Origin of the sequence: Bradyrhizobium sp. HKCCYLRH1030 (assembly GCF_051168395.1) — a bacterium.
GTDB lineage: Bacteria > Pseudomonadota > Alphaproteobacteria > Rhizobiales > Xanthobacteraceae > Bradyrhizobium.
Map to the genome: position 1 here is coordinate 172008 of NZ_JBNPUY010000006.1, position 55751 is coordinate 227758.

Here is a 55751-nt window from a genome sequence, read left to right on the forward strand (position 1 = left end):
TCAGACCCGCCGCGCACGTGTGAAACATGGCTCCGACGCCGGGGGGTAGGCGCGTACCCGCAGAGGTTGGCTTGTGAAGTCGCGACATCGTCCCGGCGATCCCCTACGCTCAGACGACGTCATGGTGCGTCGCGGTGGAACCGCGATCGCCCAAAGCGAGCTGAATGCAAGCTGAATGGCTGTCGTTCAACTTTCAAATTTTTAAAGCAAAACAGAGGCGAGTTGGGCGATTTTTAGGTTGTTTAAAGCTCCAGTTCCGCACTATTAGCGCGACGATGAGACCGCCAAAGCCGGAATCGTCGACCGACCACGCGAGCCGATCTGACCAGCCATGGCGTCTGACATGAACCCATCCCCCCAGATGCTCAGCACCAAGCGGCTGCTGATCGGCCTTGCTGCCCTGGCGATGGCCGGCGCTGGCGGCTATGGCTACATGCAAGTCCGGTCGGGGACGGCTGCGAAAGACAATATCGAGCTCTCCAGCCAGTCCAAACGCAACGGCACCACCTTTACGCCGTCGGCAGCGGAATGGTCGACGCTGACGATCGAGCCGGTGTGTGAGAAGATATTTCGTGCCGAGCATATTACCGAGGGCAAGGTCGCCGTCGACGAGGATCGCTCGACACCGGTTTTCTCGCCCTATGCCGGCCGCGTCACCAAGCTGCTGGCGCGCCCGGGTGAGACGGTGCGCCAGGGCCAGCCGCTGTTCGTGATCGAGGCCGCCGACACCGTGCAGGCCCAGAACGATTTCATCGCCGCCATCACCGCGATGAACAAGGCGAAGTCCGCGCTCGACCTCGCCGACATCCAGTACAAGCGCGCCAAGGACCTGTTCGAAGGCCGGGCGATCCCGCTGAAGGATTTTCAGCAGGCGGAGGCGACCTCCGTTCAGGCCCAGAACGACATGCGGTCGTCACAAACGGCCCTGGAGGCGGCGCGCAACAAGCTGCGCATCCTCGGCTTCACGGATGCTGCGATCACCGATTTTCAGAGCAAGGGCGTGATCGACCGCGAGATCACGATCTACTCGCCGATCACCGGCACGGTCGTGCAGCGTAAGGTCGGCCCCGGACAATATGTCAACTCCGGCGCGAGCGACCCGGTGTTCGTGATCGGCGATCTCTCCACCGTCTGGCTCACGGCGTTCGTCCGCGAGAGTGACGCGGCGCTTGTGAACATCGGCGAGGAGATTCTCGTCAACGTGCTGGCGCTGCCCGGCCGACCGCTCAAGGCCAGCATCAACTACGTCGCCGCTTCGATCGACCCGGCGAGCCGCAGGCTGCTCGTCCGCGCCACCATCGACAACAAGGATGGCCTGCTGAAGCCCGAGATGTTCGCCAATGTGACGATCTATTCGCCGGGCGAACAGCCCGCGGTCGCGGTGCCCCGCCAGGCACTGATCTACGAAGGCAATCAGGTCCGCGTCTGGGTCGCCCGTCCCGACAAGTCGATCGAGCTGCGCAAGATCAAGACCGGTCTGATCAACGGCGACCAGGTCGCGGTCGAAAGCAATCTGAGCGCGGGCGAGCAGATCGTCACCAAGGGCAGCCTGTTCATCGATCGCGCAGCCTCGGGCAGCTGAGATGCGCTTCTCCTGCATGCCTTCCTGAAAGTGCCGATCTGAATGGACCGTCTCGTCGCCATCGCCGTTCAGCGGCGCTTCCTGATGGTCGGAATGTTCGTCGCCGTCCTGATCGGGGGTCTGATCGCATTCCGCCAGCTCAACATCGAGGCCTATCCCGATCCGACCCCGCCGATGGTCGACATCGTGACGCAGAGCCCCGGCCTCTCGGCCGAGGAGATCGAGCGTTACATCACGATCCCGATCGAGACCCAGGTCGCCGGCATCAAGAACCTGCGCACCATTCGGACGATCTCGCTGTACGGCCTGTCCGACGTCAAGCTGCAGTTCTCGTTCGACTACACCTACGACGAGGCCCTGCAGCAGGTGCTGAACCGCCTGTCGCAATTGTCGCCGCTGCCCGGCAACGTCACGCCGCAAATCTCGCCCTTGAGCGCGGTCGGCGAGATCTATCGCTACCGGCTGCGTGGTCCGCCCGGCTACAGCGTGCTCGACCTCAAGACCTTGCAGGACTGGGTGCTGCAGCGGCGCTTCCGCGCCGTGCCGGGTGTCATCGACGTTACCGGCTGGGGCGGCAAGACCAAGACCTATGAGATCCAGGTTGACTTCAACAAGCTGGTCGCCAACGGCCTGACCCTGCCGCAGCTGTTGCAGGCGGTCGGCAACTCCAACATCAATGTCGGCGGCAACACGGTCGAGATCGGCACGCAGTCGGCGGTCGTGCGCGGCGTCGGCCTGATCCGCTCCATGGAGGACCTTGCCAGCACCATGGTGTCGCAGAGCGGCGGCAATCCGGTGCTGGTGAAGGACGTCGCCAATGTCACGGTGGCGGAGAAGCCACGGCTCGGTATCGCCGGCCTCAACAACAACGACGACATCGTCCAGGGCATCGTGCTGATGCGGCGCGGCGAGCAGAGCTCGCCGACCATCGCGCGGGTCGAGCAACTGGTCGACCAGATCAACAGCTCCAGCATCCTGCCGCCCGGCGTGCGGATCGAGCGCATCTACGACCGCAAGGACCTGATCGACACCACGACGCACACCGTGCTGCACAACATGGTGGTCGGCATCGGCCTGATCGTACTGCTGCAGTGGGTGTTCCTCGGCAATCTCAGAAGCGCGCTGATCGTCGGCGCCACGATTCCCTTCGCGCTGTTCTTCGCCGTCATCATCCTGGTGCTGCGCGGCGAGTCCGCCAACCTGCTGTCGGTCGGCGCGATCGATTTCGGCCTGATCGTCGATGCCACGGTGATCATGGTGGAGGCGATCTTCCGACGATTGACGCAGACCACACCGCTGTCCGAGGCCGAGGAAAGTCACATCTCGCCGGAGACGATGATGGGCATGAAGAGCCACGCGATCCTGTCGGCGGCCGCCGACGTGTCGCGCTCGATCTTCTTCGCCGCCGCGATCATCATCGCCGCCTTCCTTCCGCTGTTCACCTTGAGCGGCGTCGAGGGCAACATCTTCGGGCCGATGGCGCGCACCTATGCTTACGCGCTCGCCGGTGGCCTGCTCGCGACTTTCACGGTCACGCCGGCGCTGAGCGCCATCATCCTGCCTGCGCATGTCGAGGAGACCGAGACGCGCCTGATGCGGTTCTTGCACGCGATCTACGCCCCGGTGCTGCGCTGGGCGGTGGGCAACCGCAACCTGGTGATGACCGGCGCGATCGCCCTTGTGCTGCTGACCGCGGTGGTCGGCCGGCTGCTCGGCCTGGAATTCCTGCCGAAGCTGGAAGAGGGCAACCTCTGGATCCGCGCGACTCTGCCGCCGACGATCTCGCTGCAGGAGGGCAATGCCTACGTCAACGAGATGCGCAAGATGATCCGCGCGCGTCCCGAGGTCGAGGCCGTCGTCTCGCAGCATGGCCGTCCCGATGACGGCACCGATGCCGCCGGCTTCTTCAATGCCGAGTTCTTCGCGCCGCTGAAGCCGGTCAAGGACTGGCCCGGCACCAAGGACAAGGACCAGCTCACCGCGGAGCTCTTGAAGCAGCTCGACGACCGCTTTCCCGGCGTCGAGTTCAACTTCTCGCAATATCTGCAGGACAACGTCTCGGAAGCCGTGTCCGGCGTGAAGGGCGAGAACTCGATCAAGCTCTATGGCAATGATCTGCAGGCGCTGACCGACACCGCGAACAAGATCAAGCAGGTGCTGTCGACGGTGCAGGGCGTCACCGATCTTGCGGTGTTCACCTCGCTTGGCCAGCCGACGGTGCAGATCGACATCGATCGGGCCAAGGCTGCGCGCTACGGGCTGGCGCCCGGTGACATCAACGCCACCATCAAGGTGGCGATCGGCGGCGACACTGCGGGCGATCTCTACGAGCCCGGCTCCGACCGGCATTTCCCGATCATCGTTCGTCTGGCGCCGGAATATCGCAAGAGCGCGGAGGCGATCGAGAATTTGCGCATCGGCGCGCAGGGGCCGAACGGCATCACCCAGATTCCGCTGAGCGAGGTCGCGACCATCAAGCTGGTCTCGGGCGCAGCCTATATCTATCGCGAGCAGCAGGAGCGCTATCTGCCGATCAAGTTCTCGGTGCGCGAGCGCGACCTCGGCAGCGCGATCCAGGAGGCGCAGCAGAAGGTCGCCGAGCAGGTGCAGCTGCCGCCGGGCTCGCGCGTCGAGTGGGTCGGCGAGTTCGGCAATCTCCAGGACGCGATCAAACGGCTGTCGATCGTGGTGCCGATCAGCCTCGCGCTGATCGGCGTGCTCCTGTGGTTCAATTTCGGCTCGATGGCCGACACCTTGCTCGCCATGAGCGTGATCCCGATGGCGATCTTCGGTGGCGTGGTCGGCCTCGTTTTGACCGGCATTCCGTTCAGCGTGTCCGCGGCGATCGGCTTCATCGCGCTGTTCGGCATCGCCGTGATGGACGGCATCATCATCCTTTCGCAGTTCAACCAGCTGATCGACGAGGGCGTCGACCGCATCGAGGCGGTCATCCGCACCGGCGAATTGCAGCTTCGTCCGGTGCTGATGACCTGCGTCGTCGCCGGCATCGGGCTGATGCCGGCCGCGGTGTCGACCGGCATCGGCTCGCAGGTGCAGAAGCCGCTCGCGATCGTCGTGGTCACCGGCATGATGCTGGCGCCGGTGGTCATCCTCATCACGCTGCCGGTCCTGATCTCGCTGTTCTCGCGGCGACGGGTCCGCTAGATGCGCATGTGCTCGTCGATGCGCGCGGCGGAGTCACGATCGACCGCGGCGGCATCGACGATCTCGCCGCGCTTGAACACGAGGTATCTGTCGCTGATCGAGAGCGCGAATGGCAGATGCTGCTCGACCACGATCATGGAGGTGCCGATCTCGCGCCGGACGCGCACCAGCACCTCGGACAGCCGGTCGACGACGGACGGCTGCAGACCTTCCGTGACCTCGTTGAGCAGCAGCACGTCGGGCTTCGCCATCAGCGCGCGCGCCACGATCAGCATCTTCTGCTCGCCGCCGGACAGCGTGCCGGCCCGCTGGCTCGGCCGCTTGGTCAGCACCGGAAACCAGCCGCCGGCCTGCTCGAAACGCGCGGTCATGTCATCGTCCGTGAGCACGCCAAGCCTGAGATTGTCGCGGACCGACAGGTCCTGGAACAGCGCATGTTCCTGGGGAACATAGACCAGCCCCATCTTCCGCTTCAGATGCGGCGGTATTCGCGTTACGTCCTTGCCTGCAAGTTTCACTCGGCCGCGCCAGGCCGGCAGGAAGCCGACGATGGCCTTGAGCAGCGAGGTCTTGCCCATGCCGTTCTTGCCGACGATGGCGAGGGTTTCGGCTTTGCCGAGCGTAAAACCGACGTTGCTGATCACCTCCGACGAGCCGTCGCCGCTTGCCAGCTCGTCGACGTCCAGAACGCTGCTCATTTGCTGATTTTCAGAAGCAGTTTATTTTTCGCGCAGGCTCTTGAAATCGGCGTTGTTGCTGGAACGGCAGACAAATTCGGCATTCTGGAGCATGTTTTCGCCAGCAACATCGCGTCGTGGCAGGGGCCAAAGCCGAATTCGAACGTTGACCATCTCGCGACCAGGCGGCAAACCGTCCGCCGTGGAGGAAGGAACGGTCCAACTCACGGTCCCGGTCCGATAGGAAAGCCAGATGCGTAGCCTCGAAGACCGAGCCCTGCTTCTCTTGCTCGTCGCGATATCGCTGATGTTCGGGTGGATCCTGCTGCCGTTCTACGGCGCGGTTCTGTGGGGCGTCATCGGCGTCATCGTCTTCGTTCCGCTGCACCGCTGGCTGTCGCGATCGATGCACGGCCGACACGGCCTGGCGGCGGCCGTCGTGGTGTTGATCTTCGTCGTGATCGTCATCCTTCCGCTGTCACTGATCGGGGCGTCGCTGGCGCAGGAGGCCTCCGGAGTCTACAAACAGATGCAGTCCGGTCAGCTCGACATCGGACAGTACTTTCGGAAGATGCTGGCCGCGCTTCCGACATGGGTGGTCGATCTGCTCAACCGCTTCGGGCTCGGCAGCCTCGCCGGAATGAAGGACAAGCTGTCAGCTGGCCTGCTGAAGGGCAGCGAGGTCATTGCGAGCCAGGCGCTCACGATCGGTCAGGGGACATTCGAGGTCTTCGTCAATCTGTTCATCATGGTCTATCTGCTGTTCTTCCTGCTGCGTGACGAAGAGACGCTATCGGAGCGCATCAAGAGCGCCATTCCCCTGCGCCCGGAGCAACGCGATGCGCTGCTGCGCAAATTCACGGTGGTCATCCGCGCGACGGTGAAGGGCAGTCTGCTCGTCGCTCTGGCGCAAGGCGCGCTGGGCGGCCTGATGTTCTGGTTCCTCGGCATCAACGCGCCCCTGCTGTGGGCGGTCGTGATGGCCTTCCTGTCCCTGCTTCCGGCAGTGGGAGCGGGCCTCGTCTGGTTTCCGGTCGCGCTCTATCTCCTGGCCACCGGATCGATTTGGCAGGGCGTGGTCCTGATCGCCTATGGCGCCCTCGTCATCGGCCTCGTCGACAATGTCCTGCGTCCGATCCTGGTCGGACAGGACACCAAGATGCCCGACTATGTGGTGCTGATTTCGACATTGGGCGGGATCGAGGCATTCGGCCTCAACGGGTTCGTCATCGGGCCCGTGATCGCGGCAATGTTCATCGCAATCTGGGACATTTTCTCCACCTCGCGTCACGAGGGCGCCGTGGCGCAGGATGCCTCGCGCGGGACGGGGTGAAGGGAACGCGGTGCACAATCGAAGCGGCATTTCATCGGGCGGATTAACGGATCGTAACCCGTCCTCTCCTAGCAATGAGGCGTTCGACGGGTTAAGTTTCATTGATCCGCCGCACGCGCTCTTTACCCGTCTCCTGACGGGCGTCCGCATCCCAGACTTTCTCGTCCAGAGCGGTTCATCGCCGGGCGCACGATGAACCATTTGGCTTCGACGGCGGTTAAACCGACGAAAGCTCGTGATTTCGAACTCCTGCAGCCCGTTCGGCGCTGCGCAGGGGTCCATTTGGCCGCGGTCGCGCCATGCGCGATCGCCAAGAACACAAGGTGGAGACGACATTGCAGTTCGATCAGCCAGTCGCGATGGCGACTGTGCCGCCCAAGGACCGCGCCACGCTGCGCGCCGGCGACGACGAGGGCCGCGCGGCGGCCGACGCCCGCTACTGGATGCAGATTCTCAGCAGCTATCGCACGCCAAACCGCGTCCGCAGCGTCACCGAGCTGGTGATCACGGCGGTGCCGCTGGTGGCGCTGTGGGCGGCAGCCTGGTTCGCATTCTCGCTCGGCCATGCCTGGGCGTCGTTGCTCATCGCGATTCCTGCTGGCGCCTTCCTGGTGCGCCTGTTCATGATCCAGCACGATTGCGGCCACGGCACCTTCTTCGCCGGGCGTCAGGCGAACGACTGGGTCGGCCGCGTCCTCGGCGTGCTGACCCTGACACCTTACGACTGGTGGCGGCGCACCCACGCGATCCACCACGCCAGCAGCGGCAACCTCGACCGGCGCGGCATCGGCGACATCGATACGTTGACGGTGCGGGAATATCAGGCGCGATCGACCTGGGGCCGTCTGCGCTACCGGCTGTACCGCCACCCGCTGGTCATGTTCGTCGCCGGACCCGCCTACCTGTTCTTCCTGCAGCACCGCCTGCCGTTCGGCCTCATGCGCGCCGGCTGGTCGCCCTGGGTCAGCACGATGGCGACCAATTTCGGCATCGCCCTGATCGTCGCCGGGCTGGTGTGGCTGATCGGCATCCAGGCGTTCCTGGTCGTGCATCTCCCGATCATGCTGCTCGCCGCCATGGCCGGGGTGTGGCTGTTCTATGTCCAGCATCAGTTCGAGCACACCGTCTGGGAGCGGAGCGAGCGCTGGACGCAGCAGCAGGCCGCGCTCTACGGCAGCTCACATTACGACCTGCCGGCATGGCTGCACTGGCTCACCGCCAATATCGGCATCCACCACGTCCACCATCTCTCGAGCCGGATTCCCTATTACCGGCTGCCGGTGGTGCTGCGCGATCATCCCGAGCTGCGCGAGATCGGCCGCATCACGCTGCCCGAGAGCCTGCGCTGCGTCCGGCTGGTGCTGTGGGACGAGTCGCAGCGCCGGCTGGTGTCGTTCCGCGAAGCCGGAGCGGCAGCATTGGAGCTTCGGACAACGACACCGAAGCTCGCTGGGCCACAACGATAGTACGTAGATTAGGCAGAGGCGCGCGAACAACCTGCCACATACAAGTTCTGAGCCGGCGGATTGAGCCGTCAGATGGAAACCCAGGCGCGACAACCGCGCGCGTCTCAGGCCGCGCCGCTTTGTTTGGCCGGTGCCTGTCGTTGGGCCGCCGACCAGGATGCGTGGAACCAGCCGCCGAGGCCCCAGGGGTGAGTCCGTTCCAACCAGATGAACGGTCCCATCGGCGTTTCAAACTTGCCGGGCTGGGGCCCGACCACACCCCGACCATGCAGCAGCTCGCCCTGCCAGCCTTCGTTCTTGGAGCCTTCCGCGCCGACATGAAGCCGGTAGGCCCAGGGTTCGGTGTCCATGATGACGTTGCCCTGCGCCGTCTTCATCCAGGCAATGGTGTCGGCGTGGATCGCACCAAAGGGATGGAAAGGACGGTCCTCGGGGACGCCGACGAACACGCCGACGCCGGTCTTGACCGTCGCGCCGGCGGCGATCGTCACGGGCTCGCCTTTCTGATCGTACAGCACGCCGTGCCAGTTCTGCGATTTCGTGCCCGGCGCAGTGACGATGATCTGGTAGGCGAGGCGCGGCTCGTCGAGGAGCGGCTTTTGTGACATGATCGTCTCCCATCCATGCGGGCCGGGCGTGACCGCCGGGACACGTGCGGCCCTATGCTGACGCAGTATCGGCACGGCGCTAGATCGGGCGTTGATCTGAATCAGCCATCACGAGTGGAATGCAATTTCAGATTGAGTAAGGGCTGGTGCGGAGTGTCGCGGACGCGCCGTGCCCACCGCCCGTCGGTCGTAGTAATCGACCTCATAGTAGGACGGCGGGCACGCATCTCCCTTCACTCTGTCGAGCGAAGGCAGATGCCTTGTCCGTCCTGCGGGCTAAAGGCTCAATCCCTCACCACGCGCACGGCGCCCTTCGCGGCGCCTGAGGCGAACGCGGCGTAGGCCTTCAGGGCGGCGTAGCGTCGTGCGGCGGGTTACGCTGCGCTAACCCGCCCTACGGACTAACAACGCCATCAAAACCCGTACAGCTTCGCCGGATTATCGACCAGGATCTTCTTGCGGACCGCGGCGTCCGGCGCCCAGACCGGGAGCTGGTTCATCAGGCGGCCGTCGTCGATCGGATAGAAGGGCCTGATATCCGTGACCTTCAGTTCGGGATGCGGCGACGAATCCGGGTGGGGCCAGTCGGTGCCCCAGACGATGCGGTCCGGGTTGGCTTCGATCAGGGCCTTCGCGAACGGGATCACATCGGTGTAGTCGGGACCGCGGGTCGAGGCGCGGTAGGCGCCGGAGATCTTCACATAGGCCTTGCCGCTGCGGACGAGCTCGACCAGATCGGCAAAGCCCGGCTGCCCGAGGCCGAGATCGGCCTGCGCGCCGCCGAAATGGTCGAACACGGCCGGCACGGGCGATTGCATCACGAGGTCCTTGATGGCCGCGATCATCGCCGTGTTGGTGTAGAGCTGGACGTGCCAGCCCCGCGCCTTCATCCGCTCGAGCGCGGCCTGGAAGCGGGCGCGGCCGACATTGGGGTCATTGATGCCACCGGTCGCGAGATTGAGGCGGATGCCGCGGAAGCCCTCGGCATGCATGGCATCCAATTGCGCCTCGGTGGTCTTGTCGTCGATGACGGCGACGCCGCGCGCGTCATTGCCGCGCGCCTTCATCCCGTACAGCGTCGCGGAGTTGTCGGTGCCGTAGACGCTTGGCGTCACGATCACCACGCGCTGGATGTGCAGGGCCTTGTGCAGCGCCGCCATCTCCTCGGGCAGGGCCGGCTCCGGCGTGTAGACGCGGTTCGCTGCAAACGGGAATTGTTTCGGATCACCGTGGATATGGGTGTGGCAGTCGCAGGCTTGCGCCGGCACGTCGAAATCGACCGGGGTCGAAGGTTGCGCCGGCTTGGCGCGGGCGGCTGTCGTGGTCATCGTCACTCCGGCGGCAAGCGAGGCGAGCAGCAGGCTGCGGCGGTTCAGCATGGCGATCCTTCCCAGGGCCTGGCGCGTGCATTGTGGCTGACGCGCTCATTGTCGATGAAGGGAGCCTGAACCCGCTGTCGTCAGTGGGCAACAACGAAGTGCGGCATGGCTGTTCGCAGGACGAGAGCGAGACGAGGAAGTCTATGGTGAGGCCGCGGCCGCCGGCCGCAGCAACCGGTCGGAAAGGACCGGTGCTGCCGACCGAACAGATCGGTCTTACTCCTTGACGATCCGCACCGCGCCCTTGGCGGCGCTCGACGCGAACGCGGCGTAGGCCTTCAGCGCGGTCGAGACCTTGCGGGCGCGCGTCTTCGGCTTCCAGGCTTGATCGCCCTTCGCCTCCATCGCGGCGCGGCGGTTGGCGAGCTCCTCGTCGGACACTGCGAGATGAATGGTGCGGCTGGGAATGTCGATCTCGATGCGGTCGCCGTCCTGCACCAGGCCGATCAGGCCGCCCTCGGCGGCTTCCGGCGAGACGTGGCCGATCGACAGCCCCGAGGTGCCGCCGGAGAAGCGGCCGTCGGTGATCAGTGCACAGGCCTTGCCGAGGCCCTTCGACTTCAGATAGCTGGTCGGATACAGCATCTCCTGCATGCCCGGGCCGCCGCGCGGGCCCTCATAGATGATGACGACGACGTCGCCGGCCTTGATCTTGTTGGTCAGGATCGCTTCGACCGCGGCGTCCTGGCTCTCCATCACGCGCGCAGGACCCGAGAACTTCAGGATCGAGGCATCGACGCCCGCGGTCTTCACGATGCAGCCGTCGCGCGCGATGTTGCCGGTCAGCACCGCGAGGCCGCCATCCTTGGAATAGGCATGCGCGAGGTCGCGGATGCAGCCCTTCTCGCGATCGAGATCGAGCTCCTGATAGCGGCGGTCCTGGCTGAACGCCACCTGCGTCGGCACACCGCCGGGGGCGGCCATGTAGAAGTCCTTCACGCTCTCGCTCGACGTTTGGCGGACGTCCCAGCGCTCCAGCGCTGCTGCCAGCGAGGCCGAATGCACGCTCGGCAATTCGGTGTGCAGCAGGCCGGCGCGGGCGAGCTCGCCGAGGATGCCCATCACGCCGCCGGCGCGATGCACGTCCTCCATGTGCACGTCGGCCACGGCCGGCGCGACCTTGCACAGGCAGGGGACCTTGCGCGAGAGGCGATCGATGTCGGTCATGGTGAACGGGATCTCGCCCTCATGGGCGGCGGCGAGCAGATGCAGCACGGTGTTGGTCGAGCCGCCCATCGCGATGTCCATGCTCATCGCGTTCTCGAACGCCTTGAAGTTGGCGATGTTGCGGGGGAGCACGGACGCATCGTCCTGCTCGTAATAGCGGCGGGCGAGGTCGACGACGAGATGACCGGCCTCGACGAACAGGCCGCGGCGGTCGGCATGGGTCGCCAGCACCGAGCCGTTGCCGGGCAGCGACAGGCCGAGCGCCTCGGTCAGGCAGTTCATCGAATTCGCCGTGAACATGCCCGAGCAGGAGCCGCAGGTCGGGCAGGCCGAGCGCTCCATCACCTCGACATCGGCATCCGACACCTTGTCGTCGGCGGCCACGATCATCGCGTCGATCAGGTCGACCTTGCGCAGCTTGCCTTCGATGTTGACCTTGCCGGCCTCCATCGGGCCGCCGGAGACGAATACCGCGGGGATGTTGAGGCGCATCGCGGCCATCAGCATGCCGGGCGTGATCTTGTCGCAGTTGGAGATGCAGACCATGGCGTCGGCGCAGTGCGCGTTGACCATGTATTCGACGCTGTCGGCGATCAGCTCGCGCGACGGCAGGCTGTAGAGCATGCCGTCATGGCCCATCGCGATGCCGTCGTCGACGGCGATCGTGTCGAACTCCTTGGCGACGCCGCCGGCCTTCTCGATCTCGCGGGCGACCAGCTGGCCGAGGTCCTTGAGGTGGACATGGCCGGGCACGAACTGGGTGAAGGAGTTGACGACGGCGATGATCGGCTTGCCGAAATCCTCGTTGGTCATGCCGGTGGCGCGCCACAGGCCGCGGGCGCCGGCCATGTTGCGGCCATGGGTGGAGGTGCGGGAGCGATAGGCGGGCATGACGGTTTCCTTAGGCGTTCCTCGGGATCAGGCAATGTTGGTCCGGGGGCGGAAGGGTCCCGACAACCGACGGACGGCAATGATGCGGCGAGGCATACAGCGAAGTGCTTGATGATTCGACCCTAAATTTCGCTGTTCCGGGATGCCCTGTGGGCAGGGCCGGGGCCTCGTGCCGCTGCCGGAGGTGCCGGCCGGCCCCGGTCACGCGTTTGTGGCTACGTGGGGAACAGGAAGGTCGCTTAGATTAGAACGGTCGAGTTTTGTTCGCCCCGATCCAGCCCGAACGTTCCTGCCGCAGCCTCCGCCGCCCGCGCGTCCCATGCCGTCCGTCATCCGCTTCCGCCACCTGCCGACCCTTGCCGCGCTGCTTCTGGGCGTTCCCGGCGCCGCCTCGGCCCATGCCATCATCGTCTCGTCGCAGCCCGCGGCGGGTGGCACCATCGAGACGCAGGCGACAATGATCCGGCTGCGCTTCAACAGCCGCATCGATCACGCCCGCTCGCGGCTGAAGCTGCGCGCGCCCGACGGTGCCGAGCAGGCGCTTACTCCGGCAGTCGATGCGCCGGCCGACGAGATCGACGCCGAGGCCAAGGCGCTCAGCCCTGGCGCCTGGCACCTGCAATGGCAGGTGCTCAGCGTCGATGGCCACATCACCCGCGGCGACATTCCTTTCAACGTGCGCTAGCCGTGTCGCTGTTGCTCGACATCTTCGGCTATCTCTCGGTGGTGCTGCGCGGCCTGACCCTGCTGGCACAGTCGTTCACCATCGGCGGCTTGGCATTTCTGCTGTTGCTGCTGCGCCCGCTACAGCAAAGGCTGTCCGCTGACGCGATCGTGGTCGGGAAGCGCGGCCAGCGCTTCCTGCGCCGAAGCGCATTCGGCTGGTTCGCGGTCGAGCTGGCTTCGCTCGCAGTCAACATGGGCGCGCTGATCGGGACGCTCGATCTGTCGCTCGGCGCGGCGGCGAGCGCGGATTTCGCGCGCTCCGGCCTGGCTGTTGCCGCGTGCGCGCTCGGCATCGCCGTGCTCGCCCGGACCGGCAGCTGGGCCGCCTGGCGCGTCCTGACGCTGACCGTGCTGGCCGTCTCAGCGCTGCTGCTGCAGCTCAACCTGACGCACGCGGCGAGCCGGCTCGAGGTGCGCTGGCCGCTGCTCGCCGCCGACTTCCTTCACATGCTCGGCGCCGGCGTCTGGATCGGCGGCCTGCCGTATTTCCTGATGGCGCTGAACGGCTGCAAGGCGGATGACGATCTGCGCAGAATCGGACGGCGCTACTCGTTGATGTCGATGGTCTCGGTGGCAGCCATCGTGATCGGCGGCACCGTGATGGCGATCGCCTATCTCGGCTCGTTCGCGGCGATCTACGGTACGGCCTATGGTGTGATGACCTCGGCCAAGGTCGCGATGCTGCTGATGCTGCTCGCGCTCGGGGCGGGCAATTTCCTGGCCGTGGAGCGCCTGCGTCGCCGTGATCCCGCAGCGCCGCTGCTGCGGATGAAGCGCTTCGTCGAGGTCGAACTCGGCATCGGGTTGACGGTGCTCCTGACGGCGGGCTCGCTGACCTCGCTGCCGCCGGGCATCGACCTCAGTCAGGACCGCCTGAACTGGGCCGAGATCGTCGAGCGCGCCGCGCCGCAACGGCCGCGGCTGACCAGCCCCTCGGTCGACCAGCTCACGATCTCGCAGTTGCAGGCGAGGATCGACGCCGCCGACGCGCTGCGGGTGACGGCGCCGCAAGCCTACGTGCCGGGCGAGGGCGTGATCCTGCCGCGCAGCGCCGCCGATATCGCCTGGTCGGAATACAACCACCATTGGGCCGGCATCTTCGTCGTGCTGATCGGCCTGCTGGCGCTGATCGAACGCTTCGCGTGGGGCGGCTTCGCGCGGCACTGGCCGTTGCTGTTCCTGGTGATGGCGGCGTTCCTGTTTCTCCGCGCCGACGAGATGGCCTGGCCGCTCGGCCCGATCGGCTTCTTCGCGTCGCTGCGCGATCCCGAAGTGGCGCAGCACCGGCTGTTCGTGGTGCTGATCGTCCTGTTCGGCCTGTTCGAATGGCGGGTGCGGCTGCGCGGGCAACAGGCGGGGCGGGCGGCGCTGGTGTTTCCGCTGACGGTCGCCGCCGGCGGCGCGCTGCTGCTGACCCATTCGCACGCCATCGCCAACATCAAGGATCAGCTCCTGATCGAGATGAGCCACACGCCGCTGGCGCTGTGCGGCATCATCGCCGGCTGGGCGCGCTGGCTCGAGCTGCGCCTGGACGGCCGCATCAGCCGCGCCGCCGCCTGGGTCTGGCCGGTGGCCTTCGTGCTGGTCGGGCTGATCCTGCTGGATTATCGCGAGGCGTGAGCAGCCTTACTGCTTCTGCAGGAACACGTAGTCCGCGGAATAGGCCACGCTGCGGAGTTGCCCGGCGGTCTCGCAGGCGCCCTCCAGCTTGCCGCCCGACGTGTTGATCCGCTGCACGGTGGTGACGTCCGACAGCACGCCCTTGCTGCCGCGGTGGGAGACGACGGCGAGCTTCAGCCAGGGGATGTCGTTGTCGGTGGCCCCGATGGCGGTGCCCTGGACGCGGCCGCCGACGATCGAGCCGTCCTGGTGCTCCCAGCTCGGGCCGGCGTAGTGCCGACCGACAGTCTTGCCGTCCTCGAACAGACTGGCGATCGGTTCGCGAAAGGTCCAGGCGAGCTTGCCGTCCTTGTCGGTCTTGCAGTCGTAGACCTGCGCGCCTTCGGCATGCAGCGTCAGCACGGCCTTTTCGCCGGCGGCGATCAGCGCGTCGGGAATCGTGGTCTCTGCAGCGTAGGAGGAGCCGATCTGGGCCCCGAGCAACAGCAGGGCGAGCGATGAGGTCAAGCGCATGATCAGGTTCCTCGACAGCAGGAGTGAAACAGAAACGGGCCACGCTTGTAGCGCGGCCCGTTGATAGGTGACGAAACCAGAAGGCGAAAGTGGGGAAACTTACGCCGCCATCGCCTTGGTCAGGTTCTCGGCGATCTTGTCGAGGAAGCCGGTGGTCGAGAGCCAGCGCTGATCGGCGCCGACCAGGAGCGCGAGGTCCTTGGTCATGTAGCCGGACTCGACGGTGTCGACGCAGACCTTCTCCAGGGTGGCGGCGAACTTCGCCAGTTCGGCATTGTTGTCGAGCTTGGCGCGGTGCGACAGGCCGCGGGTCCAGGCGAAGATCGAGGCGATCGAGTTGGTCGAGGTCTCCTTGCCCTTCTGGTGCTCGCGGAAATGGCGGGTCACCGTGCCGTGGGCCGCCTCGGCCTCGACGGTCTGGCCGTCCGGGGTCATCAGCACCGAGGTCATCAGGCCGAGCGAGCCGTAGCCCTGCGCCACGGTGTCGGACTGCACGTCGCCGTCATAGTTCTTGCAGGCCCAGACATAGCCGCCCGACCACTTCAGCGCCGCGGCGACCATGTCGTCGATCAGGCGGTGCTCATAGGTGATCTTCTTGGCCTCGAACTTGTCCTTGAACTCCTTCTCGTACACCTCCTGGAAGATGTCCTTGAAGCGGCCGTCATAGACCTTCAGGATGGTGTTCTTGGTCGACAGGTAGACCGAGTAGTTCTTGGCGAGGCCCATGTTGAGCGAGGCGCGGGCGAAGTCGTAGATCGACTCGTCGAGGTTGTACATCTCCATCGCGACGCCGGCGCCGGGTGCCTTGAAGACCTCCTTCTCGATCACGGTGCCGTCGTCGCCGACGAACTTCATCGTCAGGACGCCCTTGCCGGGGAACTTGAAGTCGGTGGCACGGTACTGGTCGCCATAGGCGTGGCGGCCGATGATGATCGGCTTGGTCCAGCCGGGAACGAGGCGCGGCACGTTCTTGCAGATGATCGGCTCGCGGAACACGACGCCGCCGAGGATGTTGCGGATGGTGCCGTTCGGCGACTTCCACATCTCCTTGAGGCCGAACTCCTTCACCCGGGCCTCGTCCGGGGTGATGGTGGCGCACTTCACGCCGACGCCGACCTTCTTGATGGCGTTGGCCGCATCGATCGTGATCTGGTCGTTGGTCTTGTCGCGGCTTTCCATCCCCAGGTCGAAATACATCAGGTCGATATCAAGGAAGGGGTTGATCAGCTTGTCCTTGATGTACTGCCAGATGATCCGGGTCATCTCGTCGCCGTCGAGCTCGACGACCGGGTTGGTCACCTTGATTTTTGCCATGATCGATGGGGCCTTCTTGGGAACAGCGCGCCAGGAATGGAAAGCGCTTGTGAAATCAAGCGCGTCATAGCACTGCTGCACCGCGGGCGGAAGCGCACCCGGTATGCGTCCGGTGCTGATTTTCGCAGCCCGCTCATGCGGTGGGCAACGGCAGGCCGCGGGCCGGCCTGCCGTTTCGCGCAAACTGCAAAATTCAGGCGTAAGCCGATTATTTTGCTTGAGAATTCTCATCGGCCGGGCCAACGAGCGGGCAGGGCGCGATCGGCGCTTCAACCGGATCTGGAAGTCGAGGATTGAGCGTGTCGGGCACCGACAAGACGAAGGCGGGCGTGGAGATCGCAGGGCCGGTGGTGATCCTGGTCGAGCCGCAGCTCGGCGAGAACATCGGCATGGCCGCGCGCGCCATGGGCAATTTTGCGTTGTCGGAGCTGCGACTGGTCAACCCGCGCGACGGCTGGCCGAACATCGCCGCCCAGCGGGCGGCGGCCGGGGCCGACCACATCATCGATCATGTCCGGCTGTTCGACACCCTGCCGGAGGCGATCGCCGACCTCGACCTGGTGTTCGCGACCACCGCCCGAGCCCACGACCAGGCCAAGCCGGTGATGGGACCAGAGGCGGCCGCCCGCGAGATGCAGGGCCAGATCGCCGGCGGCGGCCGGGCCGGCATCCTGTTCGGCCGCGAGCGGGCGGGGCTCACCAACGAGGAGGTCGCCCGCGCCAACCGCATCATCACCTACCCGGTCAACCCCGGCTTTGCCTCGCTGAACCTCGCCCAGGCGGTGCTGCTGATGGGCTATGAATGGTTCAAGCTGGTGACATCGGGCGCGCTGCCCTTCGCCATGCCCGAACGCTCGGAGCGCGCCAGCCAGGGACAGATGGAGGCGTTCTTCGAGAACCTGGTGCGCGAGCTCGACCGGGTCGAATTCCTGCGGCCCGCCGAGAAGCGCGAGACCATGCTGGTCAACCTGCGCAACATCTTCTTCCGCATGGAGCCGTCGCGGCAGGACATCCACACCCTGCACGGCGTGGTCATGGCGATCGCCGAGGGGCGCAAGGGGCCGGCCAAGGGCGGCGTGCTCGACAGCGAGCAGGCGACGCGCCTGCGGGCGCTGATCGCCGAGCAGGGCACGGTGGCCAACCTGCCGGATTCGCGCGGCTCGCTGCGCGGGCTGGCGCGGCTGCTCCGCCGCAACCCGACCGACGCCGAGCGCGCGCTGTGGCACGCGCTGTCGCGCGACCGCCGCTTCGCCGGCCAGTTCAAGCGCCAGACCCCGGTCGGCCGCCACATCCCCGACTTCGTCTCCTTCATCCACCGCCTCGCGATCGAGCTGGTCGGCCCCGACGAGAGCGAAGGCGTCGTCGCTGATCGCAGCGCAAGGCGGGCGTGGCTGGAAAGCCGCGACTATCGCGTCACCGAGGTGAAGGCGGCGGATGTCGAGGCGAATCTGGAGGCCGAGCTGGTGCGGCTGCAGGCGGTGATCGCCGCAGCCAAGTAGTCGCCGACGGTCGCATCGCGAGCCGCGTGGCGGCTATCAATGGCTTCGCGCGTCCGTTCATCACGCGCAAGCGTCGATTGAGTTGCCGCGTGGCATGCGCGGCCCTCGCAACTCATCCGCGCCCGGCAGGCCCCGAGTCTGCGATCTCGTTTACACCGGCTGAACGATGATTTGTGAACGCAATTCCAGATTGTGGTTCTCCCAATCGGTTCTGGTTAGATCGCAGCACCAAGAGCAAGACCTAAGGGGGCATTCATGGCTACGCGACGATGGCGCTCGATTCTGTGTTGTGCGTTGATCATCGGCTCGATCTTCGGCTTGTCGGCAAGCGCCGAACCGGCGGCACCGAAGCGGTGCACGACGGCGGCCGATCTCGGTGCCGACGAGCGCATCGCCGGCTGCACTGTCGTGATCGAGCGCGGCAAGCCGGCGACGCCGCAGGTGATCGAAGCCCGTTTCGCACGCGCCGGCGCCTACTTCCACAAGGGAGACGTCGAGCATGCGATCGACGACTACAAGATCGTCATCGAGCAGTCCTCGGCTGGTCTTCTTGCCGCATTCGATCGCGCCGCTCCTGATCTGCGCGAGAGCGAGCCGCAGCCGGGGTCGGGTTTCGGGCGGGCGTTCGGTCGCAACGGCTACCGCGCGCAGGCCTATCGCGCGCTGGGGATCGCAAGCTTCCAGGCCGGTCTCCTGGAGGAGGCGCAGGACGATTTCAGATGGCTCAGCGAGATCGATCCCCACAATGCGGAGGCGGCCTTGTGGCTGGATCTGGCGCGCCGCCGTGCCGGGCTGGGGAGCGAGCTCGCCGACCACGCGAAGCGGCTCGACATGGGCAAATGGCCGGCCCCGATCGTCCGTCTCTTCCTCGGGCAGGAGACGACGGAGGCTGTGCTTGCGGCGGCCGACCGCGGTGCTCCCGTCACGCGCCGGGCACGGCGCTGCGAGGCGAGCTTCTTCGCCGGCGAGCTGATGCTCGACCAGAGTCGTGAGCGCGACGCCATGCAACTGATCGACCGGGCTCTCGCCGAGTGTCCGTTGACATCGCGCGAACGCTCGGTCGCCGAGGCGGAGGCGCGCGCGCTCCGCATCATGCCGTAAAAGTCATGCGGAGAGGCACGGCAATCCCGCAGCGAGCTGTTCTCCGGCCGCATGCTTAACGCGCGCGTGCGCATTTGAGTGAAAATGCCCGGTCAAATCCGCACGCGGCGGGTTACGGAACGCTCGGGTTCGAACGGTATGGTCTGCGCATTGCCCTTTCATCGTTGCAACTGTGCGGCCTTTCATCATGAACGAAACCAGATCCGTGTTGCGGGACCTCGAGGATGCGATTGCGCGGGGGACCGCGGACAGCCGCGAGCGCGCGCTGTGGCATGCGACCGACCTGCTGATCGCGGGGCGCTACTGCGAGGAGGAGATCGCCACCTTCGGCGAGGTGATCGGCCGGCTCGCCGACGAGATCGAGATCGAAGCGCGCGCCAAGCTCGCGGATCGCCTCGCCAGGATCGAATATTCGCCGGCCAGCGTCATCCGCAAGCTCGCCTTCGACGACGAGATCTGGGTCGCCGGCCCGGTGTTGCGCGAATCCGAGCGGCTCGATGACGCCACGCTGGTCGAGAACGCCAGCACCAAGAGCCAGGACCATCTGCTCGCGATCGCCGAACGAAAGACGTTGAGCCCCGCCGTGACCGACGTGCTGGCGACGCGCGGCGACCGTGCCGTCGCCACGGCGGTGGCGCGCAATCAGGGCGCCCAGTTCTCCGGCGCCGGATTCCTGCACATGGTCAAGCGGGCCGAGAACGACTCGATTCTCGCCGAGCATCTCGGCCGCCGGCTCGACATCCCCCGCCATCTGTTCCAGCAACTGATCGCCAAGGCCTCGGACGATGTCGGCAAGCGGCTGGCAGGGGAGCGGCCGGAGCTGCTTGGCGAGATCAACAGCTCGGTCGCCAACATCGCCGGCGACCTGCAGTCGAAGTTCGGACCCGGCTCGCGCAACTACTTCGTCGCCAAGCGGACCGTGACGATCCAGCACCGCCTCGGCAATCTGCACGAGAGCACCATCGCCGGCTATGCGACCGCGCACAAGGTCGAGGAGGTGACGATCGGCCTCGCGCTGCTGTCGGGATTGCCGGTCGACGTCGTCGAGCGCGCCTTGTTCGACCGCAACCGCGAGATGCTGCTGATGCTCGCCAAGGCGCTTGGCTTTACCTGGGATACGATGATGGCGCTCGCGTTCCTCGGCGCCCGCGACCACCGCATCACGGCCGGCGAGTTGCAGGAGCTGGAGCGTGACTATGCCAAGCTCCAGTCGCTGACATCGCGCAGCGTGCTCGAATTCTATCAGTCCCGCAAGAATCCAGGCAAAGGCGGCAAAGCATCCGCGCCGCGCGCCGTAGCCTATTGAACCTGCAGCGACGGATGGAGGTGATCGCGGATGAAGGGTATGGGACTTCCTCTTCGCAGAGAGCAACGGCTCGGCCATCGCGAGGCGCCTGCGGACCGCGCGGCGGTCGATGCGGCTTGGCACGTGCTCGAAGCGGCCAACGAGCTCGGCGATGAGGCTGCAGTGGCCGCCTGCCGCCGCGTCATCGATGCGAGCCTCAACGGCGCGGGCGCAGATCAGGCGGACCTGAAGCTGGTGACGGAGTATTTCCGCTAGTTCTGTCGCTCGGTTCGCGGGGCAGGGCGGCTCAGACCGCAGCGAGCTGCGGGCCCGCCGCCTTGCTGTTGCGCTGGCCCGCCTTCAGCTTCGCCGGCTCGATCAGCGCCTTCGCCGCCAGCCCGGCGGTGTCCGCGACCTCGGGATTGCGCGACACCATCGCCGCCACGATCGCGCCGTCGATCAGCAGTGCAAGCTGATGCGAGAAGCTCTCCGGCTCGGCAGCGCCCATCTCACGGGCGAGCTTCTCGATATGCGCCAGCACCACTTTCTTGTGGCGCATTGCGATGGTGCGAAACTGCTTCTGGTCCTTGTCGTGCTCGCCGACCGCATTGATGAAGGGGCAGCCGTAGAAGCGCTCCTCGCCGAACCAGCTCTTCAGCGCCGGAAAGATGCGTGCCAGCTTGGTCTCGGCGTCACCGCCGCCGCTTTCCATCTCCGCGATGAACCATTCGCGCCACTGCTTGCCTTCGCTTTCCAGCACGGCGGTGACCAGCGCGGTCTTCGATCCGAACAGCTTGTAGAGTGTGGTCTTCGCGGTGCCGGCCTCGCTGATGATCGCATCGATCCCGGTGGCATTGATGCCGTTCTTGCAGAATAGCCGCGTGGCGGCGCCGAGCAGGCGGCCGCGCGCGGATTCGTCATCGCCGGCCGAGATCGTCCTCGCGACCGCCTGCTTCTTGCCGGTTTGTTTGCCCGCAACTGACTTTGCCATGCGTGCAAGCTTAATCGCTGTGCGCGTGAGTCAGCAAGACTGCTGATGTGCTCGAGGCAGCATTGCGCTCAATTTGATCTCCGAAGGCGGCATTCTGCACTGCGCTTGGGCAGCGGAGGTGACGCAACGGCTCGCCACTTGCCGCAATGATCGCGTAAGCCGCGAGGATCACTTCGGCTTTTGATTTTCGGCCTCTCTGGCACGCTTCGTGCAGGATACAGACCGTTCGGTATCCTCATCCCAGGGAGAGAAATGAGATGACCGCTGTGGTTCAGAAGACGGCGCTGACGGGCTGCCTCGCACCCATCGACAAGAACGGGCTTGAACAGCTCATCGTCAACGGCAAGGCCAACCCCAAGGTCATCAAGACCCTGAAGTGCAAGACCGTCGCCGAGGGCAAGTTCCGCCACGCCAACTACATCCGCAACCTCGCGCCCTACATCGTCGACGAGCCGCCGGGGCTGCTCGGTGACGACACTGCGCCAAATCCGTCGGAAGCCTCGCTCGCCGCGCTCGGCTCCTGCCTGGCCGTCGGCCTGCATGCCAATGCGGTGCATCGCGGCTGGACCGTCAACAAGCTCGAGCTGGAGCTCGAGGGTGATCTCAACATCACCGCAGTCTGGGGCACCGGCGACGTCAGCGAGAAGCCGGTCGGCTTCACCGATGTCCGCGTCAAGGTCGACATGGAGTGCGAGGGCATTCCGCAGGAGGAGGTCAAGGCGCTGATCGACCACGTCAAGAAGTGGTCGCCGGTCGCCAACACCTTCACGCGTCCGGTCAATCTCGAGGTCGGGATCTGAGGCGGCCCTCGAGGTCAGCGTAGCGGAGGACGTCATGAACTCAGTAGTCTCGGGTTCACTCGGACAGCATCTGGCGCTCGATGGCGCGGGCGTCATGCCCATACCGTCGACCGTGGAGCAGGTCACGGCGATCGCGCGCAAGGAGCTCGCGCCGCTGGCCGCTGGCATCGACGCCGGGACGGTGTACCCGGCCGACGTGCTCCGCCGCTTCGGCGAGGTCGGCGCGTGGAGCAGCCACGTGCCGGAAAATGGCGCGGCGGATCTCAACTGCGCGATCGACACCATCGGCGCGATTGGTGAGGTCTGCGGCGCCTCTGCCTTCATGGCGTGGTGCCAGAACACGCTGGTCTGGTACATCGCCAACTCGCCCAACAAGGCGCTCGTCGGCCGTCTTCTCGACGACGCCGCCAGCGGCCGGTTGCTCGGTGGCACCGGCTTGTCCAATCCGATGAAGAGCTTCTTCGGCATCGAGAAGCTCAAGCTCAGGGGTCGCAAGGTCGAGGGCGGCTACGTCGTGCGCGGCGTGCTGCCTTGGGTCTCGAACCTCGGGCCGGACCACATGTTCGGTACGATCTTCGAGCGTGAGGACGCGCCCGGCGAGATCGTGATGTTCATCGCCGACTGTGCCGATCCGGCGGTGACCCTGCAGCCATGCCAGCCGTTCCTGGCGATGGACGGCACCGGCACCTACGGCATCCAGTTTCGCGACCTGTTCGTGCCGGACGAACTGATCCTGGCCGATCCCGCCGGTCCCTTCGTCAAGAAGATCCGTGCCGGATTCATCATGTTGCAGGCCGGCATGGCGCTCGGCCTGATCAAGGACTGCATCAAGATCATGCAGGAGGTCGAGGCGCCGCTCGGCCACGTCAACCGCTATCTGCCGCAGCAGCCGGTCGATTTCAGCGCGCTCGCCGATGAACTCGCGAAGGAGACGGCCGAACTCGCCAGCGATCCGTTCAACCCCGACGAGACCTATTGGCGCAAGGTCGTGGCGCTGCGCCTGCGTGCCGGCGAGGCCAGCGTCGCTGCGGCTCATGCCGCGATGCTCCATTGCGGAGCCCGCGGCTACCTCAAGGGCAATCGCGCCGAACGTCGCCTGCGCGAGGCCTATTTCGTCGCGATCGTGACTCCCGCGACCAAGCAGCTCCGCAAGATGCTCGCCGACGGCTGACGCCGGCGAGAACGGCAAACCAACAAATCCCAACCAGGAGAGGCCTGCCATGACGGACGTTCTGATTACAGCCGGCGAACTCGCTGAGTTCACCAAGACCGAGCCGTGTGTCGTGATCGACACCCGCAATCCCGATGCCTACGCCGCGGGACATCTTCCCGGCGCCGTCAACGTCCACGAGATCTTCACCTATCTCGCGACGTCCACACCGGAAGGCATGGAGGAACTGAAGACGAAGTTTGCGGACGCGTTCGGCGCCGCCGGCCTTTCGGGCGCCGAGACCGCCGTCGTCTACGAACAGTCGATGAACTCCGGCTTCGGCCAGTCGTGCCGCGGCTATTTCCTGCTCACGATGCTCGGCTATCCCAAGGTCAAGGTGCTGCATGGCGGCTACGATGCCTGGGTGGCCGCCGGCATGCCGGTGACGACCGACGTGCCGTCGCCGGCCAAGGCCTCGTTCGCCATCGTGCCGGAGGCGGGCAGCATCCTGATCGACGCCAAGGCGATGCTGGCGGCGGTTGGCAATCCCGCTATCGCGATCCTCGACGTCCGCGATGTCGATGAGTGGATCGGCGATTCCTCCTCGCCCTACGGCAAGGATTTCTGTCCGCGCAAAGGCCGCATCCCCGGCGCCGTCTGGCTCGAATGGTACCGCATGATGAAGCCGACCGCCGAAGGCCCGCGCTTCAAGTCGAAGGACGAGATCCTCGCCGAATGCGCCACCGTCGGCATCACGGTCGACACGCCGGTTTATCTCTACTGCTTCAAGGGCGCACGGGCCTCGAACACCTTCCTGGCGCTGAAGAACGCCGGCGTGAAGGATGTGCGGATGTACTTCGGCTCGTGGAACGAGTGGTCGCGCGACCCGTCGCTGCCGATCGAGGAAGGACTTCCGATGCCGGCGATGACCAGCAAGGCGGCATAGAAGCTGCATGTTAAGCACGTCCGGCCGCTGAAAATGCGGCCGGATGAGCAGTTCGAAGGCGCTGACAGCGCAGATGTGACAAAGGGGCGCAGCACATGTCGATTTTCGATGATCCGTTCGATGCCGATTCACGCGTGAATGCCGGTTGTATCTGCGGCCAGCATCGCAGGCCGGCCGAACATGAGCACGCCGCGCTGGCGCTGCGCTGCGAGCCCGTGGCGCACTCCACCGAGAAGCGCTACGAGAACGTGGTCGCGTCAGCCGTGCTGCGCGCGGTGTTTCCGCAAGCCGCCACCCGCCGCGCGTTTCTGAAGTCGGTCGGCGCCGCCACCGCGCTCGCCGCAGTGTCCCAGTTCTTCCCGCTGAAGACCGCGACCGAGGCGTTCGCCGAAGCGGGCACGCCCGAGAAGAAGGATATCAAGGTCGGCTTCATTCCGATCACCTGCGCGACCCCGATCATCATGGCGGCGCCGCTCGGCTTCTATGCCAAGGCCGGGCTGAACGTCGAGGTCGTCAAGACCGCCGGCTGGGCCGTCATCCGCGACAAGACCATCAACAAGGAATACGACGCCTCGCACATGCTGGCGCCGATGCCGATCGCGATCTCGCTCGGCCTCGGTGCACAGCCGATCCCGTTCACCGTGCCCGCGATCGAGAACATCAACGGGCAGGGCATTACGCTTGCGATGAAGCACAAGGACAAGCGCAATCCGAAGGACTGGAAGGGCATGAAGTTCGCCATTCCGTTCGACTATTCGATGCACAACTATCTCCTGCGCTATTATCTCGCCGAGCACGGCATCGATCCCGACACCGACGTGCAACTGCGCTCTGTCCCGCCGCCGGAGATGGTCGCGAACCTGCGCGCCGACAATATCGACGGCTTCCTCGCGCCCGACAACATCTGCCAGCGCGCGATCTTTGACGGCGTCGGCTTCCTGCACATCCTGTCGAAGGAGATCTGGGACGGTCACCCCTGCTGCAGCTTCGCGGCGAGCCGCGAGTTCATCACCACGGCGCCGAACAGCTTTGCCGCTCTCACCCGCGCCATCGTCGATGCCACCGCGTACGCGTCGAAGGCTGAGAACCGCAAGCAGATCGCGGAGGCGATCGCTCCGGCGAATTACATCAATGCGCCGGTGACCGTCATGGAGCAGGTCTTGACCGGCACCTACGCCGATGGCCTCGGCGGCGTGAAGACCGATCCGAAGCGCGTCGATTTCGATCCGTTCCCGTGGCAGTCCTTCGCGGTGTGGATGCTGACGCAGATGAAGCGCTGGGGCCAGATCAAGGGCGACGTCGACTACAAGGCGGTCGCGGAGCAGATCTATCTCGCCACCGACACCCGCAAGGTCATGACCGACATGGGCCTGACGCCGCCGAAGGACTCCTACAAATCGTTCTCGGTGATGGGCAAGCCGTTCGATCCGACCAAGCCGGACGACTACGTCGCCAGCTTCAAGATCAAGAAGGCGTCGTGATGGGAGGAATGGGCGCGACGCTGCTGGCCGCGACAATCGCGATGGACACGACGCTGCCGATCAAATCATCGGTGTCGTCCCCGCGAACGCGGGGACCCATACGCCGTGAACTCGCTTGTGGCAGGAATGGCGACGACGATCTTTTTTACCAAGTCTGGACGGTGGTTATGGGTCCCTGCGTTCGCAGGGACGACACCGTGAGTGGAGCGCCGGCATGACCGCCTCTCTTCGCCTCCGCGCCGCCGTGGTTTCCATCGTGCTGCTCGCCGTGTTCCTCGGCGCCTGGCATATCGCGACGCGCAGCACGGGCGCCGCGGCCAACATGAGCCCGGAATACGCCAAGCTGATGGGCATGACGGCCACGCAGGGTAAGTCGGCGATGCCCGGGCCGCTCGATGTCGGTGCCAAGCTGTGGGAGCATCTGCGGCGGCCGTTCTACGACAATGGTCCGAACGACAAGGGGCTCGGCATCCAGCTCGCCTTCTCGCTCGGGCGGGTCATGCTCGGCTACCTGATCGCAGTCGCGGTCGCGATCCCGCTCGGCTTCCTGATCGGCATGTCGCCCTTGATGAGCAAGGCGCTCGATCCGTTCATCCAGATTCTCAAACCGATCTCGCCGCTCGCCTGGATGCCGCTCGCGCTCTACACCATCAAGGATTCCAGCCTGTCGGCGATCTTCGTGATCTTCATCTGCTCGGTGTGGCCGATGCTCATCAACACCGCCTTCGGCGTCGCCAGCGTGCGCAAGGAATGGATCAACGTCGCCCGCACGCTCGAGGTCGGGAATTTCCGCCGGGCCTTCACGGTCATCCTGCCGGCTGCGGCGCCGACGATCCTCACCGGCATGCGGATCTCGATCGGCATCGCCTGGCTCGTCATCGTCGCCGCCGAGATGCTCGTCGGGGGCACCGGCATCGGCTACTTCGTCTGGAACGAGTGGAACAACCTCTCGATCACCAACGTGATCATCGCGATCCTGCTGATCGGCCTGGTCGGCATGGTGCTGGATCAGATCCTGGCCCGCGTGTCGCGGCTCGTGACGTTTCCGGAGTAGGGCATGATCAGGCGAACTGCTGCAAGGTGCGCAACTCCGTTCCCCTCCCCCTTGCGGGGAGGGGTCAGGGGTGGGGGTGCCCCACGCGCGAGTCTTCGTGGGGGACCCCCCTCCCTGACCCTCCCCCACAAGGGGGGAGGGAACGGAAAGACCTTCCTATGACCGACAAGTTCATCTCCATCGAAGGGATCGCCAAGCGCTATGATGGGGCGCGCAGCACGACGATCTTCGAGAATCTCTGGCTCGCGATGGCGCGCGGCGAGTTCGTCTGCGTGATCGGGCATTCCGGCTGCGGCAAGACCACGGTGCTGAATGTTCTTGCCGGCCTCGACGTGCCGAGCGAAGGCGCCGTCATCGTCGACGGCCAGGCCATCGAAGGTCCGAGTCTCGACCGCGCGGTCATCTTCCAGAGCCATGCGCTGCTGCCGTGGCGGACGGTGCTCGGCAACGTCGCCTATGCCGTCTCGTCGAAATGGCGCAAATGGGATCGCGCCAAGGTCAAGGCGCATGCGCTGAAATACATCGAGCTCGTCGGCCTGTCCGGCTCCGAGCACAAGCGGCCGTCGGAGCTGTCCGGCGGCATGAAGCAGCGCGTCGGGATTGCCCGCGCGCTCTCGATCACGCCGAAGATCATGCTGATGGACGAGCCGTTCTCCGCGCTCGATGCGCTGACGCGCGGCACCCTGCAGGACGAGGTCCGCCGCATCTGCGTCGAGACCGGGCAGACCGTGTTCATGATCACCCACGACGTGGACGAAGCGATCTATCTCGCCGACAAGATCGTGCTGATGACCAACGGACCCGGCGCGGTGCTCGCGGAGATCGTCGAGAACCCGCTGCCGAAGGACCGGCTGCGCGGCGACCTGCATCGCCATCCGCTGTACTACGCGCTGCGCAACCACATCATCGATTTCCTGGTCAGCCGCAGCAGGACCTTCACCGCCGAGACGCCCGATTACGACCCGCGCAAGGTGCCGGTGGTGACGATCGGGCGCAGCGAGCCGACGATCGTCGCGTCCAACCCGGTCGAGAACGACGCGCCGCAGGCGATCGCCCGCTGACGCCCAGCCGGAAGAAACCCATCAACGAAGACAAGGGAGACCAAGCATGAAGCGATCCGACCTCACCGAGAAGCTGCTCGACATCAAGCGCGAGAAGGGCTGGAGCTGGAAATACATCTGCGAGCAGATCGGCGGCTATTCCGAGGTGCTGATTGTCGGCGCCGTTCTCGGCCAGATGAAGCTGACCAAGCCGCAGGCGGCGAACGCCGGCGAGCTGTTCGGCCTGTCCAAATCCGAGATCGCGATGCTGAACGAGACGCCGATGCGCGGCGAGGGCGTGCAGATGCCCCCGACCGATCCCTTGATCTACCGCTTCTACGAACTCGTGATGATCAACGGCCCGGCGTGGAAGGAGCTGATCCAGGAGGAATTCGGCGACGGCATCATGTCGGCGATCGATTTCGACATGGTGATGGAGCGCCTGCCCAATGCCAAGGGAGACCGCGTCAAGATCACGATGTCGGGCAAGTTCCTGCCGTACAAATATTACGGCGCCAGCGGCAACGTGCCGGAATACGGCTTCAAGGAAGAGTAAGCGAGTAGCGAATTGCGGGTAGCGAATAGGGGCAGGAGATCCCTATTCGCTACTCCCTATTCGCTATTCGCCTCTCACTGTCCCGCCTTGACCTGCGCCACGGCGGTCACCAGCAGCTCGCTCATCTTCGCGCGCACGTCCGCCTCGGTGACGGCCGCGCCCTTGGCGGTGAGGTCTCCCAGCACCTTGCGCAGCACGTCGGCATCGCCCGCTTCCTCGAAATCGGCCGCGACGACCTCCTTGGCGTAGGCGTCGGCGTCAGCGCCGGACTTGCCGAGCTTTTCGGCTGCCCACAGGCCGAGCAGCTTGTTGCGGCGGGCTTCTGCCTTGAACTTCAATTCCTCGTCATGGGCGAATTGCTTCTCGAAGGCGTCCTCGCGCTTGTCGAACGTGGTCATGGTCGGAACTTCCAGTGTTGCCGAAGAGGGTTAACCGCGCAGGCGGTTGCGGGGCGGTGGCCGCACGCCTAAATAATTGGAACATCTTGCCAATACAACGGGTACGAGGCCGCAGGGAAGGGCGGTAAAACTCCGCTCCCGAGGCCCGGATCGATTGTGCTCGGGACACCAATGAGATAGGTTTCCCACAGGCCCGGTTCTTGTTCTGTTTCCGTCCGTCCGGGCCCTCGCGGCAGCTCCGTCGTGGTCCTGTCCAAAGTCATCCGGAGCCCACCATTTCATGGATTTCAACAAAACACGGTACATCCCAATGAGCCGTCGGCGTCGCATTTATGAAGGCAAGGCCAAGGTCCTGTATGAAGGCCCCGAGCCGGGCACCCTGATCCAGCACTTCAAGGACGACGCCACCGCCTTCAATGCCAAGAAGCACCAGGTGATTGAAGGCAAGGGCGTCCTCAACAACCGGATCTCGGAGTACCTGTTTCAGCACCTCAACGACATCGGGGTTCCGACTCACTTCATCCGCCGGCTCAACATGCGCGAGCAGTTGATTCGCGAGGTCGAGATCGTGCCGCTCGAGGTCGTCGTCCGCAATGTGGCGGCGGGCTCGCTGTCGCAGCGCCTCGGCATCGAGGAAGGCACCCAGCTGCCGCGTTCGATCATCGAATTCTATTACAAGAACGACCAGCTCAACGACCCCATGGTGTCGGAGGAGCACATCACCGCGTTCGGCTGGGCGACGCCCCAGGAAATCGACGACATCATGGCGCTCGCCATTCGCGTCAACGACTTCCTGACCGGGCTTTTCCTCGGCATCGGCATCCGCCTGGTCGACTTCAAGATGGAATGCGGCCGGCTGTTCGAGAACGAGATGATGCGCATCATCGTCGCCGACGAGATTTCCCCCGATTCCTGCCGGCTGTGGGACATCAAGTCGAACGAGAAGCTCGACAAGGACCGCTTCCGTCGTGATCTTGGCGGCCTTCTGGAGGCCTATACCGAGGTCGCCAAGCGGCTCGGCATCCTCATCGAGAACGAGCGCCCGGCGGGCTCCGGCCCGGTCCTGGTCAAGAGCTAAAAGGGAACAAGACGTGAAAGCGCGTGTCACGGTGACGCTGAAATCCGGCATCCTCGATCCGCAGGGCAAGGCGATCGAGGGCGCCCTGAAATCGCTCGGCGTCGACGGCGTCGCCAGCGTGCGGCAGGGCAAGGTGTTCGACATCGAGCTCGCCGGTGCCGACAAGGCCAAGGCGGAGGCCGCCCTGAAGGCGGCCGCCGACAAGCTGCTGGCGAATACGGTGATCGAGAATTACCGGGTGGAGTTGCTGGGGTAGGCAATGGCCGTGATCGACCGCGAGATCTACGAGCTTCTGCTGGAAATCCCGCGTGATCAGGTCCGTGTCGAACATTCTGTCGATGAGCTGCTTGCTGGTGTGCGAGCGTTGAACAGAGAGCTCTCGTCGGACTCACACACTCTCGCGACGCTGCGAGGGGATCATTATCGAGCAAACACGTAGCATCATGAAATCCGCCGTCCTCGTCTTCCCCGGCATCAACCGCGAACGCGACATGGCCCGCGCGCTGCGCATGATCTCCGGCCATGAGCCTGCGATGGTCTGGCACGCCGAGACGTCGCTGCCGAAGGGCACCGACCTCGTCGTGGTGCCCGGCGGCTTCTCGTATGGCGACTATCTGCGCTGTGGCGCGATCGCGGCACGGGCCCCGGTGATGGACGCAGTACGCGATTTCGCCGCCAAGGGCGGCTTGGTGCTCGGCGTCTGCAACGGCTTCCAGATCCTGTGCGAGTCCGGCCTGCTGCCGGGCGTGCTGATGCGCAACGATAAGCTGAAGTTCATCTGCAAGGACGTGCATCTGCGGGTCGAGCGCTCCGATTCGCCGTTCACCCGCGGCTACAATGCGGGTCAGGTCATCCGCGTGCCGGTCGCTCACGGCGAGGGCAATTATGCGGCCGACGAGGAGACCTTGAAGCGGCTCAATGGCGATGGGCGCGTGCTCTATCGTTACTGCTCAGCCGATGGCGAGGTCGGCGACCTCAGCAACATCAATGGCGCTGCGCATTCCATCGCCGGCATCGTCAACGAGAACGGGAATGTGCTCGGCATGATGCCGCATCCCGAGAATCACGTCGAGGACATCATGGGCTGCACCGACGGCCGTGGCCTGTTCGCCGGCCTCGTCGCCCATCTCGACCGCGCGGCCTGATCGGCGGGCTGCGCCCGTGACGTTTCCGTCGGGCCGCTCGCCCGGCCCGACCCACAAACGACCGATTGGTGATCGAGGTTGCGGGACGTCCTCCATCTCCCGGATCGTCCCTGACGTCCGTCCTGCCTGCCACTTCCTCGATCCCGACGGTGCCTTGATGTCGACGCTGCCTCTCACTCAGCGCGCCCTGCGCTGGCTTCTCCTGTCCGTGTCACTCTCGCTCGTCACGGGCGTTGGCGCCGCTCGGGCCGAGACCCCGTCGACGACGCCGTCGGTCGCCACACCGCCTCTGCCGTTCACCGTGGGCGGCTGGAAACCGCAGCGGCCGAACGGCACCGATGTGACCTTCTTCCTGTGCGACGATGCGAAATGCGGCCCTGGCTCGAAGGTGAGCTACCGGCTCTACGGACCCAACACGACGATGACGATCGAGCAATTCCGCGCCTCCCAGGACCAGACCGTCAAGCTGCTCGACCAGCGCGTGCCGGGTCAGACCACGACGATTCTGGGCGTCGAGGGCGGCAAGGGCAGCGGGCTGCCGCGCATGTTCTATGCACGGCGCCTGAAAGTGTCGCCAGGCGGAGAGAAGGAATATCAAGTGAGCGGCATGCTGTTCGGCGCGAGAGGCAGTGCCAGCCTGATCAGCTCCGCGACTGGCGAGGCGAACAGCACGGCCAACTTCAAGCAATTCGCGGTCCCGGTCATGCTTCTGCTCGCGCCACGGTCAAAATGATCGCGTGACGGCGCGCCGAAGCCGTTCATCAAAATCGTTCCGGAGTTTTTTCTCGCGCCGTCCGGCAACGCCGGGCGGCTGTTTGCGTTGTCCGCCAGCGAATGGGGCAGGGATCCAAGGAGGTTCTCATATGACGACGAAACATTGGCTGGGAACGGCCGCGATCATCCTGGCGATCGGCACGGCATCAGGTGCATCGGCGCAAGGCGACATGAAGCGCGAGGGAGGCCCGGCCGCTGCTACGGCGCACGAGGCCACGCGTCCGGCTGCCGAGGCGAAGGGAGAGGCAAAGGGCGGCGCCGCCGCGGCGGAACGTGCCGGCGCCGAGGCAAAGCAGAGCGCGCAGGAGCAGCGCCGTGGCGAGCCTTCATCCGCAGCAGGACGCGAGCAGGCTCAGGAAAGGTCCTCCGAGCGGTCGGCACATGATGCCAAGCAGAGCGCCGAGAGCAAGGGCGGTGCGGCCGCCGAGCGTGGCCGCGAGGCCAAGGAGAGCGCCGAGTCGAAGTCGTCGACTGACAGCAAGCAGGCCGACAAGCAGTCTGACAGCAAGAGCAAGGCTGAGTCGAAGCAACAGCAGGGGCGCGCCGACGAGCCGCGCAAGGGCGAGGATCGCGCCGCCGAGAGCAAGTCGGGGGCGACGGATCGGAAGTCCGACCGTGAGGCCGATCGCAATGATCACGATAAGGACAAGACCCGGCAGAGCCAGGACGAGCGCAAGACCGGCACGTCCGACGAGGCCGCGGACAAGCAGACCGGCGACCGCAGCAAGCAGGCCAACCAGCCGAACGCGGCCGACAGCAAGAACACGACCGCGCAGCAGAACCAGCCGACCGGCGCCGGTCAGCGTGATCAGACCGGGCAGGCCAACAATCAGACCCAGCCCAATGGCAGCCGCTCCAGCACGCAGGTGTCGGTCAACGAGCAGCAGAAGACCCGCGTGGTCGATCAGCTCAAGCGCGATCACGACTTCGACCAGGCGCGCACCAATCTCAACATCAACATCAATGTCGGCGAGCGCCTGCCGGAGCGCGTGCGGCCGCGTCCGCTGCCGTCGGACATCGTGACGATCGTGCCGGAATATCGCGGCTACGAGTACACCGTGATCCATGACGAGATCGCGATCGTCGACCCGCGCAGCCGCGAGATCGTCGACGTAATCCCGCAGAACGGCATGCGCGCGGACCGCGGCTATGATCGCGGCGGCTATGGCGTCGGCTCGACCCGCATCGTGCTGTCGGACGATCAGCGCCAGATTCTGCGCCGCGCTGCCACCGAGACGGGCACTGTGGGCTCGACGACATCGTCGTCGTCCTCGTCCGGATCGAGCTGCCTGAGCCTGCGCCGCGTGCCCGATGAGCTCGCGCGCAGCAATCCGGAGCTGGCCAACTACCAGTATCTGGCGATCGGCGAGCAGGTCGTGCTGGTCGACCCGCGCGATCAGAAGGTGGTGCAGGTCATCGACCAGCAGCAGTAGGGCCGAGGCGCGGCTGCGCCTTGTCTCATCGATGACCTCTCTTGCCGCTGCGGCATGGGAGGTCATCGAAAGATTGATTTGGACATAGCACGTCCGGCTCTGCTTCAGTTCGCTCACAACGGGGAACGAGATTCCATCTCGTCCACAAGGGGAGCGAAACGAGCCATGGCGATCATCCGCCAGCTGTATGTCCAAGTCCTGATCGCGATCCTGCTCGCGATCGCCGTCGGCCTGCTGGCGCCAGAGGCGGCCGTTCAGATGAAGCCGCTCGGCGATGCGTTCATCGCACTTCTGCGCATGATGCTCGGGCCGATCATCTTCTGCTCGGTGGTGCTCGGGCTGACGCATGTCCGCGATATGAGGCAGCTCGGCCGGCTCGCGTTCAAGTCGCTGCTGTATTTCGAGATCCTGACCACGCTCGGCATGGTCGTCGGCTTCATCGCGGTCAACGTGTTCCAGCCCGGCGACGGGCTCCATGCCGGCAACCTCGCGCTCAATGACAGCGTGACGCGCATCTCCAACGCCGCGAGCAATTTCACGGCTATCGGCTTCTTCCTCAGCATCATCCCGACCACGATCGTCGACGCCTTCGCCAAGGGCGAGATTCTCCAGATCCTGTTCATCTCGGTGACGGTGGGCGCGGCGCTGAGCGTCGGCCTGAAGACGGAGTCGGCGATCCTGCGCGGCATCGAGGAGGGGCAGGACGTGCTGTTCCGCATGCTGGGTTTCATCATGAAGCTGGCGCCACTCGGGGCGTTCGGCGCCATGGCGGCGGCGATCGGCACGCATGGCGGCGCCACGCTGCTCTATCTCGGCAAGGTCGTGCTGCTGTACTGGATCACGGCGGTCGTCTTCGTCGCAGTCGTGCTCGGCGGCGTGTGCGCCATCATGCGGCTGTCGCTGCTCAAGCTGCTGCGGCTGATCCGCGAGGAGCTGCTGCTGGTGCTCGGGACCGCGTCCGGCGAGGTTGCGCTGCCGCGGCTGATGCAGAAGCTCGAGCAGGCCGGCTGCGACGGCGCCATCGTCGGTTTCGTGCTGCCGGCCGGCTACAGCTTCAATCTCGACGGCACGGGCATCTACATGGCGATTGCCGTCGGCTTCATCGCCCAGGCCACCGACACGCCATTCAGCTACGGCCAGCAGCTGGCGGTGCTCGCGGTCATGCTGCTGACCTCGAAGGGCGGCACCACCGTCGCGGGCGGCGCCTTCATCAAGCTCGCGGCGACCCTGCAATCCGTCCGCGTGCTCCCGCTCAACGGCCTCGGCCTGCTGTTCGGCATCGACCGCCTGATGGCGACCTGCACCGCGCTCACCAACGTCGTCGGCAACACCGTTGCCGTGTTCGTCATCGCGCGCTGGGAAAATGCGCTGGATGCCGCCAGGCTCGATGCCTATCTCGCGGGTGGCGCCGCGTCGACGGCCGCGGAGGCGGCCGTCGACGAGGGCCACGCTGCAATCGCCGGTGCGGGCGAATGAGCTCAGCGCACGTAGTCGCCGATGATCTTGGCGCCGGGCCAGGCGCCGTCCGCCACGCTCTGCGCGATCACCTCGCGCATCAGCGCCAGCAGCTCGTCGGCCAGCCAGGTCGGCTGGCGTTCCCGCGGCATGCCGATCGAGACGGTCGAGATCAGCGGCGGCCGCTCGATCGACCGCACGGTGAGCTCGCCGCGCTTCGCCTCGGCAACGACCGCGGCATGGGCGAGGATCGTTGCGCCGAGACCGCGCCGAACCATGGCCTTCGTCATGCTCACGCTGTCGACCTCGAAGGCGACGTTGAGCCGCGTGCCGTTCTGGATCGCCGCCTGCTCGATCAGCCGCCGGTTGCTGTGCGGAAGACTCGGCAGGATCAGCGACAGCCCGGCCAGCTCGCGCCAGCCGATCGTCTCGGCCACGGTGTCGCCGCGCTTGGCCGGCGGCAGGGCGACGACCATCCGCTCGTGCAGGATGGGGGCCAGCGCGATGCCGTCGAGCGGCGGGGGATTGTAGAGCACGGCGATGTCGAGCCGGCGGTCCAGCAGCCATTCCTCCAGCGACGAGCTGATGCCCTCGCGGACCTGCACGGAGGCCTGCGGCCAGCGCCGGCGCAGTTCGACCACCACGGACGGCGCGATGCGCAGGCCCGCGACCGGCGGCACCCCGAGCGCGATGTGACCGGCGAAGCTCGAATCCGGCGAGCGCACCGCGCCCGGCATCTGGTCGATCTGCAGCAGCACGGCATGGGCGTGCTCGAGGAACGTCGTGCCGGCGCGGGTCAGGCGGACGCCGCGGCCGTGCCGCACCAGCAGCGCGACGCCAAGCTCGTCCTCCAGCTTCATCAGCTGCCGGCTGAGCGCGGATTGCGCGACATTAAGCAATGCCGATGCCCGGCTCAGGCTACCGGCGCGCGCCACCTGCACGAAGTAACGAAGCTCGCGGATGTCGATGGCCGTGTCCTCCGCGCCGCTGCCCGCCGCAGTTTATTGCAAGCGGCCCAGGGCGAGTCAAACCGCGCGCCGACAACGATGAGACGGGCGCCTCGCCGATGAACTTCATCCATCTCGACGGCTTGACGCTGCGCTATGAGCTGCGCGGCGGTGGCGCGAGGACGCTGGTGTTGCTGCATGAGCTCGGCGGCAGCATCGAAAGCTTCGATGCCTTGATGCTCGAGCTGCCCGACGACCTGCGGGTGCTGCGCTATGATCTGCGCGGCGCCGGCCTGTCGGAAAAGCCGCGCGCGCCGTTCGGCTTCGCCGATCACGTCGGCGACCTCGACCGGCTGCTGCGGGCGCTCGGCACCGACGGACCGGTCGATATCGCCGGCGTCGCCGCCGGTGCGGCGCTCGCCGTCAGCTTCGCGCTGGCGCATCCGCAGCGCGTGGGCGCGCTGGCGCTGTGCGCGCCGGCCCTCAGCGTCGATGCTGGTCGCGTGCAGTATCTGGCGGCGCGCTCCGCGCTCTGCATGCGCGCCGGCATGCGCGCTGTGGCGGCTGATACGCTCGATCGTTCCTATCCGCCGGTGCTGCGAACCGACCGCAATGCCTACCTCGCTTATCTCGGCCGCTTCCTCGGCAACGATCCGGTCGGATATGCCCATAACAACCTGGCGTTCGCCGAGGTCGATCTGCGCGAACGGCTCGCGGAGGTTCGGCAGCGCTGTCTGCTGCTTGCCGGCGCGCATGATCTGTTGCGGCCGCAGGCGCAGGTCGAGGCGCTCGCCCGTCTCATTCCCGGCGCGGCGTTCGCGACCGTCGACACGGCCGGTCATCTGATGCAGGTGCAGGCCCCGGCCGAGCTGGCGGGGCGGCTGACGGCTTTTCTTGCCACGCCCGCGGCACAGCCGATTCCTCGCGCCTCGTGACCAGGAGCATCGCATGCGCATCGAGGACCTTGCCCTGGCCGAGATGGACGAGACGCAGCGCGCGGTGGCCGAAGAGGCCATCGCCGGCCGGCGCGGCCGGATCCCGGCGCCGCTGCGGGCCTGGCTGCACAGTCCCGAGCTCGGACGCCGGGCCCAGAAGCTCGGCGAGTTCGCCCGCTACGAGACGTCATTGCCGCCTGCGCTGTCCGAGCTCGCGATCCTCGTGACGGCGCGGCACTGGACCTCGCATGTCGAATGGTATGCCCACAAGCGGGATGGGCTCGCGGCGGGCATCGCCCCGTCGGTCATCGACGCGATCGCGCAACGGCGTGATCCAGAGTTCACCGATCCGGCCGCGAAGCTCGTTCACGACTACACCCGGCAGCTGCTCGCCAGCGGCCGCGTGCCGGACGATCTGCACGCGCTGGCGGCCGCAACCCTCGGCACGCGCGGCGTCGTCGATCTCGTCGGCATCATCGGCTATTACGGGCTGGTGGCGCTGACCCTCAACGCGTTCGACATCGGCCTGCCCGATGGCGAGACGCCGGAGCTGGAGCCATGACCATGACGAAGCGCCTGGAGGGCAAGGTCGCGATCATCACCGGGGCCGGCTGCGTCGGTCCGGGCTGGGGCAACGGCCGCGCCGCGGCGGTCATCTTCGCGCGCGAGGGCGCCAGGGTCCTCGCCGTCGACCGCGATGGCAGCCGCATGGACGAGACGCTGGCGCGCGCCCTGGACCACGGCGGCGTCATCCAGGCCCACCGCTGCGACGTCACCGATGCGGCGGATGTCGCCGCGATGGTCGACGCCTGTATCGCAGCGTTCGGCCGCGTCGATATTCTGGTCAACAATGTCGGTGGCTCGGCGCCGGGAGGCCCGGTCGAGCTGAGCGAGCAGGGCTGGGACGCGCAGCTCGATCTCAACGTGAAGAGCGTCTTCCTCACCTGCAAGGCGGTGCTGCCGCACATGGCGGCGCAGGGCGGCGGGGCCATCGTCAACACGGCCTCCACCTCGGGCATCCGCTGGACCGGATCGGCGCAGGTCGGCTACGCCTCGGCCAAGGCCGCGGTGATCCAGTTCTCGCGCGTCGTTGCCGTGCAGTATGCCCCGCAGCGCGTGCGCGTGAACACGGTGGTGCCTGGCCAGATGCACACGCCGATGGTCGAGGCGCGCCTCGCCGGGCAGCGCGCCGGCGGCGATGTCGCGGCGCTGCTGCGGACGCGGCAGGCTCGCATCCCGCTCGGCTTCATGGGCGACGGCCGCGACACCGCCCACGCCGCGCTGTTCCTCGCCTCCGACGAGGCGCGCTTCGTTACCGGCACCGAGATCGTTGTCGATGGCGGCATGAGCGCCCGCTGTGACTGAACCCATGAGCACGGGCATGGCTGCCGTTTCCCGCGCATGGCCGGCGGGGGCCTGCGATGCGCATTGTCACATCTTCGGTCCGTTCGACCGCTTTCCGCTGCCCGACGATCGCAGCTTCACGCCGCCGGAGGCGCCGGAAACGGCGCTGCGCCGTTTGCACGATCGGCTGGGCATCGATCGCGCGGTCATCGTCCACAGCCAGGGTCATGGCCGCGACCATCGCCCGCTGCTCGATGCGCTGGCCGTGGGAGAAGGCCGCTACCGCGGCGTCGCCGTGCTCGGAGCGGAGGTCACGGCTGCGGAGGTCGCGCGCCTCGATAAAGCCGGCGTCTGCGGTGCCCGCTTCAACTTCCTGGCGCATCTCGGCGGCGCGCCGTCGGCGGAGCGCATGCGGGCCGTGCTCGCGCTGGTGAGGCCGTTCGACTGGCATGTCGCCATTCATGTCACGGCCGCCGATCTCATCCGCTATGCCGAGCTGATCGCGGCCATCGAGCTGCGCATGGTGATCGACCACATGGCCCGGCCGGACCTCGGCCGGAATCTCGGCGCCTGTCAGGCGATCCTGTGTCGCTTGCTCGACAGCGGGCGGGTCTGGATCAAGCTCAGCGGTGCCGATCGCATCTCGCGCGAGGGCGCGCCCTATCATGACGTTGTGCCGTTCGCCCGAAGCGTTGCCGCGCACGCCCCTGAGCGCGTGCTGTGGGGCAGCGACTGGCCGCACGTCAACATCACGGGACAAATGCCGGACGATGCGGTGCTGGCCGACCTCGTGGCCGAGATCGCGCCGTCGGAGACGGCGCGACAGCGGCTTCTGGTCGACAATCCCTCGGCGTTCTTTCGCTTCGATGAATCTCGCCGGGGCCCCGTGGGAGCTTAGCTACGAGCGTCGCGGAGGCCGCCGCCACAGGCGTGCGTCCATTGAACCTGCTGTGGCCGTGATGCGTCAAAACGGGATCGTCCGCAACGGCCTGCGTGAGCGCGGGATTGTCCGGGCTGGCCGGCCACGCTATCAACGTCGGCGTGTAAAATCTCGCCGAGTTGGGGATCTGCCGTGCCTATCGCGCTCGTCGTACTGCTGCTCGACATTTCGCTGATCTACCATGCGTCGCGGACTGGCCGTCTGCAGCCCTGGGCCTTCATCATCCTGATGGTGCCGATGATCGGCGCGCTCGCCTACATCGTCGTCGAGCTGGTGCCGGAATGGCTGGGCAGCCACGACGTCCAGAAGGCGCGCAAGCGCGTCGCCAACAAGCTGGACCCCGAGAAAGACTACCGCGAGTTGTCCGATCGTGTCGCGATCACGGACACGATCGCCAACCGCGCGGCGCTGGCCGAGGAATGCGTCGCGGTCGGGCGTTATGAGGAGGCCGAGCAGCATTACGATCACATCCTGAGCCTGCCGATGGGCCACGAGCCGCTGTTCGCGCTCGGCAAGGCCAAGGCGCAGTTCGCGCGCCGCCGCCCAGGGGATGCGCTGGCGACGCTCGACGAGCTGCAGAAGAGCTGGCCGGACTACAATTCGGCCGAGGCGCATCTGCTCTATGCGCGGGCTTTGCAGGAAGCCGGCCGCACCGACGAGGCCATCGAGGAGTACCAGGCGCTGCTGGACTATGCGCCGGGCAGCGAGGCGAAGGTCCGCTACGGCACGCTGCTCAAGCTGGTCGGCCGGATCGATGAGGCCAAGGTCGTGTTCACCGAGCTGCTGATCCAGATGAAGCGCGCACCACGGCATGTGCGCAAGGCGCAGGCCGAGTGGATCGCCCTCGCCGAGAAGCAGCTCGCGGGGTAGCTCCGCAACGGCAGGGTACATCTTCTCCGCGCGTCATTCCGGGGCGCGCGGAGCGCGAGCCCGGAATCCATAACCACGCATGTCTTGGGAGGCGGGATGCGCGTGGCGCAGTTCTTCGACCATTTTGCGGCTGTGGTTATGGATTCCGGGCTCATTCGCGCTGCTTCAAAATGGCTACGCCATTTTGCGCGCGAATGCCCCGGAATGACGGAGAGAGTTGAGCGCGATCCCCCTTGCTCCGTCCCTACGGCGAGTTCGCCGCCTCCGGTGTCCGCCGCCTGATGCGCTTGATGGTGCCGGAAAACGAGAACAGCGGCTTTGGGCCGGAATGCAGCATGCCGCGCAGGAAGATCAGCGAGGCGCCGGCGCGGGTGACCTCGCCGGTAGCCTCGATCAGTTCGCCCTCACGCGCGGCATCGAGGAACTCGGACGAGAACGACACCGTGACACCCGGGCCCTGCATGATCGGCGCGGCGAAGGCGAACAGGCAGTAGTCGGCGAAGGTCATCAGGCAGCCGCCGTGGACGTTACCGCCGCCGTTGAGGTGCTTCTTCTCGACCCGGAAGGCGCAGCGGATCGAGCCATCGTCCTCCATCCGGTGCCAGAATGGCCCGGTGTGGGATTCGTAGCTGTCGCGCATCCAGGTCCGCCAGCCGGCGAACTCGCCGTCGGTCGCGATGTGGATGCCAGGGCGGTTCTCGAAGGCGGAACGGGACAGGTCGTGCACGTGTCAGGGCCTTTAACTGTTGATTTACCGTCTTAAATCCGATTGGTCGCCAATCTGCAAATATCCCTTCTGGCGGTCCGGGCCAAAGCTCTGGACAGGGCGGAATAGGGCCGTAAAAGGCCTTTTCCCGCCCTGGCGATCTTTCTATGAAGCAGGCTTCAAGGGACCAGCGGCCCACGGGCAAAGGCATTTCTCCATGCGCAATGAACCGCAGATCACCCCCGAGCTCGTCGCCGCCCACGGGCTGAAGCCCGATGAATATGAGCGCATCCTGAAGCTGATCGGGCGAGTGCCGACCTTCACCGAGCTCGGCATCTTCTCGGCGATGTGGAACGAGCACTGCTCGTACAAGTCGTCCCGCATCCATCTCAAGGGACTGCCGACCAAGGCGCCCTGGGTGATCCAGGGCCCCGGCGAAAACGCCGGCGTGATCGACATCGGCGACGGCCAGGCCGTCGTGTTCAAGATGGAGAGCCACAACCACCCGAGCTACATCGAGCCGTATCAGGGTGCGACCACCGGCGTCGGCGGCATCCTGCGCGACGTGTTCACCATGGGCGCACGCCCGATCGCGTGCCTGAACGCGCTGTCGTTCGGCGCGCCGGAGCATCCCAAGACCCGGCATCTGGTGTCCGGGGTGGTGGCCGGCATCGGCGGCTATGGCAACTCGTTTGGCGTTCCGACGGTCGGCGGCCAGACCCGCTTCCACACCCGCTATGACGGCAATATCCTGGTCAACGCCATGGCGGTCGGCCTCGCCGACGCCGACAAGATCTTCTATGCGGCGGCTTCCGGCGTGAACATGCCGATCGTCTATCTCGGCTCCAAGACCGGCCGCGACGGCATCCACGGCGCCTCGATGGCCTCGGCCGAGTTCGACGATTCCTCGGAGGAGAAGCGCCCGACGGTGCAGGTCGGCGACCCCTTCGCCGAGAAGCTGCTGCTGGAGGCGTGCCTGGAGATCATGGCCGCCGATTGCGTGATCGCGATCCAGGACATGGGTGCGGCCGGCCTGACCTGCTCGGCGGTCGAGATGGGCGCCAAGGGCGACCTCGGCGTCGATCTCGATCTCGATGCCGTGCCGACCCGCGAGATCGGCATGAGCGCCTACGAGATGATGCTCTCCGAGAGCCAGGAGCGCATGCTCATGGTGCTGAAGCCGGAGAAGGAGAAGGAGGCGGAAGCGATCTTCCGCAAATGGGGGCTCGATTTCGCGGTGGTCGGCTACACCACGCCGAGCAAGCGGTTCGTGGTGAAGCATGGCGGCGACGTCATGGCCGACCTGCCGATCAAGGAGCTCGGCGACGAGGCGCCGCTGTACGACCGCCCGCACGTGGCCTCGTCGGCGCTGCCGGTGATCCATGCCCGCGAGGTCAAGCCGCCCCTGGACATCATCCCGGCCCTGGAGAAGCTCGTCGCAACGCCCGATCTGTGCTCCAAGCGCTGGATCTGGGAGCAGTACGACCATGTGATCCTCGGCAACACCGTGCAGCGCCCAGGCGGCGATGCCGCCGTGGTGCGCGTGCAGGATGGCCCGAAGGGGCTTGCGCTCACCGTCGACGTAACGCCCCGCTATTGCGAGGCCGATCCTTTCGAGGGTGGCAAGCAGGCCGTCGCCGAAGCCTGGCGCAACATCACCGCGGTCGGTGGCCGGCCGCTTGCGATCACCGACAATCTCAATTTCGGCAACCCGGAGCGGCCCGAGATCATGGGCCAGTTCGTCGGCTGCCTGAAAGGCATTTCGGAGGCCTGCCGCGCGCTCGACTTCCCCGTCGTCTCCGGGAACGTCTCGCTCTACAACGAGACCAACGGCCGCGCGATCCTGCCGACGCCCTCGATCGGCGGCGTCGGCCTGCTCGATGATTTCACCAAGTCGGCGAGCATCGCCTTCAAGGCCGAGGGCGAGGCGATCCTGTTGATCGGCGAGACCCATGGCTGGCTCGGCCAGTCGGTCTACTTGCGCGACGTCTGCGGCCGGGAGGAGGGCGCTCCGCCGCCTGTCGACCTCGCCGCCGAGAAGCGCATCGGCGATGTCGTCCGCGGCATGATCCATGCGGGCACGGCGACAGCTGCGCATGATCTGGCCGACGGTGGTCTGCTCGTCGCGCTCGCCGAGATGGCAATGGCCTCCGGCATCGGCGCGCGGCTGCTGGCCGCGCCTGCCTCGATCGTGCCGCATGCCTACTGGTTCGGCGAGGACCAGGCGCGCTATCTCGTGACGGTGCCGGAGACCGAGGCTGGCCGCGTGCTGGCCAAGATGCGCGGCGCCGGCGTGCCGTGCACGCGCATCGGCACGACAGGCGGCACTGCGCTGGCGATCGCCGGCGATGGTGCCGTCGAGGTCGCCGCGCTCAAGACGGGATTCGAAAGCTGGCTGCCCAAATACATGGGCGGGTCAGCCGCCTGACCCCGGACGCACGCCGCGGCTGTCACAGTCAGGCACGCTGGCAAACGACGACGGAGTTCGTCGTGAGAGCGTTGGCCTCGCCCAGCGTCATTGCGGGCGCAGCGTAGCAATCCAGGACCGCCATCCGCGGATGCGGTCTGGATTGCGTCGTCGCTGCGCTCCTCGCAATGACGGAGGAGGCAGGACCGTCCTACAACACGTTCTTCGCCCCCGGAATCTGCCTGAGCACCCAGGTCGCGCCCCAGCTCAGCAGCATGCTGCCGACAAAGGCGATCGTCGCCTTGGCGATGGCTGGCAGGCCGAAGTCGAACAGCCAGTACTGGATCCACAGCACGATCGGATAGTGTACCAGGAACATGCCATAGGCATCGGCCTGCATGCGATCGAGCACGGAGAATTCCGAGCGGCGGTTGTTCAGGAAGTAGGACAGGATCGCAAACAGGATCGCGGCGCTGAAGATGACGAACAAGAAGCCATAGGCCGCCTCGTACCATTGCGGCAACACGGGCGGATTGCCCAGCACTTGGCGCTTGATCGTGATGAGCACCCAGAGCAGCGCATAGGGCACGAGCGTGACCACGATCCAGGCCCCGAGTCCGCGCTGCGACATCTGCCCTTCTGCGGCCAGCAGGCCGCGTTCGAAATTGGCCGAGCCGATGCCAGCCCCGACGTAGAAATAGGCGGCGTAGAGCAAGACGCGGCTGGCCTGCACCGAGAGCGGCCCTGCCTCGAACCACAACGTCGGGCCGAAATAGAGCCGGGACGGGATGTAGAGCCCGCCCGTGATCAGCAGGAAGACGAAGAAGAAGTCGCGCGGATGCTCGAAGGCGCGCTGCGACAGCCGATTGATCGGATCCAGCAGGCGCGGCGAGACGCGGTACAAAAGGGCTGCCGAGGTGTCGAACGCCAGCAGCACCCAGATGAACCAGATCGGCCCGCTCGGCCATGGGCCGACCGTGACCGTCTTCCACCAGAAGGCAGCGAAGCGGGCGTCGGGATTGGCGCGCAGCTCGATCGCGTAATAGGCAAGCGGAATGACGGTCAGGGCCGCGATGGCGAAGGGCAGGCCAAGGCGCAATAGCCGGTCACGCAGGAACTGCAGCGTCGACTTGTGGGCAAGGCCCGACCACACGAACAGGCCCGACAGAAAGAAGAACATGGCCATGAAGAAGCTGTCGGTGGCCAGCACGATGGCGTCGAAACCGAGGAAGGACGTCGGATCGGTGTGCCCGAAATAGGTATAGGGAATCACGGCGTGGTGGAGCAGCACCACCAGCGTCAGGAATGTCCGGGCGTGATCGAGCGCGGCGTTGCGTGCCCGAGCGCGCGGGCGGGCCTGAAGCTCGACCTTTGCGGCCGCCGCCGATTGTGTAACCGATATGACCATACGCCCCCCCCGGCGTCGCTGCTGCCCGGCCCGTGCAGCGGATGTGACGTTCGCATCCTCCTTCGCCGCGGGGCGTCATGCAAACGTCGTCCAAGGCTGCGCGAGCTGGAATGAGTGGATGAGCTCGTGTGACCCTGTGGCACCGCCATTCGCTGGAGTCGCCCAAAAGCGAGCGAATGACGGCGCCGGACTACCAGATGTCGTCGTTGGTGCTGCAAATCAGCAAGTGCCGCGGTCCGCAAGCCGGTTTCTCACACACTCTGCCGATTTCCGCTCCGGATATCCTTACGAACCGACGACCTACGAAGTTACGGCCGGGACTGTCGTGGGTTGCGCATTTCTTCGGCACCGGGACCGATGGCCGAAGGAACCGGTTCCCCGCGTCATCGTTAGTGAGGCGCCGCGCCGGCGCGGCGCAGAACCGGAGGACCATACCGTGACTATTCTCAAATGGGCGCTGCTGTTCTTCGTGATCTCGGTGGTGGCCGGTATTCTCGGCTTCACCGGCATCTCGGCAGCTTCCGCCGACATTGCGCGGATCCTGTTCTATATCTTCCTGGTGATCTTCCTCGTGCTGCTGATTCTCGGGCTTACGATTTTCAGAGTGTAGCACGCCATCAGGTCAGTGACCGAAACGACCGCCGCGCCGGTATGGGCCTCGTGCCGGCCGCGCGGCGGGCTGTCACCGCAGTTCAATCAGCTGCGACCTCCTCGATCCGCACCTTGTCCGGATAGAACGCCAGGTGGCCCGAGATCTCGGTCATCGCCGGGAAGGGCGCCTCGTAGCTCCAGATCGCATTGTCCAATGTCTTGCCGTTGGCGATGACGCTGAAATAGCTCGCATCCCCCTTGTACGGACAATGGGTGACACGATCAGTCTTCTGCAGGGCCGCCATGTTGGCGTCGGCCCGCGGCACGTATTGAACCGCGGGGTAGCTCGCTTCCTTCAGCGTCAACGCGCGGGTGGTGTCGGCAATCACGACGCCGTCGGCGATCACCCGTACGCGTTTCGGATTGGGGGTGACGGTGATCGGATGATCCGGTCCTGGAAGCTTCATGTCGTCGTCCTCGCGATTCGGCCTTTTGGGTGCGTCACCCAGTCCGACACATCTCGTCTGATCCCGGTATATAGTGGTTCCGCGCGTGACCTCGAGAGCGGTTCGCGCTAGATTTCGCCATCACGGTCCCGCGAGAACGCCTTGATTCGCCGTGCTCGGCGGGCCACTGATGGGAGTGCAGCCAAGCCGCGGGCCCTGCGGGCTACATCGTCCACGGGATGCGGCGCCTGCCCGACACAAGGAGATGCACCGGGATGCCCATGGATGCCCACGATATCGAGCAGATGATCAAGTCTGCCATCCCTGACGCACAGGTGACGATTCGCGATCTCGCTGGCGACGGCGACCATTACGCCGCGACGGTGATCTCGGAATCGTTCCGCGGCAAATCCCGCGTTCAGCAGCATCAGCTCGTCTATCAATCGCTGCGCGGCCAGATGGGTGACGTGCTGCATGCTCTGGCCCTGCAGACCGGGGTGCCGGACCAGCGCTGACTGCTTAGGGGGAGATCGCGCATCCGGGGGAGATGGCGGTGGACAATCCGCGTGGTGCGCTGTTTCGCGTCATCGAGCCGAACCGGCACAGCCGGGTCACGTTCGTCGAGCTGTTCTTCGATCTCGTCTTCGTCTACGCGGTCACGCAGATCTCGCACTATCTGATCGGCCATTTCTCGCCGCTCGGCGCCGCCCAGACGGCCGTTCTGTTTCTCGCGGTCTGGTGGGTGTGGGTCTACACCGCCTGGGTTACCAACTGGCTCGATCCCGAGAAGGCGCTGGTCCGAGGTCTCTTGTTCGCGCTGATGCTGGCGGGCCTCGTTCTGTCGATGTCGATCCCGCGGGCGTTCGAGGACCGCGGCCTGTGGTTCGCCATGGCCTACGCCGCCATGCAGGTCGGCCGGACCGCGTTCTGGCTGACCGCGACGCCGCCGCAGCGATCTGCCGTCCGCCGCAACGCCGCCCGCATTCTCTCCTGGCTCAGTGCCTCCGCCGTGCTCTGGCTGCTCGGCGGCCTTGCCGAGGGCCCGGCACGGATGGGGCTGTGGGGGGCGGCGCTCACCCTGGAATATGCGTCGCCGGCCGTCCGCTTCTGGGTCCCCGGGCTGGGTGCCTCCACCGTCGAGGACTGGATGGTCGAAGGCGGCCACATGGCGGAGCGCTGTGCGCTGTTCATCATCATCGCGCTCGGCGAATCCATCGTCGTCACCGGCGCGACCTTTGCCGAGCTCGACTGGACCGGAGCCAACATTGCCGCCTTCGCCAGCGCCTTCATCGGCACGGTGGCGATGTGGGCGGTGTACTTCAACCGCGGCGCTGAGGCGGGATCGGAAGTGATTTCGCAGTCGGCGCAATCCGGGCTGATGGCGCGCTCGGCCTACACCTACTTGCACATGCCGATCGTCGCCGGCATCATCGTGTCGGCGGTGTCGGACGAGATCGTCCTGAAGCACCCCCTCGGGCATACCGACCTGAATATGGCGGCGACGACGATCGGCGGTCCGTTCGTGTTTCTGCTCGGGACCATCCTCTTCAAGTTCAACATCCGCGGCTTCCTGCAGTTGTCGCACGGCGCCGGACTGCTCGCACTGATCGGGCTCGGCTGGTTCGCGACCGAACTGTCGCCTCTCGTGCTTTCGGCGCTGACGAGCGCGCTACTGGCGATCGTCGCGCTGTGGGAGACGCTGTCGTTGCGGTCGAAGCCGGAGCCTCACGCCTCGGCGACGAGCGCCTGAACCGAGAACATCTTCTCGGCATCCGTCCACACGGTCTGGACTTTCCAGCCGGATCCGCGGGCCAGCGCGCCGAAGCGCGCGATGCTGTATTTGTAGCTGTTCTCGGTGTGGATGCTCTCGCCGGCCCGGAACGAGATGGTGGTGCCGAGTAGCCGCACCGTTTGCGGCTTCCGCGCCACCAGATGCATCTCGATGCGGTGCTGCTCGCGATTGTAGATCGCGCGGTGGACGAAGGCGGACAGGTCGAAATTGCCGCCGAGTTCGCGGTTGATCCGCAGCAGCAGGTTGAGATTGAAGCGCGCGGTCACGCCGGCCGCGTCGTTGTAGGCGGCGTGCAGCACACGTTCGTCCTTCTCCAGGTCGACGCCGACGATCATCCGTGCGCCGGTCCCCAAGATCTCGCGTGCCGAGCGCAGGAAGCGGCACGCCTCATGCGGCTCGAAATTGCCGATCGTCGATCCCGGAAAGAAGCCGACCTTCGGCTTGCCTTCGATGGCGTCAGGTAGTTTGAACGACGTCGTGAAGTCGGCGACGACCGGGTGCACGGCGAGCTGCGGGAAGTCGCGGCGCAGGCTGTCGGCCTGTGCGGTCAGGAACTCGCCGGAAATATCGACCGGCACGTAGGCCGCGAAGCGGCAGCTTTCCAGCAGCAGCCGCACCTTGGTGGTGGCGCCGGCGCCGAACTCGACCAGGGCGGCATCGTCGGGAATGACTGCCGCGATCTCGGCGCCGCGATCCCTCAAGATGCCGAGCTCGGTCCGCGTCGGATAGTACTCCGGCAGGCGCGTGATCTGCTCGAACAGATCGGATCCGGCGGCATCGTAGAAATATTTCGGCGATAGCTGCTTGGGCTGCTGGGCGAGGCCTGCGACGGCGTCCGTCGCAAAGGCCGACGTCTTGTCGTCGGGGAGATGGGCGTCGAGCAGCGCGTTGACGTGCACGTTCATGATACTCTCCTGGACGCGCACACACGCGCGACTGTCGGGCAACGAATGCTGATAGCTCAGGTGTAGTCGGCGAGCCGGAGCCCGGTGAATTGCCAGCGATGATGCGGATAGAAGAAGTTGCGATAGGTGACACGGCTGTGGCCCACCGGCGTCGCGAGCGATGAGCCGCGCAGCACCAGTTGATTGACCATGAACTTGCCGTTGTACTCGCCGAGCGCACCCTCCATGGCACGATAGCCGGGATAGGGACTGTAGGCGCTGCGGGTCCACTGCCAGACAATGCCGAAGGCATCGTTGAGCTGGTTGCCGCGCGCGGCGACCTCCCATTCCATCTCGGTCGGCAGATGCTTGCCGCGCCAGCGGGCAAAGGCGTCAGCTTCGTAGTAGCTGACGTGGCACGCCGGAGCAGCGGGATCGACCGGCCGCAGTCCGCCCAGCGTCATGATGCGCCATTCGCCCTCGACCTTGTACCAATGCCCGGGAGCCTGCCAGCCCTCGCGGCTGGCGGTGGCGAAGCCGTCCATGAGCCAGAGTGTGGCGGTCCGGTAGCCGCCGTCATCCATGAAGGCGAGCCACTCGGCATTGGTGACGAGATTGCGCGCGATGCCCACCGGCCCGACCAGCGCGCGATGGGCCGGCTCCTCATTGTCGAAATGGTAACCATCGCCGGCGTGCCCAACGGTATGGATGCCCTCGGGGAGGTGAACCCAATCCTCGCCCGTTTCCGTGGGGGCAGGGAAGGTCCAGGAAGGATCGTAGGCCGGGGCCGTCGGGTTCTGCGCGAACGCATGCAGGATATCGGTCAGCATCAGCTCCTGATGCTGCTGCTCATGGTTGAGGCCCACCTCCACGAGCGGCGCCACCGCGGTCAATGTGGCGGTATCGGCGCTGCCCAGGAAGTCCACCATCGCCGCATCGACATGCCGCCGATATGCCGTGACCTCGGCCACGCCCGGGCGGGTGATCAGGCCGCGCTCGCCCCGCGTGTGGCGCGGGCCGGCACTGACGTAATAGGAATTGAACAGGAACGCGTAATCGGCGTGAAAAGGGGTATATCCCGGGCAGTACTCGCCCAGCACGAACTGCTCGAAAAACCAGGTCGTATGGGCGCGATGCCACTTGGCAGGACTGGCGTCCGGCATCGACTGGATGACCTGATCCTCCGGGCTCAGCGGCGCCGCGCGCCGCTCGGTCTCGCCCCGGACGGCGAGGTACGCCTCGGTCAGGCGCCCGGCGAGGGAGCCGGACCTGCTCTGAAGCGCATCAGTAACGGGGATCGGGGCCGTAGCGGAGGCAGAACTGGTCACGAGGGTCTCCGTTTGCCAGCAGAAAACGATGTTCGACGGAACAAGTTCCTTTCGACAGTTCGTCCTAAATAGGGGCTTGGTTACGGGATGAAACCCTCGTGCCGGCTATAATATTGCTGCCGTCAGCCTATGGTCCGGCCGGGGCCTGGGTCGCCGGCCGATCCTCGGCATTTTACTTTGGTTGAACAACGGTTTGCGCTACATATAGAGAAGTGACGGTCGGCTGCGGACGAAATCCGTCCGGTGGCGATCAGCGCGCACCGAGCCCCAGGCGTTCCTTGAGGCGCCCTAGAGGAAGCGAAGATGAGCATTGAGCAATTCATTGACAATGAAGTGAAGTCGAACGACGTCGTCCTGTTCATGAAGGGGACGCCGCAGTTTCCGCAGTGCGGATTTTCCGGCCAGGTCGTGCAGATCCTGGACCATGTCGGCGTCGGCTATAAGGGCCTCAACGTTCTCGAATCCGCCGAGCTGCGCAACGGCATCAAGACGTTCTCGAACTGGCCGACGATTCCGCAGCTCTATGTGAAGGGCGAGTTCGTCGGCGGCTGCGATATCGTGCGCGAGATGTTCCAGAGCGGCGAGCTGCAGCAGCTGTTCACCGACAAGGGCATCCCGGTCGGCACGGCGGCCTCTGTCTGAGCTATCCGGCTGAGCTATCCGGTCCGAAAGGTCGGCGCGACCCGATTCGAGGTCATCGTCGCCGACATCACCAAGCTCGGCGTTGACGCCATCGTCAACGCCGCGAACTCGTCTCTGCTCGGTGGTGGAGGCGTCGACGGTGCGATCCACCGTGCGGCGGGACCGGACCTCGTCATGGAGTGCCGCATGCTCCATGGCTGCAGGACCGGCGAGGCCAAGATCACCAAAGGCTACCGGCTGCCGGCCCGCCACGTGATCCACACCGTTGGCCCGGTCTGGCAGGGCGGCGACCGCGGCGAGCCGGAGCTGCTGGCCTCGTGCTACCGGCGCTCGATCGAGCTGTGTCACAAGCATCGTTTGGACTCGGTCGCGTTCCCCGCGATCTCGACGGGCATCTTCCGCTTCCCTGCGGATCGTGCGGCATCGATAGCGGTCGCCACTTCGATCGAGACCATCAGCGCGGAGACGTCGCTGTCGCAGATCGTGTTCTGCTGCTTTTCCGATGCGAGTGCCGAGTTGCACGATGAGGCGTTGAGCCGGGCCGTCGAGAGCCGCGCTCGCAAGGGATCGCCGCGCTGACAGCGGCGTGCCCTGTGCGGCATTAGGTCTGCCGGGCGCGCGTGCGATGATCCTCATGCCCTGCGTACGATCTCCCTGACGTGGCCGATCGTCTCTTCGATCATGGCGGCTGTCACGTCGAGATGGGTGCAGGCGCGGATGCGGCCGTCCATCATCGCCAGCAGCACGCCGCGCTTGCGCAATTCACTCACCATCGTCTCGCCGGACACGCCGGCGCCGTCCGGCTTGAAGAACACCAGATTGGTCTCCGGCTCCTGGACCTCCACACCCTGGATCTGCGACAGCCCGCGTGCCAGCGCCCGCGCATTGGCATGATCCTCGGCGAGCCGGTCGACGTGATGATCGAGCGCATAGATGCAGGCCGCGGCGACCACGCCGGCCTGGCGCATCGCGCCGCCGAGCCGCTGCTTCCAGCGCCACACCTCGTCGATGAAGGCGGCGCTGCCGGCGAGCACGCCGCCGATCGGCGCGCCCAGCCCCTTGGAGAAATCGATCCAGGCCGAATCCCAGCCCGCGGTCATCTCGGCCGCCGGAATGCCGGTGGCAACCGTCGCGTTGAGCAGCCTTGCGCCGTCCATGTGCGTCGCCATGCCGTTCGCCTTGGCGATCTCGGCGATCTCGTCGAGCGCGGCCTTCTTCCAGATCGTGCCGCCGCCGATATTGGCGGTCTGCTCGACACTGACGACGGTCTGCGGCGGCTGGTAGCGTGAGCGCGGATGCAGCGCGGCGCGGAACGTCTCCGGTGTGAACTGTCCGTCGGGCCCCTTCAATTGCGTCACCTGGAAACCGCCGAGCGCCGCATGCGCGCCGCCCTCGCGCGAGATGATGTGCGCGGTCTCGTGTGCCAGGATCTCGTCACCTGGGCGGCAATGCACCAGCGTTGCCGCGACATTGCACATCGTACCCGACGGCATCAGCACGGCGGCTTCCTTGCCGAGCAGCGCGGCGACGCGGCCGCACAATTCATGCACGGTCGGATCGTCGCCGATCTGCTCGTCGCCGACCTCGGCCCGCGCGATGGCCTCGCGCATCGCGGGCGTCGGGCGGGTCTGCGTGTCCGACAACAGATTGACGCGCACGGGCGGCGCCTTGGGATCACGCGCAGGCGGGGTGTAATACATCGGCGGTCCTCGTTCGGCTTATCACGACCCGGACCTTACCCAACTCGCATCGCCCCCGCAAAACGCCTCCTCGATTACGCCGCGCGCGGCGGGTTGAGCCAGATGTCCGGCCGCCGCAACGGCTTGCTCTCGATCGGCTCGGCGACCAGCGGCGGCGCCTCGGTGCAATCGAACACCCAGGGTTCGAGCGGGCTCTGCCGTGACGGTGAAAGAAGCAGCGCGGCGCCCGGGCGTTGCCGCTTGATGTTCCAGCCCATGTTCACCGCGGCCCAGCCGACCAGCATGGTGTGCCATTCGTCGGCGAGCTCGCGCGAATCGTCGAAACAGTGGAGGAGCTCGAGCGCGTAGGGATCGTGGCGAAGCTGCGCGTCGGCAAAGGTGAGCCCGGTCCCGACATGGCGGATCACATGGGCTGTCGCATCGGACTGGACGTGCCAGCAGGAGCGTTCGAGGAGGTCGAAGACCGTCGAGGGATAGAGGCCGTCGTTGAAGCGGTAGCGGACTCCGGAGGTCCGTGCGCGTAACGGCGGAGCGCTGAGCGGCGGCGCCCGCAACGGCGGCAGAGGCGGGGCACCGACCGCATCGGTCGGCAACGCACCGAAGATGATATTGCGCCTGTTGAACTCCATGGCGAACGCCCCGCTACTTTACAACTGCAGACAGTGAATCACGGGACGGAGTAGCTGTCAGCCCAGGTTGGGGCGAATTCGTGGCAGGTGTGGCATTCGGGAATCGGTTCGCCCCATCCGAAAACAAGCCCAAAAAGAAAAGGCCCCGGCGCGTGCCAGGGCCTTCGGATTATCAGATGGGACCGGACCGCGGTCCGGTCAAGATCAGCGCGAGTAGAACTCGACGATCAGATGCGGCTCCATCTGCACCGCGAACGGCACGTCCGACAGCGCGGGGATGCGGATGAACTTCGCGGTCATCTTGGAGTGATCGGCCTCGATGTAGTCGGGCACGTCACGCTCGGCGAGCTGGGTCGCTTCCAGCACCACGGCGAGCTGCTTCGAGGCTTCCTTGACCTCGATCACGTCGCCCGGCTTGACCTGGTAGCTCGCGATGTTGACCTTGCGGCCGTTCACCTTGATGTGGCCGTGGTTGATGAACTGGCGCGCCGCGAACATGGTCGAGACGAACTTGGCGCGGAAAACCACCGTGTCGAGACGGCGCTCGAGAATGCCGATCAGGTTCTCGCCGGTGTCGCCCTTGAGACGGCCGGCCTCGACATAGATGCCGTGGAACTGGCGCTCGGAGATGTTGGCGTAATAGCCCTTCAGCTTCTGCTTGGCGCGCAGCTGCACGCCGAAGTCCGAGAGCTTGCCCTTGCGGCGCTGGCCGTGCTGGCCGGGGCCGTATTCGCGGCGGTTGACGGGGCTCTTCGGGCGGCCCCAGATGTTCTGGCCCATGCGGCGATCGATCTTGTACTTCGCCTCACTGCGCTTAGTCATCGCGTCCTCTTCGATCAAGTTAGGGTTTGAGGAAACGCGCCCTCCTGTGTGTCCGGGAAATCCGGTCCACCGACAGGCCCCTCCCCAAAGCATGAAGGGAGAAGGCCACGGGTCGCGAAACGCAACGCGGGCCGAAAGCGGCCCGCGAGCAGGGGGGTCTTAGGCGAGAAAGCGCCGGTTTGTCAAACCGCAACCGCCGCTTTTGCCGACAAATCACCCTTTCGGCCCCCTCAGGACGGTCATTTTCTGCCGCGCCGCCTCGCATCCCAGGTCGGCCTCCGCCGGCCCGCGCCCGGGAACCGGGCGGGCCCGCAGCTCGGCCGCGATCTCGCCATTCAGCACCTGCTCGAGCCGGATCGCCGTCCTGGCGATCATGGCGCCGTCGGTAACCCGGTGATCCCAGCGGATCAGGATGGGAATCGTCTGGTCCGGCCGGACGACGTCGTAATTGATGATGAATGGTCCTGGGCTCAGGGCGAGAAGCTGGCCGCCACCACAGGCGGCGACGCTGGTGACGGAGAAATTGCCGAACCAGTTGGCGCGCTGGCGGCCGAAATTCAGCCCAACCCACCAGGCGAACCGGCGTAGTGGGAACGGTAGTCGGGTCGCCCGCATGATCTTGCGGAACATGGCGACGTCCCCGACCGGCGCCTCCTTGCCCTGCCGGATGACCGCGTCGATCTCGGCCAGCGACATGTCCTCCGGCCCGGAGACGCGCTGCGGCAGCACGCAATCCTCGCCATTCTCGACCCGGGCAATGGTGACGGTGGCGACGCTGCGCGGCAGCTCGTAGAGGCAGCGTCGCGGCCACCCGGTGTAGAGCGTGCGCAGCACCGGCTCGTCGCGGGCGACCAGGGCGAACGCCTTGACGAAGATCGCGGCGAAACCGGGCGGGCGGACGGCCGCGGCGCGGGCCTCGAGCAGCGGCCCGATCTGGATCGCGCGGGCCAGCGAGACGAACGGCACACCACGGGAGGCGAGCATCAGATCGATGATCAGACGGCGGTGCAGCGAAATCGGCCTGGTGGTTCCGCGCATCCTGAACCTGTCGCTCCCGTTCGTTCTGCTTGGCCTGGTCCGGCTCCCCGGCGGCGGCTGCTGTTAACACCGCAGGCCGGGATACGGAAGCGCCGTTCGAGGGCGCCGGCGAGGCGAGCGGCTTGGCCTCAGACCCCGAGGACGGCCGGCGACAGGCCGAAAATCATCTTCTTCCTCATGGTCTTCTTCCCCAAAGTTGTTTTTCGTTTGAAACATGAAGCGCGGCTCGAAACGGCGCGAATCAGCGCTTGATCCCCTCGAAGCTCGCGGCGATGCCGCGCTGGAACAAGGACCAGTCGAAGCCGAGCGCCAGCGCCACGTAACCGCGCGCGATCATCGCATTGGCCTGATCGGCCGAGCGCGCGGCGCCGCCGATCGGCACGCCTGATCTGAGGATGCCGGCCTCGGCGCGGGCGATCAGGGATTTCACTTCGGGATCATCGAGCTGGCCGCGCTTGTTGATCGAGGTGGCGAGATCGCCCGGGCCGATCACCGCGATGTCGATGCCGGGCGTGGCCATGATCTCGTCGATCCGCTCGACCGCCTCGACATGCTCGATCGTCACCATGCAGATCATGTCGTCGTCGGCGGTCGCCATGTAGTCGGCCATCGACACGTTCCAGCGGAAGGGGGCGTGGAACGGACCCCACAGGCGGTCGCCCTGGGGCGGGTAGCGCACGCTGCGGACCGCCTTCTCGGCATCAGTGCGGCTGGAAATCATCGGGAAGTTGATGCCGAGGGCGCCGAGGTCCATCGGCGCCTTGGCGAGATGCGGCTCGTTGGCGGCGATGCGCACCAGCGGCACGCAGGGCGTGCCTGCGGTGGCCGTGATCATCGCGTGCGCGGTGGAGAGATCGATCGGCCCATGCTCGAGGTCGACGATGATCCAGTCGAGCGACTGCGCCATGATGCGCACGGTCTGGATGCTCGGGATGGTGGCGATGGCGCCGAACGTAGGCCTCTTGTCGCGCCAGGCCTGCTTGAGGCGGTTGAGCGGTTTGGGCGCTGCGGCCATCGGCGGTCTCCGTCAGGCCGGGACGCGGCCGCCGAAATAGGGCGTGAGCGCGCGGCCGAGCTGATGTGGCTTGTTCGAGGTGAAGATCATGGTGGCGCCGCCATCGTCGGGGCCGCCAGCCGGGGGGCCCAGCAGGTCGGCGACGCGGCGCGCGATGGCCGGTGCCGGATCGATCCAGGTGACCGGCCAGGGCGCCAGGCGTTCGAGCCGGTCGAGCAGCAGCGGATAATGCGTGCAGGCGAGCACGACCGTGTCGGTCCGGCCCGCGGGATCGGCGGCGTCGCCCACGAAGCAGGGCGCGATCTCGGCGGCGATGGCCGCGTCGCTGACCTGCGTTCCGCTGAGCGCGGCCTCCGCCAGTGACGCGAGTTCCGGCGAGCCGACCAGCGTGACGGCGCAGCCCTGCGCGAAGTCGCGGATGAGGGCGTGGGTGTATTCGCGCTGCACCGTCGCCTTGGTGCCGAGCACGGAGACGCGCTTCGTCAGGGATTGCGCGCAGGCCGGCTTGATCGCCGGCACGGTGCCGACGAACGGCGTCGCGTAGGCCGCGCGCAGCGGCGCCAGCGTCTGCACCGAGGCGGTGTTGCAGGCGATCACGACGAGGTCCGGCTCGTGCGCGGCGATCAACTCGCCCATCAGCGGCACCACGCGGGCGATCAGCGCCGCCTCGCTGTGATGGC

General features: G+C 65.9%; 55 protein-coding genes (1 of these 55 only partly in view). 35 read left to right on the top strand and 20 right to left on the bottom strand.

The window, feature by feature from the left end; translation table 11 throughout:
• Positions 1-343 precede the first annotated feature (343 nt).
• Both ACQR1E_RS19170 and ACQR1E_RS19175 read left to right on the top strand, forming a co-directional pair.
• Complete coding sequence (locus ACQR1E_RS19170; RefSeq protein ID WP_434897434.1) at positions 344-1582, top strand: efflux RND transporter periplasmic adaptor subunit; 1239 nt, start codon at positions 344-346, stop codon at positions 1580-1582.
• Between the two features lie 42 nt (positions 1583-1624).
• Positions 1625-4747: an efflux RND transporter permease subunit gene (locus ACQR1E_RS19175; RefSeq protein ID WP_434897435.1), complete on the top strand. Its 3123-nt coding sequence runs from the start codon at positions 1625-1627 to the stop codon at positions 4745-4747.
• Here ACQR1E_RS19175 and ACQR1E_RS19180 read toward each other — a convergent pair.
• Positions 4744-5445, bottom strand: a complete 702-nt coding sequence (locus ACQR1E_RS19180) for a branched-chain amino acid ABC transporter ATP-binding protein (RefSeq protein WP_434897436.1) — start codon at positions 5443-5445, stop codon at positions 4744-4746. The two genes, ACQR1E_RS19175 and ACQR1E_RS19180, sit on opposite strands and share 4 nt — an antisense overlap.
• A 232-nt stretch (positions 5446-5677) precedes the next feature.
• Here ACQR1E_RS19180 and ACQR1E_RS19185 point away from each other — a divergent pair, with 232 nt between their 5' ends.
• A complete protein-coding gene (locus tag ACQR1E_RS19185; protein WP_434897437.1) occupies positions 5678-6757 on the top strand; it encodes an AI-2E family transporter in 1080 nt (359 codons plus the stop codon).
• A gap of 299 nt (positions 6758-7056) precedes the next feature.
• Complete coding sequence (locus ACQR1E_RS19190; RefSeq protein WP_410052605.1) at positions 7057-8223, top strand: fatty acid desaturase; 1167 nt, start codon at positions 7057-7059, stop codon at positions 8221-8223.
• Between the two features lie 104 nt (positions 8224-8327).
• Here ACQR1E_RS19190 and ACQR1E_RS19195 read toward each other — a convergent pair whose 3' ends face one another.
• The 3 genes from ACQR1E_RS19195 to ilvD all read right to left on the bottom strand — a co-directional run bounded on the left by ACQR1E_RS19195 (position 8328) and on the right by ilvD (position 12268).
• Positions 8328-8831: a hypothetical protein gene (locus ACQR1E_RS19195; RefSeq protein ID WP_316170537.1), complete on the bottom strand. Its 504-nt coding sequence runs from the start codon at positions 8829-8831 to the stop codon at positions 8328-8330.
• Between the two features lie 413 nt (positions 8832-9244).
• Positions 9245-10210 (bottom strand): amidohydrolase family protein, encoded by a 966-nt coding sequence (locus ACQR1E_RS19200; RefSeq protein WP_316194575.1) that lies wholly within the window; start codon positions 10208-10210, stop codon positions 9245-9247.
• 216 nt (positions 10211-10426) lie between these two features.
• Positions 10427-12268, bottom strand: a complete 1842-nt coding sequence (ilvD, locus tag ACQR1E_RS19205; protein ID WP_434897438.1) for a dihydroxy-acid dehydratase — start codon at positions 12266-12268, stop codon at positions 10427-10429.
• A gap of 319 nt (positions 12269-12587) precedes the next feature.
• On the opposite strand from ilvD, the gene ACQR1E_RS19210 reads away from it, so the two are divergent.
• Together ACQR1E_RS19210 and ACQR1E_RS19215 are read left to right on the top strand one after the other, a co-directional pair.
• The gene (locus ACQR1E_RS19210; RefSeq protein WP_316176612.1) at positions 12588-12953 is read left to right on the top strand and encodes a copper resistance CopC family protein; all 366 of its coding nucleotides are present in this window, start codon (positions 12588-12590) and stop codon (positions 12951-12953) included.
• 2 nt (positions 12954-12955) lie between these two features.
• Positions 12956-14614, top strand: coding sequence for a copper resistance D family protein (locus ACQR1E_RS19215; RefSeq protein ID WP_434897439.1), 1659 nt, complete (start codon positions 12956-12958; stop codon positions 14612-14614).
• A 6-nt stretch (positions 14615-14620) separates the two neighbouring features.
• On the opposite strand, the gene ACQR1E_RS19220 is transcribed toward ACQR1E_RS19215, so the two are convergent.
• Both ACQR1E_RS19220 and ACQR1E_RS19225 read right to left on the bottom strand, forming a co-directional pair.
• Positions 14621-15127 (bottom strand): DUF3455 domain-containing protein, encoded by a 507-nt coding sequence (locus tag ACQR1E_RS19220; RefSeq protein WP_315826318.1) that lies wholly within the window; start codon positions 15125-15127, stop codon positions 14621-14623.
• Between the two features lie 99 nt (positions 15128-15226).
• Positions 15227-16441 (bottom strand): NADP-dependent isocitrate dehydrogenase, encoded by a 1215-nt coding sequence (locus ACQR1E_RS19225; protein ID WP_315714857.1) that lies wholly within the window; start codon positions 16439-16441, stop codon positions 15227-15229.
• 299 nt (positions 16442-16740) lie between these two features.
• Here ACQR1E_RS19225 and ACQR1E_RS19230 point away from each other — a divergent pair, with 299 nt between their 5' ends.
• From ACQR1E_RS19230 to ACQR1E_RS19245, 4 genes are all read left to right on the top strand, one after another.
• The gene (locus ACQR1E_RS19230) at positions 16741-17940 is read left to right on the top strand and encodes a TrmJ/YjtD family RNA methyltransferase (protein WP_315749285.1); all 1200 of its coding nucleotides are present in this window, start codon (positions 16741-16743) and stop codon (positions 17938-17940) included.
• Positions 17941-18195: 255 nt separating this feature from the next.
• Positions 18196-19041: a hypothetical protein gene (locus ACQR1E_RS19235; RefSeq protein ID WP_315714855.1), complete on the top strand. Its 846-nt coding sequence runs from the start codon at positions 18196-18198 to the stop codon at positions 19039-19041.
• Between the two features lie 187 nt (positions 19042-19228).
• Positions 19229-20347 carry a DUF2336 domain-containing protein gene (locus ACQR1E_RS19240; protein WP_315714854.1) on the top strand — a complete coding sequence of 373 codons (1119 nt, stop codon included), beginning with the start codon at positions 19229-19231 and terminating at the stop codon, positions 20345-20347.
• A 39-nt stretch (positions 20348-20386) separates the two neighbouring features.
• Complete coding sequence (locus ACQR1E_RS19245) at positions 20387-20602, top strand: hypothetical protein (protein ID WP_315714853.1); 216 nt, start codon at positions 20387-20389, stop codon at positions 20600-20602.
• Between the two features lie 31 nt (positions 20603-20633).
• Here the strand turns inward: ACQR1E_RS19245 and ACQR1E_RS19250 are convergent, their stop codons facing one another.
• The gene (locus tag ACQR1E_RS19250; RefSeq protein ID WP_434897440.1) at positions 20634-21317 is read right to left on the bottom strand and encodes a TetR/AcrR family transcriptional regulator; all 684 of its coding nucleotides are present in this window, start codon (positions 21315-21317) and stop codon (positions 20634-20636) included.
• Between the two features lie 257 nt (positions 21318-21574).
• On the opposite strand from ACQR1E_RS19250, the gene ACQR1E_RS19255 reads away from it, so the two are divergent.
• The 7 genes from ACQR1E_RS19255 to cynS all read left to right on the top strand — a co-directional run bounded on the left by ACQR1E_RS19255 (position 21575) and on the right by cynS (position 28344).
• A complete protein-coding gene (locus ACQR1E_RS19255; protein ID WP_315714851.1) occupies positions 21575-22117 on the top strand; it encodes an OsmC family protein in 543 nt (180 codons plus the stop codon).
• Between the two features lie 34 nt (positions 22118-22151).
• A complete protein-coding gene (locus tag ACQR1E_RS19260; RefSeq protein ID WP_434862770.1) occupies positions 22152-23288 on the top strand; it encodes an acyl-CoA dehydrogenase family protein in 1137 nt (378 codons plus the stop codon).
• 49 nt (positions 23289-23337) lie between these two features.
• Positions 23338-24213 carry a sulfurtransferase gene (locus ACQR1E_RS19265; protein WP_315714850.1) on the top strand — a complete coding sequence of 292 codons (876 nt, stop codon included), beginning with the start codon at positions 23338-23340 and terminating at the stop codon, positions 24211-24213.
• Between the two features lie 95 nt (positions 24214-24308).
• Positions 24309-25694, top strand: coding sequence for a CmpA/NrtA family ABC transporter substrate-binding protein (locus ACQR1E_RS19270; protein ID WP_434862769.1), 1386 nt, complete (start codon positions 24309-24311; stop codon positions 25692-25694).
• 214 nt (positions 25695-25908) lie between these two features.
• A complete protein-coding gene (ntrB, locus tag ACQR1E_RS19275; protein ID WP_315749290.1) occupies positions 25909-26748 on the top strand; it encodes a nitrate ABC transporter permease in 840 nt (279 codons plus the stop codon).
• Between the two features lie 158 nt (positions 26749-26906).
• Positions 26907-27809 (top strand): ABC transporter ATP-binding protein, encoded by a 903-nt coding sequence (locus ACQR1E_RS19280; protein WP_315749291.1) that lies wholly within the window; start codon positions 26907-26909, stop codon positions 27807-27809.
• A gap of 46 nt (positions 27810-27855) precedes the next feature.
• Positions 27856-28344, top strand: coding sequence for a cyanase (gene cynS / locus ACQR1E_RS19285; protein ID WP_315749292.1), 489 nt, complete (start codon positions 27856-27858; stop codon positions 28342-28344).
• 74 nt (positions 28345-28418) lie between these two features.
• Here the strand turns inward: cynS and ACQR1E_RS19290 are convergent, their stop codons facing one another.
• Positions 28419-28742 carry a DUF1476 domain-containing protein gene (locus ACQR1E_RS19290; RefSeq protein WP_315714845.1) on the bottom strand — a complete coding sequence of 108 codons (324 nt, stop codon included), beginning with the start codon at positions 28740-28742 and terminating at the stop codon, positions 28419-28421.
• A 310-nt stretch (positions 28743-29052) separates the two neighbouring features.
• Between ACQR1E_RS19290 and purC the strand changes: the two genes are divergently transcribed.
• From purC to ACQR1E_RS19325, 7 genes are all read left to right on the top strand, one after another.
• Positions 29053-29820 carry a phosphoribosylaminoimidazolesuccinocarboxamide synthase gene (gene purC / locus ACQR1E_RS19295; protein WP_016843454.1) on the top strand — a complete coding sequence of 256 codons (768 nt, stop codon included), beginning with the start codon at positions 29053-29055 and terminating at the stop codon, positions 29818-29820.
• Between the two features lie 13 nt (positions 29821-29833).
• Positions 29834-30076 carry a phosphoribosylformylglycinamidine synthase subunit PurS gene (gene purS / locus ACQR1E_RS19300; protein WP_315706343.1) on the top strand — a complete coding sequence of 81 codons (243 nt, stop codon included), beginning with the start codon at positions 29834-29836 and terminating at the stop codon, positions 30074-30076.
• A gap of 3 nt (positions 30077-30079) precedes the next feature.
• On the top strand, positions 30080-30259 hold the full coding sequence (locus tag ACQR1E_RS19305) for a hypothetical protein (protein ID WP_434862768.1): 180 nt from the start codon (positions 30080-30082) through the stop codon (positions 30257-30259).
• 4 nt (positions 30260-30263) lie between these two features.
• Positions 30264-30965, top strand: coding sequence for a phosphoribosylformylglycinamidine synthase subunit PurQ (purQ, locus tag ACQR1E_RS19310; RefSeq protein WP_315714844.1), 702 nt, complete (start codon positions 30264-30266; stop codon positions 30963-30965).
• Between the two features lie 157 nt (positions 30966-31122).
• The gene (locus ACQR1E_RS19315) at positions 31123-31698 is read left to right on the top strand and encodes a hypothetical protein (RefSeq protein ID WP_316185389.1); all 576 of its coding nucleotides are present in this window, start codon (positions 31123-31125) and stop codon (positions 31696-31698) included.
• 211 nt (positions 31699-31909) lie between these two features.
• Positions 31910-33172, top strand: coding sequence for a DUF1236 domain-containing protein (locus tag ACQR1E_RS19320; RefSeq protein ID WP_434862811.1), 1263 nt, complete (start codon positions 31910-31912; stop codon positions 33170-33172).
• A gap of 165 nt (positions 33173-33337) precedes the next feature.
• Positions 33338-34648 carry a cation:dicarboxylate symporter family transporter gene (locus tag ACQR1E_RS19325; RefSeq protein WP_316185240.1) on the top strand — a complete coding sequence of 437 codons (1311 nt, stop codon included), beginning with the start codon at positions 33338-33340 and terminating at the stop codon, positions 34646-34648.
• Positions 34649-34650: 2 nt separating this feature from the next.
• Here the strand turns inward: ACQR1E_RS19325 and ACQR1E_RS19330 are convergent, their stop codons facing one another.
• Positions 34651-35595 (bottom strand): LysR family transcriptional regulator, encoded by a 945-nt coding sequence (locus ACQR1E_RS19330; RefSeq protein WP_316172184.1) that lies wholly within the window; start codon positions 35593-35595, stop codon positions 34651-34653.
• 98 nt (positions 35596-35693) lie between these two features.
• On the opposite strand from ACQR1E_RS19330, the gene ACQR1E_RS19335 reads away from it, so the two are divergent.
• The 5 genes from ACQR1E_RS19335 (at position 35694) to ACQR1E_RS19355 (ending at position 39663) form a co-directional block, all read left to right on the top strand.
• Entirely contained in the window at positions 35694-36509 is an 816-nt protein-coding gene (locus ACQR1E_RS19335; protein WP_316185242.1) for an alpha/beta fold hydrolase, read from the top strand.
• A 13-nt stretch (positions 36510-36522) separates the two neighbouring features.
• Positions 36523-37071 carry a carboxymuconolactone decarboxylase family protein gene (locus ACQR1E_RS19340; RefSeq protein ID WP_316185244.1) on the top strand — a complete coding sequence of 183 codons (549 nt, stop codon included), beginning with the start codon at positions 36523-36525 and terminating at the stop codon, positions 37069-37071.
• Between the two features lie 2 nt (positions 37072-37073).
• Positions 37074-37874 carry an SDR family NAD(P)-dependent oxidoreductase gene (locus ACQR1E_RS19345; protein ID WP_315750012.1) on the top strand — a complete coding sequence of 267 codons (801 nt, stop codon included), beginning with the start codon at positions 37074-37076 and terminating at the stop codon, positions 37872-37874.
• A 16-nt stretch (positions 37875-37890) separates the two neighbouring features.
• Entirely contained in the window at positions 37891-38751 is an 861-nt protein-coding gene (locus tag ACQR1E_RS19350; protein WP_315749300.1) for an amidohydrolase family protein, read from the top strand.
• Between the two features lie 174 nt (positions 38752-38925).
• Positions 38926-39663, top strand: coding sequence for a tetratricopeptide repeat protein (locus ACQR1E_RS19355; protein WP_316186836.1), 738 nt, complete (start codon positions 38926-38928; stop codon positions 39661-39663).
• 244 nt (positions 39664-39907) lie between these two features.
• Here ACQR1E_RS19355 and ACQR1E_RS19360 read toward each other — a convergent pair whose 3' ends face one another.
• Complete coding sequence (locus ACQR1E_RS19360) at positions 39908-40390, bottom strand: PaaI family thioesterase (RefSeq protein ID WP_315714838.1); 483 nt, start codon at positions 40388-40390, stop codon at positions 39908-39910.
• 196 nt (positions 40391-40586) lie between these two features.
• On the opposite strand from ACQR1E_RS19360, the gene purL reads away from it, so the two are divergent.
• Positions 40587-42797 (top strand): phosphoribosylformylglycinamidine synthase subunit PurL, encoded by a 2211-nt coding sequence (gene purL, locus ACQR1E_RS19365; protein WP_316186835.1) that lies wholly within the window; start codon positions 40587-40589, stop codon positions 42795-42797.
• Between the two features lie 190 nt (positions 42798-42987).
• Here the strand turns inward: purL and ACQR1E_RS19370 are convergent, their stop codons facing one another.
• Entirely contained in the window at positions 42988-44184 is a 1197-nt protein-coding gene (locus tag ACQR1E_RS19370) for an acyltransferase family protein (RefSeq protein ID WP_316186834.1), read from the bottom strand.
• Between the two features lie 436 nt (positions 44185-44620).
• On the opposite strand from ACQR1E_RS19370, the gene ACQR1E_RS19375 reads away from it, so the two are divergent.
• On the top strand, positions 44621-44794 hold the full coding sequence (locus ACQR1E_RS19375; protein WP_012045337.1) for a DUF1328 domain-containing protein: 174 nt from the start codon (positions 44621-44623) through the stop codon (positions 44792-44794).
• 82 nt (positions 44795-44876) lie between these two features.
• On the opposite strand, the gene ACQR1E_RS19380 is transcribed toward ACQR1E_RS19375, so the two are convergent.
• Positions 44877-45242: a DUF427 domain-containing protein gene (locus ACQR1E_RS19380; protein ID WP_316170319.1), complete on the bottom strand. Its 366-nt coding sequence runs from the start codon at positions 45240-45242 to the stop codon at positions 44877-44879.
• Positions 45243-45496: 254 nt separating this feature from the next.
• Here ACQR1E_RS19380 and ACQR1E_RS19385 point away from each other — a divergent pair, with 254 nt between their 5' ends.
• Positions 45497-45736 (top strand): BolA family protein, encoded by a 240-nt coding sequence (locus ACQR1E_RS19385; RefSeq protein ID WP_315714834.1) that lies wholly within the window; start codon positions 45497-45499, stop codon positions 45734-45736.
• 32 nt (positions 45737-45768) lie between these two features.
• Positions 45769-46971, top strand: coding sequence for a low temperature requirement protein A (locus ACQR1E_RS19390; RefSeq protein ID WP_315749305.1), 1203 nt, complete (start codon positions 45769-45771; stop codon positions 46969-46971).
• On the opposite strand, the gene egtD is transcribed toward ACQR1E_RS19390, so the two are convergent.
• Together egtD and egtB are read right to left on the bottom strand one after the other, a co-directional pair.
• On the bottom strand, positions 46947-47918 hold the full coding sequence (gene egtD, locus ACQR1E_RS19395; protein ID WP_315749306.1) for an L-histidine N(alpha)-methyltransferase: 972 nt from the start codon (positions 47916-47918) through the stop codon (positions 46947-46949). The two genes, ACQR1E_RS19390 and egtD, sit on opposite strands and share 25 nt — an antisense overlap.
• Positions 47919-47974: 56 nt before the next feature.
• Positions 47975-49225, bottom strand: coding sequence for an ergothioneine biosynthesis protein EgtB (gene egtB / locus ACQR1E_RS19400; protein ID WP_315749308.1), 1251 nt, complete (start codon positions 49223-49225; stop codon positions 47975-47977).
• 303 nt (positions 49226-49528) lie between these two features.
• On the opposite strand from egtB, the gene grxD reads away from it, so the two are divergent.
• Both grxD and ACQR1E_RS19410 read left to right on the top strand, forming a co-directional pair.
• Positions 49529-49867 (top strand): Grx4 family monothiol glutaredoxin, encoded by a 339-nt coding sequence (grxD, locus tag ACQR1E_RS19405; protein WP_315714830.1) that lies wholly within the window; start codon positions 49529-49531, stop codon positions 49865-49867.
• A gap of 9 nt (positions 49868-49876) precedes the next feature.
• On the top strand, positions 49877-50446 hold the full coding sequence (locus ACQR1E_RS19410; RefSeq protein ID WP_315714989.1) for an O-acetyl-ADP-ribose deacetylase: 570 nt from the start codon (positions 49877-49879) through the stop codon (positions 50444-50446).
• Between the two features lie 53 nt (positions 50447-50499).
• Here the strand turns inward: ACQR1E_RS19410 and ACQR1E_RS19415 are convergent, their stop codons facing one another.
• The 6 genes from ACQR1E_RS19415 to murI all read right to left on the bottom strand — a co-directional run.
• Complete coding sequence (locus ACQR1E_RS19415) at positions 50500-51567, bottom strand: threonine aldolase family protein (RefSeq protein ID WP_316170318.1); 1068 nt, start codon at positions 51565-51567, stop codon at positions 50500-50502.
• A gap of 74 nt (positions 51568-51641) precedes the next feature.
• Positions 51642-52196: a hypothetical protein gene (locus ACQR1E_RS19420; protein ID WP_315714828.1), complete on the bottom strand. Its 555-nt coding sequence runs from the start codon at positions 52194-52196 to the stop codon at positions 51642-51644.
• A gap of 204 nt (positions 52197-52400) precedes the next feature.
• Entirely contained in the window at positions 52401-53018 is a 618-nt protein-coding gene (gene rpsD, locus ACQR1E_RS19425) for a 30S ribosomal protein S4 (RefSeq protein ID WP_011925811.1), read from the bottom strand.
• A 213-nt stretch (positions 53019-53231) separates the two neighbouring features.
• Positions 53232-54056 carry an acyltransferase gene (locus ACQR1E_RS19430; RefSeq protein WP_434897441.1) on the bottom strand — a complete coding sequence of 275 codons (825 nt, stop codon included), beginning with the start codon at positions 54054-54056 and terminating at the stop codon, positions 53232-53234.
• Between the two features lie 241 nt (positions 54057-54297).
• Entirely contained in the window at positions 54298-55071 is a 774-nt protein-coding gene (locus ACQR1E_RS19435; RefSeq protein WP_315826300.1) for an HpcH/HpaI aldolase family protein, read from the bottom strand.
• 12 nt (positions 55072-55083) lie between these two features.
• Positions 55084-55751, bottom strand: the 3' portion of a protein-coding gene (murI, locus tag ACQR1E_RS19440; RefSeq protein ID WP_434843516.1) for a glutamate racemase. It continues 130 nt past the right edge of the window; only the last 668 of its 798 coding nucleotides appear in the window; its start codon lies beyond the right edge, outside the window; it ends in the stop codon at positions 55084-55086.

Coding starts and splice junctions, on each gene's coding strand:
- ACQR1E_RS19170 (WP_434897434.1), top strand. CDS start 344: ATGAACCCATCCCCCCAGATGCTCAGCACCAAGCGGCTGCTGATCGGC.
- ACQR1E_RS19175 (WP_434897435.1), top strand. CDS start 1,625: ATGGACCGTCTCGTCGCCATCGCCGTTCAGCGGCGCTTCCTGATGGTC.
- ACQR1E_RS19180 (WP_434897436.1), bottom strand. CDS start 5,445: ATGAGCAGCGTTCTGGACGTCGACGAGCTGGCAAGCGGCGACGGCTCG.
- ACQR1E_RS19185 (WP_434897437.1), top strand. CDS start 5,678: ATGCGTAGCCTCGAAGACCGAGCCCTGCTTCTCTTGCTCGTCGCGATA.
- ACQR1E_RS19190 (WP_410052605.1), top strand. CDS start 7,057: ATGCGCGATCGCCAAGAACACAAGGTGGAGACGACATTGCAGTTCGAT.
- ACQR1E_RS19195 (WP_316170537.1), bottom strand. CDS start 8,831: ATGTCACAAAAGCCGCTCCTCGACGAGCCGCGCCTCGCCTACCAGATC.
- ACQR1E_RS19200 (WP_316194575.1), bottom strand. CDS start 10,210: ATGCTGAACCGCCGCAGCCTGCTGCTCGCCTCGCTTGCCGCCGGAGTG.
- ilvD (WP_434897438.1), bottom strand. CDS start 12,268: ATGCCCGCCTATCGCTCCCGCACCTCCACCCATGGCCGCAACATGGCC.
- ACQR1E_RS19210 (WP_316176612.1), top strand. CDS start 12,588: ATGCCGTCCGTCATCCGCTTCCGCCACCTGCCGACCCTTGCCGCGCTG.
- ACQR1E_RS19220 (WP_315826318.1), bottom strand. CDS start 15,127: ATGCGCTTGACCTCATCGCTCGCCCTGCTGTTGCTCGGGGCCCAGATC.
- ACQR1E_RS19225 (WP_315714857.1), bottom strand. CDS start 16,441: ATGGCAAAAATCAAGGTGACCAACCCGGTCGTCGAGCTCGACGGCGAC.
- ACQR1E_RS19235 (WP_315714855.1), top strand. CDS start 18,196: ATGGCTACGCGACGATGGCGCTCGATTCTGTGTTGTGCGTTGATCATC.
- ACQR1E_RS19240 (WP_315714854.1), top strand. CDS start 19,229: ATGAACGAAACCAGATCCGTGTTGCGGGACCTCGAGGATGCGATTGCG.
- ACQR1E_RS19245 (WP_315714853.1), top strand. CDS start 20,387: ATGGGACTTCCTCTTCGCAGAGAGCAACGGCTCGGCCATCGCGAGGCG.
- ACQR1E_RS19250 (WP_434897440.1), bottom strand. CDS start 21,317: ATGGCAAAGTCAGTTGCGGGCAAACAAACCGGCAAGAAGCAGGCGGTC.
- ACQR1E_RS19255 (WP_315714851.1), top strand. CDS start 21,575: ATGACCGCTGTGGTTCAGAAGACGGCGCTGACGGGCTGCCTCGCACCC.
- ACQR1E_RS19260 (WP_434862770.1), top strand. CDS start 22,152: ATGAACTCAGTAGTCTCGGGTTCACTCGGACAGCATCTGGCGCTCGAT.
- ACQR1E_RS19265 (WP_315714850.1), top strand. CDS start 23,338: ATGACGGACGTTCTGATTACAGCCGGCGAACTCGCTGAGTTCACCAAG.
- ACQR1E_RS19270 (WP_434862769.1), top strand. CDS start 24,309: ATGTCGATTTTCGATGATCCGTTCGATGCCGATTCACGCGTGAATGCC.
- ntrB (WP_315749290.1), top strand. CDS start 25,909: ATGACCGCCTCTCTTCGCCTCCGCGCCGCCGTGGTTTCCATCGTGCTG.
- ACQR1E_RS19280 (WP_315749291.1), top strand. CDS start 26,907: ATGACCGACAAGTTCATCTCCATCGAAGGGATCGCCAAGCGCTATGAT.
- cynS (WP_315749292.1), top strand. CDS start 27,856: ATGAAGCGATCCGACCTCACCGAGAAGCTGCTCGACATCAAGCGCGAG.
- ACQR1E_RS19290 (WP_315714845.1), bottom strand. CDS start 28,742: ATGACCACGTTCGACAAGCGCGAGGACGCCTTCGAGAAGCAATTCGCC.
- purC (WP_016843454.1), top strand. CDS start 29,053: ATGAGCCGTCGGCGTCGCATTTATGAAGGCAAGGCCAAGGTCCTGTAT.
- ACQR1E_RS19305 (WP_434862768.1), top strand. CDS start 30,080: ATGGCCGTGATCGACCGCGAGATCTACGAGCTTCTGCTGGAAATCCCG.
- purQ (WP_315714844.1), top strand. CDS start 30,264: ATGAAATCCGCCGTCCTCGTCTTCCCCGGCATCAACCGCGAACGCGAC.
- ACQR1E_RS19315 (WP_316185389.1), top strand. CDS start 31,123: ATGTCGACGCTGCCTCTCACTCAGCGCGCCCTGCGCTGGCTTCTCCTG.
- ACQR1E_RS19320 (WP_434862811.1), top strand. CDS start 31,910: ATGAAGCGCGAGGGAGGCCCGGCCGCTGCTACGGCGCACGAGGCCACG.
- ACQR1E_RS19325 (WP_316185240.1), top strand. CDS start 33,338: ATGGCGATCATCCGCCAGCTGTATGTCCAAGTCCTGATCGCGATCCTG.
- ACQR1E_RS19335 (WP_316185242.1), top strand. CDS start 35,694: ATGAACTTCATCCATCTCGACGGCTTGACGCTGCGCTATGAGCTGCGC.
- ACQR1E_RS19340 (WP_316185244.1), top strand. CDS start 36,523: ATGCGCATCGAGGACCTTGCCCTGGCCGAGATGGACGAGACGCAGCGC.
- ACQR1E_RS19345 (WP_315750012.1), top strand. CDS start 37,074: ATGACGAAGCGCCTGGAGGGCAAGGTCGCGATCATCACCGGGGCCGGC.
- ACQR1E_RS19350 (WP_315749300.1), top strand. CDS start 37,891: ATGGCTGCCGTTTCCCGCGCATGGCCGGCGGGGGCCTGCGATGCGCAT.
- purL (WP_316186835.1), top strand. CDS start 40,587: ATGCGCAATGAACCGCAGATCACCCCCGAGCTCGTCGCCGCCCACGGG.
- ACQR1E_RS19370 (WP_316186834.1), bottom strand. CDS start 44,184: ATGGTCATATCGGTTACACAATCGGCGGCGGCCGCAAAGGTCGAGCTT.
- ACQR1E_RS19380 (WP_316170319.1), bottom strand. CDS start 45,242: ATGAAGCTTCCAGGACCGGATCATCCGATCACCGTCACCCCCAATCCG.
- ACQR1E_RS19385 (WP_315714834.1), top strand. CDS start 45,497: ATGCCCATGGATGCCCACGATATCGAGCAGATGATCAAGTCTGCCATC.
- ACQR1E_RS19390 (WP_315749305.1), top strand. CDS start 45,769: ATGGCGGTGGACAATCCGCGTGGTGCGCTGTTTCGCGTCATCGAGCCG.
- egtD (WP_315749306.1), bottom strand. CDS start 47,918: ATGAACGTGCACGTCAACGCGCTGCTCGACGCCCATCTCCCCGACGAC.
- grxD (WP_315714830.1), top strand. CDS start 49,529: ATGAGCATTGAGCAATTCATTGACAATGAAGTGAAGTCGAACGACGTC.
- ACQR1E_RS19415 (WP_316170318.1), bottom strand. CDS start 51,567: ATGTATTACACCCCGCCTGCGCGTGATCCCAAGGCGCCGCCCGTGCGC.
- ACQR1E_RS19420 (WP_315714828.1), bottom strand. CDS start 52,196: ATGGAGTTCAACAGGCGCAATATCATCTTCGGTGCGTTGCCGACCGAT.
- rpsD (WP_011925811.1), bottom strand. CDS start 53,018: ATGACTAAGCGCAGTGAGGCGAAGTACAAGATCGATCGCCGCATGGGC.
- ACQR1E_RS19430 (WP_434897441.1), bottom strand. CDS start 54,056: ATGCGCGGAACCACCAGGCCGATTTCGCTGCACCGCCGTCTGATCATC.
- ACQR1E_RS19435 (WP_315826300.1), bottom strand. CDS start 55,071: ATGGCCGCAGCGCCCAAACCGCTCAACCGCCTCAAGCAGGCCTGGCGC.